This window comes from Algibacter sp. (genome assembly GCF_039977455.1).
Lineage (GTDB): Bacteria > Bacteroidota > Bacteroidia > Flavobacteriales > Flavobacteriaceae > Algibacter_B.
This window is the reverse complement of the sequence record NZ_JBDWDG010000020.1, coordinates 115344-159413: the sequence shown is the minus strand read 5'-3', so window position 1 is coordinate 159413 and position 44070 is coordinate 115344. Positions and strand designations below refer to the sequence as shown.

At 33.0% G+C, this 44070-nt stretch carries 39 protein-coding genes (1 of these 39 cut by a window edge); 7 read left to right on the top strand and 32 right to left on the bottom strand.

The window, feature by feature from the left end; translation table 11 throughout:
* The 19 genes from ABJM36_RS09015 to mnmE all read right to left on the bottom strand — a co-directional run.
* On the bottom strand, window positions 1-1411 hold a 1411-nt coding region (locus ABJM36_RS09015), incomplete at its 3' end, for a PorP/SprF family type IX secretion system membrane protein (RefSeq protein WP_348451132.1).
* Window position 1412: 1 nt separating this feature from the next.
* Window positions 1413-2852 carry a gliding motility-associated C-terminal domain-containing protein gene (locus ABJM36_RS09010; protein WP_348451131.1) on the bottom strand — a complete coding sequence of 480 codons (1440 nt, stop codon included), beginning with the start codon at window positions 2850-2852 and terminating at the stop codon, window positions 1413-1415.
* Between the two features lie 125 nt (window positions 2853-2977).
* Complete coding sequence (locus ABJM36_RS09005) at window positions 2978-4303, bottom strand: hypothetical protein (protein WP_348451130.1); 1326 nt, start codon at window positions 4301-4303, stop codon at window positions 2978-2980.
* A 228-nt stretch (window positions 4304-4531) separates the two neighbouring features.
* Window positions 4532-4978, bottom strand: coding sequence for a hypothetical protein (locus ABJM36_RS09000; RefSeq protein ID WP_348451129.1), 447 nt, complete (start codon window positions 4976-4978; stop codon window positions 4532-4534).
* A gap of 327 nt (window positions 4979-5305) precedes the next feature.
* A complete protein-coding gene (locus tag ABJM36_RS08995) occupies window positions 5306-5932 on the bottom strand; it encodes a Pycsar system effector family protein (RefSeq protein WP_348451128.1) in 627 nt (208 codons plus the stop codon).
* A 25-nt stretch (window positions 5933-5957) separates the two neighbouring features.
* On the bottom strand, window positions 5958-7199 hold the full coding sequence (locus tag ABJM36_RS08990) for a sodium:proton antiporter (RefSeq protein WP_348451127.1): 1242 nt from the start codon (window positions 7197-7199) through the stop codon (window positions 5958-5960).
* On the bottom strand, window positions 7200-7853 hold the full coding sequence (locus ABJM36_RS08985) for a potassium channel family protein (RefSeq protein ID WP_348451126.1): 654 nt from the start codon (window positions 7851-7853) through the stop codon (window positions 7200-7202).
* A 29-nt stretch (window positions 7854-7882) separates the two neighbouring features.
* On the bottom strand, window positions 7883-8266 hold the full coding sequence (locus tag ABJM36_RS08980; protein WP_348451125.1) for a YHS domain-containing (seleno)protein: 384 nt from the start codon (window positions 8264-8266) through the stop codon (window positions 7883-7885).
* A gap of 15 nt (window positions 8267-8281) precedes the next feature.
* Window positions 8282-10231, bottom strand: coding sequence for a thiamine pyrophosphate-dependent enzyme (locus ABJM36_RS08975; RefSeq protein WP_348451124.1), 1950 nt, complete (start codon window positions 10229-10231; stop codon window positions 8282-8284).
* A gap of 12 nt (window positions 10232-10243) precedes the next feature.
* Window positions 10244-10615, bottom strand: a complete 372-nt coding sequence (locus ABJM36_RS08970; RefSeq protein ID WP_348451123.1) for a hypothetical protein — start codon at window positions 10613-10615, stop codon at window positions 10244-10246.
* 4 nt (window positions 10616-10619) lie between these two features.
* Window positions 10620-12026: an FAD-dependent oxidoreductase gene (locus ABJM36_RS08965; protein ID WP_348451122.1), complete on the bottom strand. Its 1407-nt coding sequence runs from the start codon at window positions 12024-12026 to the stop codon at window positions 10620-10622.
* Window positions 12027-12032: 6 nt separating this feature from the next.
* Complete coding sequence (locus tag ABJM36_RS08960) at window positions 12033-13643, bottom strand: glutamate synthase-related protein (RefSeq protein ID WP_348451121.1); 1611 nt, start codon at window positions 13641-13643, stop codon at window positions 12033-12035.
* Between the two features lie 27 nt (window positions 13644-13670).
* On the bottom strand, window positions 13671-17195 hold the full coding sequence (locus tag ABJM36_RS08955; protein ID WP_348451120.1) for a hypothetical protein: 3525 nt from the start codon (window positions 17193-17195) through the stop codon (window positions 13671-13673).
* Window positions 17192-17569, bottom strand: coding sequence for a hypothetical protein (locus ABJM36_RS08950; protein WP_348451119.1), 378 nt, complete (start codon window positions 17567-17569; stop codon window positions 17192-17194). Before ABJM36_RS08950 ends, ABJM36_RS08955 begins: the two co-directional genes overlap by 4 nt.
* On the bottom strand, window positions 17562-17837 hold the full coding sequence (locus ABJM36_RS08945) for a hypothetical protein (protein ID WP_348451118.1): 276 nt from the start codon (window positions 17835-17837) through the stop codon (window positions 17562-17564). The genes ABJM36_RS08950 and ABJM36_RS08945 overlap by 8 nt, the downstream gene beginning before the upstream one ends.
* A 3-nt stretch (window positions 17838-17840) precedes the next feature.
* Window positions 17841-19508 (bottom strand): VCBS repeat-containing protein, encoded by a 1668-nt coding sequence (locus ABJM36_RS08940; protein WP_348451117.1) that lies wholly within the window; start codon window positions 19506-19508, stop codon window positions 17841-17843.
* Window positions 19501-20166 carry a DUF6796 family protein gene (locus tag ABJM36_RS08935; protein ID WP_348451116.1) on the bottom strand — a complete coding sequence of 222 codons (666 nt, stop codon included), beginning with the start codon at window positions 20164-20166 and terminating at the stop codon, window positions 19501-19503. The genes ABJM36_RS08940 and ABJM36_RS08935 overlap by 8 nt, the downstream gene beginning before the upstream one ends.
* Window positions 20167-20437: 271 nt before the next feature.
* Entirely contained in the window at window positions 20438-21097 is a 660-nt protein-coding gene (locus tag ABJM36_RS08930) for a Crp/Fnr family transcriptional regulator (protein WP_348451115.1), read from the bottom strand.
* 188 nt (window positions 21098-21285) lie between these two features.
* Entirely contained in the window at window positions 21286-22677 is a 1392-nt protein-coding gene (gene mnmE / locus ABJM36_RS08925) for a tRNA uridine-5-carboxymethylaminomethyl(34) synthesis GTPase MnmE (protein ID WP_348451114.1), read from the bottom strand.
* Between the two features lie 388 nt (window positions 22678-23065).
* On the opposite strand from mnmE, the gene ABJM36_RS08920 reads away from it, so the two are divergent.
* Window positions 23066-23488: a hypothetical protein gene (locus ABJM36_RS08920; protein WP_348451113.1), complete on the top strand. Its 423-nt coding sequence runs from the start codon at window positions 23066-23068 to the stop codon at window positions 23486-23488.
* Here ABJM36_RS08920 and ABJM36_RS08915 read toward each other — a convergent pair.
* The 5 genes from ABJM36_RS08915 to ABJM36_RS08895 all read right to left on the bottom strand — a co-directional run bounded on the left by ABJM36_RS08915 (window position 23485) and on the right by ABJM36_RS08895 (window position 28567).
* Complete coding sequence (locus ABJM36_RS08915) at window positions 23485-24315, bottom strand: S1-like domain-containing RNA-binding protein (protein WP_348451112.1); 831 nt, start codon at window positions 24313-24315, stop codon at window positions 23485-23487. The two genes, ABJM36_RS08920 and ABJM36_RS08915, sit on opposite strands and share 4 nt — an antisense overlap.
* A gap of 304 nt (window positions 24316-24619) precedes the next feature.
* Entirely contained in the window at window positions 24620-24958 is a 339-nt protein-coding gene (locus ABJM36_RS08910) for a DUF2853 family protein (RefSeq protein ID WP_348451111.1), read from the bottom strand.
* Between the two features lie 96 nt (window positions 24959-25054).
* On the bottom strand, window positions 25055-26815 hold the full coding sequence (menD, locus tag ABJM36_RS08905; protein ID WP_348451110.1) for a 2-succinyl-5-enolpyruvyl-6-hydroxy-3-cyclohexene-1-carboxylic-acid synthase: 1761 nt from the start codon (window positions 26813-26815) through the stop codon (window positions 25055-25057).
* Between the two features lie 211 nt (window positions 26816-27026).
* Window positions 27027-28142, bottom strand: a complete 1116-nt coding sequence (locus ABJM36_RS08900) for a chorismate-binding protein (protein WP_348451109.1) — start codon at window positions 28140-28142, stop codon at window positions 27027-27029.
* A gap of 2 nt (window positions 28143-28144) precedes the next feature.
* Window positions 28145-28567, bottom strand: coding sequence for a PaaI family thioesterase (locus ABJM36_RS08895; RefSeq protein ID WP_348451108.1), 423 nt, complete (start codon window positions 28565-28567; stop codon window positions 28145-28147).
* A gap of 119 nt (window positions 28568-28686) precedes the next feature.
* Between ABJM36_RS08895 and ABJM36_RS08890 the strand changes: the two genes are divergently transcribed.
* Window positions 28687-29259 (top strand): GNAT family protein, encoded by a 573-nt coding sequence (locus ABJM36_RS08890; protein WP_348451107.1) that lies wholly within the window; start codon window positions 28687-28689, stop codon window positions 29257-29259.
* Window positions 29260-29310: 51 nt separating this feature from the next.
* On the opposite strand, the gene ABJM36_RS08885 is transcribed toward ABJM36_RS08890, so the two are convergent.
* Together ABJM36_RS08885 and ABJM36_RS08880 are read right to left on the bottom strand one after the other, a co-directional pair.
* The gene (locus tag ABJM36_RS08885) at window positions 29311-30258 is read right to left on the bottom strand and encodes a nitronate monooxygenase (RefSeq protein WP_348451106.1); all 948 of its coding nucleotides are present in this window, start codon (window positions 30256-30258) and stop codon (window positions 29311-29313) included.
* A 73-nt stretch (window positions 30259-30331) separates the two neighbouring features.
* The gene (locus tag ABJM36_RS08880) at window positions 30332-31561 is read right to left on the bottom strand and encodes a class I SAM-dependent rRNA methyltransferase (protein ID WP_348451105.1); all 1230 of its coding nucleotides are present in this window, start codon (window positions 31559-31561) and stop codon (window positions 30332-30334) included.
* Between the two features lie 219 nt (window positions 31562-31780).
* Between ABJM36_RS08880 and ABJM36_RS08875 the strand changes: the two genes are divergently transcribed.
* The gene (locus ABJM36_RS08875) at window positions 31781-32308 is read left to right on the top strand and encodes an acyl-CoA thioesterase (protein WP_348451104.1); all 528 of its coding nucleotides are present in this window, start codon (window positions 31781-31783) and stop codon (window positions 32306-32308) included.
* Between the two features lie 311 nt (window positions 32309-32619).
* On the opposite strand, the gene dnaK is transcribed toward ABJM36_RS08875, so the two are convergent.
* Entirely contained in the window at window positions 32620-34524 is a 1905-nt protein-coding gene (gene dnaK, locus ABJM36_RS08870) for a molecular chaperone DnaK (RefSeq protein ID WP_348451103.1), read from the bottom strand.
* 564 nt (window positions 34525-35088) lie between these two features.
* Between dnaK and ABJM36_RS08865 the strand changes: the two genes are divergently transcribed.
* The 4 genes from ABJM36_RS08865 to ABJM36_RS08850 all read left to right on the top strand — a co-directional run bounded on the left by ABJM36_RS08865 (window position 35089) and on the right by ABJM36_RS08850 (window position 39874).
* The gene (locus ABJM36_RS08865; protein WP_348451102.1) at window positions 35089-36510 is read left to right on the top strand and encodes an L-serine ammonia-lyase; all 1422 of its coding nucleotides are present in this window, start codon (window positions 35089-35091) and stop codon (window positions 36508-36510) included.
* A 361-nt stretch (window positions 36511-36871) separates the two neighbouring features.
* Window positions 36872-37690 carry a 3-methyl-2-oxobutanoate hydroxymethyltransferase gene (gene panB / locus ABJM36_RS08860; protein WP_348451101.1) on the top strand — a complete coding sequence of 273 codons (819 nt, stop codon included), beginning with the start codon at window positions 36872-36874 and terminating at the stop codon, window positions 37688-37690.
* Window positions 37691-37770: 80 nt separating this feature from the next.
* Window positions 37771-38469, top strand: coding sequence for an RNA pseudouridine synthase (locus ABJM36_RS08855; protein ID WP_348451100.1), 699 nt, complete (start codon window positions 37771-37773; stop codon window positions 38467-38469).
* Between the two features lie 25 nt (window positions 38470-38494).
* Window positions 38495-39874 carry an aldehyde dehydrogenase gene (locus ABJM36_RS08850; protein WP_348451099.1) on the top strand — a complete coding sequence of 460 codons (1380 nt, stop codon included), beginning with the start codon at window positions 38495-38497 and terminating at the stop codon, window positions 39872-39874.
* An 82-nt stretch (window positions 39875-39956) separates the two neighbouring features.
* On the opposite strand, the gene ABJM36_RS08845 is transcribed toward ABJM36_RS08850, so the two are convergent.
* The 5 genes from ABJM36_RS08845 to ABJM36_RS08825 all read right to left on the bottom strand — a co-directional run.
* Window positions 39957-40757: a histidine kinase gene (locus tag ABJM36_RS08845; protein WP_348451098.1), complete on the bottom strand. Its 801-nt coding sequence runs from the start codon at window positions 40755-40757 to the stop codon at window positions 39957-39959.
* A complete protein-coding gene (locus ABJM36_RS08840; RefSeq protein ID WP_348451097.1) occupies window positions 40733-41476 on the bottom strand; it encodes a hypothetical protein in 744 nt (247 codons plus the stop codon). The genes ABJM36_RS08845 and ABJM36_RS08840 overlap by 25 nt, the downstream gene beginning before the upstream one ends.
* Window positions 41476-42189, bottom strand: a complete 714-nt coding sequence (locus ABJM36_RS08835) for a hypothetical protein (RefSeq protein ID WP_348451096.1) — start codon at window positions 42187-42189, stop codon at window positions 41476-41478. The genes ABJM36_RS08840 and ABJM36_RS08835 overlap by 1 nt, the downstream gene beginning before the upstream one ends.
* Before the next feature lie 730 nt (window positions 42190-42919).
* The gene (locus tag ABJM36_RS08830) at window positions 42920-43438 is read right to left on the bottom strand and encodes a hypothetical protein (RefSeq protein ID WP_348451095.1); all 519 of its coding nucleotides are present in this window, start codon (window positions 43436-43438) and stop codon (window positions 42920-42922) included.
* 95 nt (window positions 43439-43533) lie between these two features.
* On the bottom strand, window positions 43534-44070 hold the 3' portion of the coding sequence (locus ABJM36_RS08825) for a CPBP family intramembrane glutamic endopeptidase (protein ID WP_348451094.1). It continues 90 nt past the right edge of the window; the window shows 537 of its 627 coding nt (coding positions 91-627); its start codon lies off the right edge, out of view; its stop codon occupies window positions 43534-43536.

Sequence of the window (44070 nt, the reverse complement as noted above, 5' to 3'; positions counted from 1 at the left end):
CTAATGCTTGTAATCTTGCAGCTTCAACTTCTTTTGCTTCCTCTTCAGCCTGAACTCTTGCTAATTCTGCTATTCTGGCCTGTTCCAATGCTAATGCTTGTAATCTTGCAGCTTCAACTTCTTTTGCTTTTGCTTCCTCTTTGGCCTGAGCTCTTGCTAATTCTGCTATTCTAGCTTGTTCTAATTCTACTGCTTGTAATCTTGCAGCTTCAACTTCTTTCGCTTTTACTTCCTCTTCAGCTTTAACTATTGCTAATTCTCCTGTTCTGGATTGTTCTAACTCTTCTGCTTGTTCTACCTTATTTACTTCTTTTAATTCTACTGAATTACTTTCAACTTTATTAGAAATAACTTCCTTTGAAGCAACCTTAGACCTTTTAGATATTGCCTTTTTACTAGTTTGCTTTTTTGTTGCATTTCCGCGCCTTTTAAAGGTTCTTCGTTTCTTTTTCGAAGACATTAACAATCCGTCCTCGTCATCATCTCCACTATAGTCATATCTGTAGGAATTATTAAATTTATAGGCTACAGTAATATCATGCGAATTTCCAAAGGCTGAAAACCCTCCTGCACCCTTTTCATAATTATATTCTATAGCTATTTGATTACTAACGTTTAAACCTAATCCAACAGAAAATGCATATAAACTGTTATAACCTGCCTGAGCCCAAACACCCTTTGGTACCATTAACATAACCATACCTGAAAGCACAGTATTATCCTTTTTAAAATCGGAACTTATTAAACCTGTAAACTTACTTTCATCAAAAAAACCACGCGTATTTACATAACCTGTGTATAACATATGCGCCTGAATACTTTGCTCGGGATTATCTTCAATCATTTTAGAGCTCGTAAAATTATAAGCTACTAAATTTTTAACAGATACACCAAAATCTAAAAAGTCAATCCCATAATTTATACCAGGATTTATTGTTATTACTGAATTTGAAGGATAATTATTTAGTGAAGCGTCTGTAACATTGGTAACCACAGCACCTTGATTAATGCCACTTTTATAAAAACCTAAATTAAGCCCAAAAGTTAAATTGCTGTACCTATCAAGTACAGCATTGTAAGCAAAATTAGCAACTCCACCAAAGGTATTAAGTACACCATAATTTTGTTGAAATAAACTTAAACCGGCACCTATGTTTTCTCGAAATCTACCGGAATAACTAAACAAATAGGTCTCGGGCGCATTATCAAATTGAGCCCATTGCTTGTTATTATTAAAACTTATATATTTATATTGCTCCCTTACAAAACTAAAAGTTGGGTTTATATACTGTTTGTTAAATTTTAAAGAATTTCTAGCAGGTATATTAAACGCCACAACTCCATCTTCTTGAGAATAGAGTTGCTGTATAATACAGAAAAATAAAACTATATGACATAGATATTTTTTCATGCTACCTTAAAACGGTTATTGAACCTTTTTTTGTTTTACCATCAGACGTGGTTATTATATAATAGTATAATGGATTTATATCTTTAAAACCGATTTGATTTTCTGGCCAATTATTTTGATAATTATTAGTTTGAAAAACAACTTTACCTTGCGCGTTTATAATTACGACTTCGGTATTTGAACCATTTACATAGGTTTTAGGTACTATCCATGTATCATTAGCCCCATCTCCATTTGGGCTAATAATATTCGGGATTTTTTCCACGCTTGGAAAACTAGATTCCGCAGTAAAAGAATATGTTGTTGTTGATTCACAACCTACAGTTTGCGTTACCAAAACTTGATATGCCCCAACTTTTGAAATTTCATAGCTACTTGTAGTGGCACCTTCAATTTCCGAATTATTAAAAAACCAAGCATACTTATAATCATTAGAAGTGGTTGAAACTGTTGCTATAAATGATTCATTTTCACCCAATTCATTAACATCCTCTACGTTTATAGAACTAGAAAACTGAGAGGCATCTAAATCTATAGTCGCACTAGTCATACAATTTCCTAAATCAATGTTTACGGAATACTCCGCTGATTCATTGGTTTCATACATTTGCTTTGTAGCACCTTCAATGGCTTCTCCATTTTTAAACCATTGATATCCATTGGCATTAATAGCACTTAATACAGTAGGACCATCGGTTGAACAATATGGATTTCCTAAACTAGAACTAATACTACTTTTTGAACCTAAGGCCGCTTCGCTTATGGTTACGCGATTAGAAAATGAATTTGATGTACAAGTTCCATAATTAGTTTCGGCAAAAAAAGTTCCTGGTTCATTAACAGATAAGGTATTACCTTCTGAAACGAAAACTGAAGTTGTTGGGCCAGTTTCCTTAAACCAGTTAAAGGTTAATGAGTCATATTGTAAAGGCGAATCGTTTGAAGGACCTCCAGGCTTATCAATAGTCAATAAGTAACTTCCACCCGAGCAAAAAACGCCAGTGGCTATTAAATTATTGATGGAAAAAGGTGTGTCTTGGAGTTTATAATAAGCTGGAAAAGCATTAGAACTTAAACTTGTTGAAGCAGGTGCGGTACTTTTAATTCGAATTCTATACCCTTGACCTGATGCTATTGTAGGAACTGAAAAACTAAAGGTTACTGGAGATGACGTTACAACACCAACATTTGAAGTATAAACCTGTGAAGCATTAGAAAAACTACCCGTTCCGTCTGATAACTCTACAATAAATTGATTAGAAGCCTCTAACTCTGATTCTGGCGAAAAAGAAAAAGTAACATTGTAGGTGTTAAAAGAAGGACTAGCACAGGCTTGGGTAAATCCCAAATTAGGTTTACTAATTACTATTTGAGCATAAGCTACATCGTTAAAATAAAAAACGACCAAAACCAGAATGTAAAATAAAGTAAATTTCCTCATGCTATTTTATTTTCTTTTTAATAAAACATCTAGAAACTAATATTTTCTACCATAGTAGAATAATTAAAAATTTTCAAGATTTACGAGAGGTTAAACAGGAAAATATAGAAGCTAGAGTTTTAATTTTAATCCATTCTTAAATCTGGATCAACTTCATTTGACGCAATAATTTTATTAATTCGTAATCTGTAATCTGGCCTTTTTGCACTTCTAGTATCTATAAAAGTTTCATAATTGTCTCCTTTGGAATACACGTTAAAAAATGCACTGTTGCCGTACCAATTTTCTAAATCTTCATTATTCGAGTTATATTCCACAAAAATGTTTCCGTTACAATTATTAAATAACATCGCATTAAAATTAATTTTCTCTAAATTTTCTTGATTAATTCTAATATTTTCATCTAATATAACTGCAGGATTAAATCCTGAAATAACACTTTTATTCATATTTAGTACGGCATCTTCTCCTATATAAATAGCCTCTTGTACTAAATTCATTTTTATATCGGTATCTAAATCCTTACTATCATTTAAAAAAGTTAAATTCTTTGCCACTATTCGTGTTCCACTTTTAGCAAAATCTACTTCTTCTTTTTTGTTATAAGACAACACCTCCAAGCACCTTGAACCTTCGCTACTCGACACATATGGCGAACGTATAGCTATAGAGTTAAGAATTTCACATTGTGCCCCATAATTAAATTTATAATCATTGCTATTTGCTTTATAAGTAACCATATTATACATACTAAGGTTCCCTCCTAAAACTTCAATTGCATTTCCGGCAGCATAACTTACCATAACATTTTCTATAATAGTTTCACTACCAACACCTGCTAACAACAGCCCATTAAAATAACCGCCGTTACTTACGCGTTTACCAGCAAACTCAATCCTAACATATCTTAAAATACCAGAACTATCACTATCATTTTTACCACCATAATTTACAGCTGCATACGATTCCGAATTTAAATTAGTATGAAACGATGCTACAGAACCATTTCCAAATTTATTGGAAGAGGCATCACCAAGTATGGTTAATCCACCCCAATCTCCTGCTTTTTTAACACTACGATTTGATGTAAAAACAATAGGGTCTGTTTGAAGGCCATTTGCAATAATTGTAGCACCCTTAGAAATTGTAAGGGAACCATTTGAATTATAATCTCCAATAATTACTGTTCCAGGTTCAATAGTAAGTGTTGCATTACCGGACACAAAAACACTTCCTAATAACAAGTAAACATCTTTTTTAAAAAGCGTTGTGTTTTCGCTAATATTACCTGTTAATATTTTTGTAGGTTCTAGATCTTCATTTTGGTTTGGCCTAAATTCTGTCCAATTATTTAGCCAGTTTTCATCGCCTACTATTCCTTTTTCTTGTTGCGCATTACTATTAGCGGTTAAAACAAGTAGTATGAAAATGATTTGGGTAAAATTTTTCATAGTTAAATTTATATTTAAAACTAAAATTAATAGTTCTTTTTAGCTGATACTCAAAATTAGAAAAAAATCCACGAAGTACCAATTTTTTCGATAAATAACACTTTTATAATAAATTTAGCTCACTTATAATCGATGAAACGTAAATTATTTCGTTAAAAATACATTTGATATTTAATAACGAAAACGAGCAATCTATTAGAATCAATTTGACTTTCGGATTCTTAGGCCCTAGCGAAAATCATTATATTGATGTAGTGATTTCAAAATATCTTCATAAAACAAAATACCAGTGATTAAATTACCGGTATCTGAATAAGGTAGATACTCTGCTAGAAATTTGCTAGATTCTTCAATATAGGTATCAGTAGAATCAAACTGGTTATCCAACGCCTTTTTATTATCATTATTAGTAGGAATCCCTAAGGTAGCCATAGAAATACCCGGTTTAGTAGCAAATGCTACATAAGGCAATGTTTTAACTAAAACCTCGATACGTTCAGAATATAAGGCTATTAATTGTCCCTTGTGCATGCGCTCAAGTTCTCCCTTATTATGGTATTTACTAATGGTTACTTTCTCGCTAATAAAACTTTTTGGAGTCTTCTTTTTTTGGGCATAACTCATGCCAGAAAAGAATAAAAGGCTTAAACTGAATACTATAACCTTTATGTTCATATTGTAGGTTTTTGGGGTTAAAATACAAATTTATGCAATTAAACGTTAAAAACAACCGTTTTATCGATTTATTTTTAAATTAATTTCTACTTAGAACAGTTTTTACCTACAACATAATTGCGATTTACTTGATACTATTTTTGTAAACTCTATAAAAAATTAAACTTATTATAGATATTTTCAGCTAAGCATTCCTTCCTTAAACCACTTAAAATCCTCATTACATCTCCTTTATAGTTTTCAAAACATCACTATGTTTCAATAACTCATCATATTATCCCTAATATATAATTATTGTATTATAATAGGACTATTACTAGGTTGCTATTAAATTAAACCACCAAACAATGCATGACAAGCAATAAATGCTACTACAGATAAAATAATTCCAATTAAAAAGATATTGAACGATTTACGAAGTAACTTGAATTTACGGTCAATCGTTCTCCCTAAATGATAGGTATCCTTTGCAATGGTTTTATATAACTCATCCCCTTCATTCATTAATTTGGTAATACTACTTACATATTCATCTTCTTCCATGTCTTGGAAATTACCGTAAAACATTAAATTTTCCGCCTCACTTTTCCCGTGTACTAATTCTGGTCGTGTTGCAAAAATGGCAAAAGTAATGGATGCTAAATTGGTGAACAAAATCATAACTATGGGATAGATAAGATGCGGATCGTTATTTAACTGACTCATTACCGTTCCTAATATTAAAGATAATATCAAAGCATTAATAGATATTAAAATATTCGATTTGGTATCGATCATCGTATTTAAGGTATACTGATTTTTAGACAATAACCTAAACAATGTTTCTACACCTCTTTCAGACCTTGGGGCTACTTTCGCCAATTTCTTTTTTAATTGTTTTAAGGCGTCTTTATCGATGTTTAATTCGTCCATTAAATACTTGTCTTCTACTTTTTCTTTTTGTTTACTGCTCATATTTAAATTTATAAAAAGTGGCGTGTTAAGAATATATTTTTTTGACAACGTTACCAATACTCAATCCCTGAACTATAATGGAAAATAACACAATAATATAAGTGATATGAAGAATTAAATCTCCCGAAAGCTCTTTGCTTAAACTTAATGCTAATGCGATAGAAATACCACCACGCAATCCACCCCAAGTTAAAATCGTAACGGTTTTTATTGGTTTATTTTCTTTATGCTTTAATAAGGAATAAGGCAAAAATACGGAGATGAATCGTGCTAAAAGTACAATTAGAATGGCAAGGGTGCCTAACAGCATATAGTTGGCATCAAAATGCAATAAATGAATAGCTAGCCCAATAAGCACAAACAAAATACCATTAAAAACATCATCTAGAATTCCCCAAAACGAACTAATAGCTTTTTGTATTGGGTTTTTATCTTCATTAACATGAATTTTATTTCCTATTAATAATCCTGCAACTACCATTGCTAACGGTGCTGATATATGTAATATAAAAGCTCCTGCTGTTCCTCCCATAACAACAGCAAGGGTAATCATTACCGCTAATTGTGGGTTATCTTTTAAAGTTTGAATACATTTTAAGCCTAGAAAACCAATTAGTAATCCATAGACTAATCCGCCTACTGCTTCTTCAAGAAACAATGTTCCTATTTCTGCTCCAATTTCTGCTGAACTATGTTCGCCTGTTGCAGCAGCAATTAATAATATTCCGGAAACAACAACAACCCCAATACCATCATTAAACAAGGATTCTCCTTCTATTTTTATACCTAAACTTTCAGCAATATTTGCCTTTTTTAAAATAGCCATAACAGCAATTGGATCGGTTGGAGATATTAATGCCCCAAATAAAAGTGCGTGTAAAAAAGGTAATTCTAAACCAATGAGTTGAGAAGCAAAAAAAGTTAAACCACCAACAATAAATGTAGAGATGAGAACTCCTAAAGTTGCAAATAGAAAAATTGATTTTTTTTCTTTTGTAAGTGCTGCAAGGTTAACATGTAGTGCTCCAGCAAACAGTAAAAAACTTAAAATACCATCGAGTAACAATGTTTTAAAATCTGCATTTACAATAATATCACAAAAGAATCTGTAAAACTCGGGAAAAACAGTTTCACTTAATGTAATTGGAATGATTAAGACTAAACTTAAAATCATTAAACCAATAGTGGTTGGCAATTTTAACCACTTATAATTAATGTAGTTAAAAAGTGCTGCTATTGTAAATATTATACTAAAAGATTCGAACATTTATTTTGATTTTGTATTAATATATTTCCCTACAAAAACACCAATTACAATAGCCAGATAAAATTGTCCGATGATATTCATAACAAGCGTCAAGGATTGTGCAGGTGCTGTAAGTGGTGTAATGTCTCCATAACCAACAGTTGTTATACTTATAAAACTGAAATAATAAAAGCTAAAGCCTGAAAACCCTTTAATGAGCTGAAAGGAATTAGCATCTAAATAATGGATGGATTCAAATAGAATACCTCCAATAATTCCCAAATAAAGGAACCCTAAAATGGGGCCTAAAATAAACTGAAGATTTATTGTTTTAATGTTTATTAATTGCTTAATTAAGATGATACAAAAGCAAGCAAATAACACAAAAGAAAACACCAACCTACAAATTAAAATGGAATTGGAATTAGGATTCGTAAATTCTAACCAAATAACTGAAAGCGTTAAAACCCCCAGAATATACGAGGTAATTTTCGCCGTTTTCATCGTAGCAATTACCGAGCTACTTAAAATAACGAGGGTGTAGTTTATAACAACCACGTAAGCAGGACTAAAACCACTTAACATAACATGAATAGGCGTTAATAGAAAATTAAAGACACTTAAAAGTGCTATTAAGTATTTATAATTTCCTATTAACGTTAAAACCTTATTCATGTAGCATACCAATTGTTTATTGCGTTTTATTACGCATTCATTTTAGCCCAAGCAGCATCTGCCAAGTCTCTTAATTCTTCTGGTTTTTTAACCCATTGTCTTTTTGCATCAATGATTCCGAAAAGCATTCTTGTAAAAAAATATAGTTTCCCATCACGAACCTCCCAACTTTTAGGGTTTGGGTTTGCTTCTGCGCCTTCAGACATTGCAATAGCGCAAAATCCACCATATTGAGGTGTGTACGATTCAGGAGATTTTTCAAAAGTTTCCTTATTTTCTAATGAAGCAAAAAAGTACTTTGCATCATTAAAACTTGAGGTATAAGCTTTGTTTCCTTTTTTAGGTGTTCCATTAAAGAATGATACAACATCGTATTCTTGTGCTGCAATTCCGTTTTTTAAATTTTGTTTCATTTTATCTCTTTTAAATTATATTAATGTTGAATCTGTAATTATTTCTAATAATGCTGGACCATTATGATCTCTTAGTTTTTCTAAAGCAGGTAGGAGCTCTTCTTTTTTGGTAACTCTTATACCTAATGCGCCACAATTTTCTGCATATTTAGCAAAGTTTGCATTGTGTAAAGATGTTTTCCAAACGTCTAATTCTGCTGCTTTTTGTTCTTTTGAAATTTTGCCAATCTCTGAGTTGTTAAGCAATACGTGCTTAATGTTCATATTGTACTTCACTAAAGTCATCATTTCACCTAAATACTGTCCGAAACCACCATCACCAGAAACCGACCAAATTGGTCTATCTTTTCCTTGTGCTGCCCAAGCTCCCATTGCTGCTGGCAATGAAAAACCTATAGAGCCTAAATATCCAGACATTAAAACCGATTGATTTTTAGGTTCAAAATAGCGCCCAAAAGAATATGTATTGTTTCCAACATCTACAGCAATAACAGCATTATCTGGAACTACTTTATTCATAGCTTCAAAAACAGCAATTGAACTTAGTCCAACTTCGCTTTCATCTTTTAATCGACTTGCTTTCTCTTCTTGCCAAATAGACCAACGTTCTGCAATCTCTGGTCGTCTGTCGACAGTATTCAGGATTCCTTCCGTTTGCTCTTCAATTAATGCTAAGGTTTCAGAAATCTCTCCCCAAAGCGCTGCATCTACTTTATGAAACTTGCTTAAAGCGGTAGGGTCATAATCTACTTGAATAATTGGCTTTTTAGGTGTAATTCCTGTATGATTAGAAAACGAAGCTCCGAAGACGAGTAACAAATCACTTTCATTCATAAACCACGACGCTATGGGTGTACCGCTTCGTCCTAATACACCACAACCTAAATCATGATGATCAGAAATTTGCCCTTTTGCTTTAAACGTAGTAATTATTGGGCAGTTTAATTTTTCAGCAAATGCGATAATAGCTTTCATATGAAAACGTGCACCATGCCCAACAATAATAGCTGGCATTTTAGCATTTTCTAACATACCTACGGCCTTTGCAATCATTTGCCTTGGTGGCGAAATGTTCATAGGTGTAATTCTACCTTCTGGTGTTTGCGCTTCTTCTCCTTCTGGTTTTGGCATAAAAGCAACCTCATCTGGAAATGTTATATGTGAAACATCTCTGTTTAATAAAGCACTTTTAATAGCCAAACTCATTAACTCGCTATGTTTTGAGTTTTGTTGTACGCTATGGTTAAAATTGGCTACGGTTTGAAGCGCACCAACTAAATCTACTTCTTGAAAAGCACCTGTACCTAGTACTTGTGTATTTACTTGACCAGACAACACTAACATTGGTGATCGGTCTACTTTTGCATCCCACATTCCTGTGAACATATTGGTCGAACCTGGACCTGCAATACCAAAACAAACTGCTGGTTTCCCTGTTAATTTCCCATAAGCTGAAGCTGCAAAAGCTGCTGCACCTTCATGACGAATACCAAAAAAATGAAATTTATCATGTTGCTCTAATCGCATCATAGCATCGGCAACTGCCAGATTAGAATGGCCAACCATACCAAAACCAGTGTCGACTCCCCAATTTACCATCGTCTGCATCATCACATCCGAAATGGTATCTTGATGTTTTTCTTCTTCTAAAACACCAACAAAAATTTCGTCGCCTTCTTCTTTTACTTCAAAAGTTTTAACCCCATCATCAAAACCTCCTGGCGGTAAACCTGAACAAGGATCGAAATCCCAACCATGCCAAGGGCAACGCAACATACCATTTTCAATAGAACCTTCGCCTAATGGTCCACCTTGATGCGGACATTTATTGTCTAATGCAGAAAATTTACCATCATAATGTGTTAAACAAATACCTTGATGACCTGCAGTTACTGTTTGCACACGACCTTCGGGAAGTGTTTTTTTATCTTTTAGTACACTGTACCATTTTGTTGTTCTCTTCATTATGCTTTAGATTTATGTGACACTATTTTTAAATTGATTTTGGCGAATGCTTACTGCTCTAAAGGAAAATATCACCAAAGAAAAAAGTCCGATAAGCGCAAAAATAATTGCCAAAACACTGATGTATAAGGATATTTTATCAACGGTATACAAACCGTTGAGCACCGCAGAAATTAGCAAAAGAGCCACAGCAACATAAAAAAACACCATAGCCATATTAAGCAACTTCAGTTGTTTTAATTTTTTAGTAATGATTGTTTTCTTTTTAGAGTTTACAATCATTGCATTTATTTCATTACTCAGGGTTACCATTAAGTTTGAAGTTGAAAGAATAAGCAACCCCAATCCAGGTACAATCGTGATAGGTAAATACCAGTTTTCCATACTTTTATTTTAAATGATTTCTAACTCCATAACTTGCCAAAACACCCTCTCCTGTTGCAGCAGCTACTTGCGCAATGGCACCTTCACGGCAATCGCCAGCAGCAAAAACACCAGGTACATTCGTTTCTCCTAATGCCGTTGCGGTAATAAAACCGCTTTTGTTTAAGTCAATTACACCTTTTACACTCGTTGTGTTAGGAATTAATCCTATAAAAATAAAAGCACCATCTGCGGTTAATTCTTCGCTTTCACCAGTTGTTTTATCTTTTACTTGCAAGCCTTTAAAATTGCCCTTTTCATCTTTGGTAAATGCCAACGATTCTTTATTAAGGTGCGTTTCAATATTTTTTATTGATGGTAGTTTTTCGATATACGTTTCTGAAGCTGAAAATTCTGAACCACGATTTACAATGGTTACTTTTTTACAAAAACCTGCTAAAAAGATACCTTCTTCTAAAGCACTATTTCCTCCTCCAACAACAATAACTTCTTTATCTCTATAAAAAGCACCATCACAGGTTGCACAAAAATGTATACCTGCACCTATCAAATCCTCTTCATTTTCAATGCCTAATTTTTGGTAGGTAGAACCTAAAGCTAATACTACAGACTTACTTTGGTACTCGCCCATATTAGAATCTATATGAAATAAATTTCCTTTTTTAGAAATACTTTTTACCTCAACACCAGTTTCGATGGTTGCTCCATATACCTTGGCTTGTTCAGACATACGTTGCATTAATTTTGGCCCAGAAATCTCTGTAAAACCAGGGTAGTTTTCAATCTTTTGCGTTAAAAATGCATTACCTCCAATATTCTTTTTTTCAAGAATTAAAGAGCTAAATCGATCGCGTTGAATGTAAATAGAAGCCGTTAATCCTGCAGCACCAGCCCCTACAATAATGCTATCATAAACCTTTTTTTCAGACTCTTTACCAATGCTTAAAACTTCTTTTAAGACGGAATTATCTGGATTAGTATAACTTTTATCACCAATAAATAAGGTAGGTATAATACGTTTTCCATTATTAATTTCTTCTACTTTTTGGGCAGCCCAATCAAACTTATCAACTTCTATATATTGAAAGTTGATATGATTATCTTGTAAATACCCTTTTGCTCTCTGACAATCTGGACACCAATCTGCGCCAAATAAAATAACACGCCCTTGGGTATTAACACCTAATACATTGGCCAAAACACTATTGTCTGGATTAGTATATGGCTTTTCGTTAATAAGAATTGTTGGTATAATGCGTTTTCCATTATTAATACCTTCTACACGTGCTGTTGCATCTTTATCTAAATCGACATCAATAAAATTGAAATCGATATTATTTTCTTTCAAATATGCTTTAGCTCGTTGGCAATCTGGACACCAATCTGCGCCGTATAAATCTATTGTATTCATCGTTTTTTATCTTAAACCAGCGTAATTAATTCCTGTTAAATAGTGTATATCTCTGTCGAATGTTGAAAGATCTTCTTGGTTAAATTTTGTTACATCATCATAACCACATGCACGTGCTACGACTCTAATTAAATCGTTTGTTGCTTCAAAATAATTTTGCAATTGTTTTGCTGAAGAATCTATAATTAAACGACTACGTAAAGATTCTTTTTGTGTGGCAATACCAACCGGACAATTATTACTTCCACAAGCACGCATACCCAAACAGCCAATCGCTTGTAATGCAGAGTTAGATACTGCAATAGCATCTGCACCTAACATCATCGCTTTTGCAAAATCTTCGGCAACACGTAAACCTCCTGTAATTACTAAAGTTACATCTGTAGCGCCAACTTTATCCATATACGCTCTTGCTCTTGCTAATGCCGGAATGGTTGGCACATTAATATGATCTCTTAAAATAGTTGGTGCAGAACCTGTTCCGCCACCACGACCATCGAGAATAATATAATCGACACCAACATCTAGGGCAAACTGAATGTCTTTTTCAATATGACTTGCTGCTATTTTAAAACCTATAGGAATGCCTCCTGTACGTGCTCTTACTTTATCTGCAAATACTTGAAAATCTTCAACCGTATGAAAATTAGGGTTAGCAGCTGGCGAAATAGCTGTTTCACCTTCTTTTAAGCCTCTAACCTCAGCAATTTCTTTACTTACTTTATTTCCTGGTAAGTGCCCACCAGTGCCTGTTTTTGCACCTTGACCAGCTTTAAAATGAAACGCTTGTACGTTATCTAATTTATCCCATGAGAAACCAAATTGCGCCGAAGCCAATTCGTAAAAGTATTTAGAATTACCAGCTTGTTCCTCTGGTAACATGCCGCCTTCACCAGAACAAATTCCTGTTCCAGCTAATTCTGCTCCTTTAGATAATGCAATTTTGGCTTCACGAGATAAAGCCCCGAAACTCATATCACTTACAAATAGTGGCATATCTAATACTAATGGTTTTTTTGCGTTAGGCCCAATAACAACTTTAGTAGCAACCGCTTCATGGTCTAACAATGGTCTTGAGGCCAATTGCGCTGGTAAAAACTGAATATCATTCCACTTAGGAAGCGTATCTCTATCCACTCCCATTGAAGCTGAAAAACCATGATGTCCAATATTTTTTAACCCGTTTTGAGCCAATTCTTTTATATAACCTGTGTATGGTTCTGTTTCTTCAGGATGCGTATCTGCGTAAGCACCTAAATACGTTTCGCGATTAAATGGTTGTGGATTATTAACCAAATAAGCATCAATTTCGAATGCATCCACAAACAAATCATCGCCTTCAATTTTAGTAGAAAACTTATGAAGTACTTCTTTATTATTATATTCTGAAACTCCTGAGTCCACACGATAATCCCATCCATGAACACCACAAATTAAATTCTCTCCGTCTACATGACCGTCTGACATTAGCGCTCCTCTATGCAAACATCTTCCGTAGAGTACCGAAATTTCATCATCAAATTTTACGATTACTAAATCTAATCCGTTTACGAGAGCGTGTTCTGGTTGCTTATTTTCTAAAGCACTTATTTGAGCTATTACTACTGGTTTTTTCATGGTATTATTTATATTTTTATATTAGAATTAAAAAGCGAAACCAAGCACAACAGAAATTATTCCTCCATCGGCACTTGAATAATATCCTGCATTTAGTGTAAATGTTTCCAAACCGCTAATCCAAAAAGAGCCTCCCACACTATGGTGCCACTTATCTGAGGTGTCGTTTTTTAACCAAACTCGACCATAATCAAAACCACCGGTTACACCATATTTTGTTGGGATAATAGCACTATTAAAGTCCCCTATTTCCCATCTTAAATCGGTACTTTGAAACATTGAATAATTACCGATAAATCGTTCTTTTCTATATCCTCGAAGGTTTTCACCACCGCCTAATTGGGCGGCGTGATACAATTCAAAATCGTCGCCAAGAATAGCTTCTCCTCCGAATTTTGATGCAAATACTAAGCTACCTCTTTTATTTAACTTGTGATTAACAGCGATATGCGGTTTAATATACCCAAAGGAAGCGTCCTCTTTACCACCATCAATAACGGCTTTATAGCCAACAGTAATTCCTGCATCTAACCCCATGGTTGGGAAAGCAATATCATTTCTATTTTTAAACGTATAATTTAATTCAGTACCAGCGTAAATTTGTTTTTCAAAAAGTGTAGCTTCCTCTGGCAAAACATTAACAAATCTATCGGCTACATTTTCAACTTCAAAAGATTCTAACAAAGGTTTTAAATAAAAAGCACCTCCGTTTTCACCTCTCCAAATTAACGAAACGGCAGCGTTCCATTCTTTTATACTGATCCTGTTAAAATCTAGTTCAACTTCATCTTTATCATAGCTTGTTTCATTCCCAAAACCAAAGAAGTTCTGCGCAAAATTTGGACTCGTAAATTTACCTTCTACTCCAAAATTCCATTTATGAAAAATATTTGAAAACTCGCCTTTATAGGACAAATCATATCCTGAATTCCCAGTGTAATATGCCGCACTAATTGTATGTCTGTAAGTGAATTTATTTCGTTGTAGCCCAAAGAATGAAAAGTTATTTAGAACTCCTAATTTAACACCGTCATCAGGGTTTACACCTAATAAAGGGAGTATTTGACTAAAATTATGTTTAACTTTTTTATGATCGTAATTATTTAGTTCATAATCATCAACAAGCCACTTTTTAGATTTTTTGTTTATAATGGTATTTTCTTTACTCTTATAATCATAGAGTTTTACTTTTTTGGTGTTTTTAAAATCGTATATATCGTTTTTCTTTCCGCCAACTATTCTAATTTTAATGAGATTATTTCCTTCTCCGTTTACAACAAACGTATCTTTCCCATCTAAACCATAAATCCAAATTTCTTTGGTTATATCATGAGAAAAAGTTCTATTTAAAAGGCCTATATCTTTACGATCTATTTTAATAGTCGTTTTTCCATTTGCAAGACGCGTTATAGAGAATGTATCTGCTTTTTGAGTTCCAACAATAACTTTAAATTTATTCAAATATTCATAATATGCTCTTGCTATTTCTACTAAATTAGCGCGTCTTCCTTTAAGTTTCACCTTTATATCATCGATAACTTCGCCTCTTATTTCCGGAGGAAAAGCTTCAAAAGCTTTCTCTATATCGTCATCCATAAGATTGCCTTGTATATGTTTGGCTTGCTTTTCCCATTCATCCCAACCAGAAGCGTTTACTAACATTAAATCTAAATGATATGGCGAAGATGCTAACCACTTTACGCTTCTAATCTCTTCATCGTAAGATTGCATTTTACGAAGCGCAGGCAGAGAACGTGTTAAAAAAGAAATAAGAGCTCCGTCGTATTTTGAAAATGCTTGATCTCGATCTCTAGGGATTGGTTCGCAATGCGAAGTTCCATCTTCATCATCATAATAGGCCCAACGCCATTGATCTTCATGCCTGTCCCAATCGCCTAAAAGCATATCAAACAGTCGTGCTTTGATGTATGATGGTTCATCAACCACAGATTTTCCAGATCTATGAATTTCCTGTAAAACATCAGCTGTACTCAATATCTGTTTAGGTTCCCCAAAACTTTTTAAACCAACCTGTGTACTGCCAACATGTTCTTCTATCATATATAACTCATCACCAAAATCATCATTAAAAACACCTAATGTTTTTTGTTTAGGAATGTAATATAATACGGGGTTTGTATGATTAACGCCTACTGCACTTGATAACTCACCAATTGCAAATGCGCCATATGGATTTGATGTGGTATAAAAATCTGATAAAAATTTATCTATAGCTGTATCATCAAGTGAGTTTTCTACATAGGTATTAGGAAAAGCATTTGCTTGCAAAAACTTGGCTGTGCTCTTTTTTATGGCCCTCATAACAAACTGCTTTCCATTTTTATCTTCTAACCTAAGCGATTTTGATTGTTGCCCGCCACCTCTTTTAATAGGTGAAAGCCCTCCCATTAATGTATCTAACAAAACGACTGGAACATTTACATCTATTCCGTAAAACGGTCTATAATGTTCTCCCCAAAGGGTTTTGTAAAAACCACTTTTATTTATTTCTTCTTTTGGATAGATAGAAGCGGATTGTGTTTTTGAGAATTCCTTCTTAAATGTAAAATTGATTTCTTTATCATTTTCATTTCCTTTAAAAATATAAGATTTAAAAACCTCTGTAGAAGTACCATTTTTAACCGTATAAAATTTTATTAGTGTAGCTCCTGTATGACTAACCTCTAACTTAGCATAACCATTTTCTGCAAGACCAAAATCGCCTTCATTAACGTTATTAATATTTTTAGTTTCCCCAACGGCCCCACTAATAATTTGAGGGATGCCTTTGTTTATATACTGTAAGTTTTTATCTCTACCTGATACAAAAATGATATTCCCTCCACCTTGAGCAATTGTTTTTAACCTGTTTCTAAGCTTTCTATATTTCTTGTTCTGAAAATCGTGCGACTTAACACCTCCTATTTTACTTAACAGCCCTTGTTTTGTATTTGTTTCAATAGGATGGTTTAATGCCACTAAAATAGTTTTACCATAGGCTTTCTTTATTCTGTTTTCAAACTCTAAGAAAAATAAGGTTCTATTTTTAATTTCACTATCATCATTTATATAATTATGCTTATTCCAGTCTTCTAAAAACCACTGTGTATCTACAATAATAAGTTCTATGTTTTCAGATATTTCCTTATGGCTTATAGCTTCACCTCCATTGGGATAAAATTTTGAATCACTATTGTTTTGTATAAATTTTTCAACCACCTGAACACCCTTATATCCATCAACTGCCCATTCATTTTTACCTGGCATAAAAAACGTTTCGCCAGCAAATGAAGCAAGCTTTTCAAGTTGCGGCGTTATACTTTTTTTAAAACCTTCACTTTTATCATTTACCGCGTTTCCTAACAGCAATAACAAGGCTTTATTATTTTTTTCTGAATCTTTGATAATTTCATCTAATACATCGGTTTTATTTGTTGTACCTGTATTTCCGATAAAGTAAATTACTTTATCATTTTCCTGCCCTGAAACAATAAAACTTGTTAGTAATAAAAAATATAAAAGTTGATTTTTGAAGTTTTTTAAACGACTCATAATTTGGTTGATTTTTGATAGTGGAATTTCAGTAATATTAAACTACTAAAAAGCAATAAAGAATAATAACACATTGGGGTCCCAGTAGCTGTTTTCGGGCATTCAGCACAACCTTTAAATTGCATAATTGAAGCCATAAAAGCAATGCTAGCCGCTAAGCCTGTAAATAAAAAATACAGGGTATTCCCTTTTTTTAAAAGATGTACTATAAGCGGAACAAGAAAACAGGTTAAAATTACGAGACACATGGGAATGCCCATTATTTTTGGGCAACCTTGGCCTGTTTTAAACTCTTCAATAACCAAACCTCCAGCTCCATATACGCCTACTATAAGTATACCTAGAATAATATAGTATATAATTTTATTAAGCATTTTTTTTATTTACAACTACACAAGTGGGGCACTCTGTTCCCTTAACCGTACTCTTAAGTTTTATGCCGTTTAGATGGGTTACTATAAAATTCTGAACAAAAGCATAATTGGCATTATGGTTATTCACACTTATTTGTGCGTCTTCGTACTTTTCTCTTATTAGGTTATCGTATTCTTGATGTCCCCAACAATTAGGGCAATACCCTTTAGACACCTCATTAATTTCTTGGTCTTTACCTTGTCCTAATAATTGTTTTATAAAATTCATTTCTTAATTATTTATTTCTATTATTTCTGTATTTGTGTTTGGTTCTTGCACAATTGGTGTTTTAACCTGTGCTTTTAAATCTATAATCGAGTTAATTTTTGGATTATCAATACTAAGCTCCTTGTTGTTTGCCAAAAGGACTTTAATGTTTAAAACCGTAGTCTCTTCGCCTAATCCAAATTGAAGTAATGCTGTTTGGTCGCTAGCTAAACCTTCGCCACTTACCAACCAATCGGTTAAAGTTTTTGTTGGCGTGGTTACGGTAACTTTTGCCCCTTGTGCATTTACAGATTCTCCTAAATTGACTTGTAAGAAATTATTAGCGCCGCCTTTATTGATATAGGCCAAAGATGGAGAATCGATGTTTACCCAAATCATATCCAAATAACCATCTTGATTAAAATCACTTACTAGTGAGGTTATGGCGTAATGCGGATTAACAACCCCACTTTTTTCTTCGGTTGGTGCAAATGTGCCATCTTCTTTTTGAACCAAAAATCTACTAGGCAGTTTAAAGAGCTTATTAGGTGCAAAATCAACATAGTTTTCGGCCACCATTAAATCTTGTAAACCATCATTATTCATGTCTGCAAAGGTGCATCCCCAAGAAAATTCGTAATCTGCAATTTTAGTGTCTTCGGCCGTATCTGTAAATTTAAAATCACCATCATTTCTAAAAAGAATCCATTTTTCATTAAATAATGACGCATCTTTTATATCGCCTTTAGCTAAAGCTCTTGGTAAGGTACTTCCTGTATTAGAAAACATAAAATCTACCAAACCATCATTATTATAATCTCCAACTGCTAAGCCCATTGGGTAAGCAAATTTTTTGGTTAATGGGTTCGGCTTCATGGTGTAAGTTAAGTCCCCATTATTTTTATACGTTCTAGCTTCACCTGTATCGTGTACCACCACTAAATCTAACCAAGAATCGTTATCAATATCCACGAACACCCCTTGAAAGGTATTATGAACATAATCTAACCCGGCTTGTTTAGTAATACTTACAAAGTTTTCGTTTCCAGTATTTAATAGTAATTCACTTGTAGAACCATAGCTATAATCCTCAAAAATGGTTTGCCCTTTTATCAACTCTTTTTTAAGATAGGTGGCCATGAAAATATCTAAATCACCATCTTTATCAATATCTCCAACAGTTAATCCGGCAGGTGTTGATTTATCGTTTATTGGTGTGTCTATTTTTTTAGCAGTAAATTTACCATCAGTATTATAATAGATTGTTAGGCCATCTTCTCTACCAAGTATAATATCTGTAAAACCATTATTATCAAAATCGGCAGACACGACCCCAACCGTGGTTAAGGTAGTTCCTTTTATTGGTAAATTAACTTCGGAAGAAATATCGATAAACTTATTATTGCGATAGGCAAAAATGGCATCTTCTTGAAACATGCCACCTCCAAAAAAGACTTCATCTATATTATCGTTATCAATATCTATTAAAGCTGAAGGCGCTATTGGTAATGATTTATCGCCATTATATTGATGTTTAAAATCGATTATAACGTCCTCGAACAAAGGAATTTTACTATCTTCTATGGCTATATCGTATTTATTAGATACGGAATCATGCCAGAAAAAACCAAGAACAAGCACAAGTAGTAAAAGGATTAATATTCCGGTGTATTTTAAAATTTTTTTAAGCATTTTGATGTGTATTATTGTATTTATTAAGTTGGTATAGTGATACTGTAAAAAGTATAAAATGAGTAACATTCATTAAGATGGGAAGCATGTGTTTTCCTATGCTCGGAATTAGTTTTCCTAAAACGACTAATACTATAAGGATAACAATTGGGTTGAAAACGGCCATCCATTTTTTATAATAAGTGCCTCCTTTAATGATGGCGATAACGAAAACAACAGATAATGTTGCTATAATAACTCGAAGTGCTTGCACTAATACCTCCATATGGTTTGTATAATGCGCTAATAGGTTTTGGTAAACTAAAGGATCGATTGTTTCTTTTAAATGGACAATATTACCAATAGAAGCGCGTGAACCAATCCAAACACCACCTACAGCAAAAGCGATAAAGCCTATTCCTAAAACAGTTCTTGCTAAAGTTTCGTTTCCAGATTTTAGCATTCTGTAAATGTGTATATATCCAGCAAAATAAAATGGCAATCCAATAACAGCCAAGAAATGACCAATTGTAAGGTTATTTAAAGCTACAAATTTGAAAAATTCATAATCCTGAGCATGCTCTAAAATTGAGGGCGAATAGTGTAAAAAGTATTCACCAAAACCTACAAAAATAGAAGCAATAAAACCTAGGTAACCTAAAGTTTTAGTTAGTTTCATTTATTAGTTAATGAGTTAGTTTCGAGTTTGTCGAGAAAGATTAAAATTACTTTCAAAATAAAATAAAAGACTATAAATTAGTAGGTTATGACTGACAACCAGCCAAAATTATCACAGAATAATATTTAACAGCAATGTTAAAAAACAAGCCTAACTCCTGTTTCTTAAAGCTATTTTTGCATGCTCAGTATAACCTATTTTTAGGCATACATTTTGAATCAATATGGAATATTTTAACAAACTACTAGCAGCTTTTTAATCGTGGCTCTGACTATTTAGTATTTGAAATAAAATCGATATTATAATCTATTAGCCCTTCTTTTCTCATTCTACTAAGTACATTACTTACGGTTTGCCTGGACGTATTTGTAAGGTTTGCAATCTCTTTATGAGACAGTAAATTTTTTGCAGTTAATTGTCCTGTTTCATTGATTTCACCAAACTCTTCTATATAGTCTGCAATAAATTCTTTAATTCTTGTTATACTATCTTTATATAACAAATTTTGAAGTCTTCGTTCTAGTTTTTGAATTCGAAGCCCGTAAATTTTTAGGACACCATTTTTTAATGACTTATGTTTTTCCATAAGTTGCTCCATATGATCAGATGCTATGTAGCAGATTACGCAGTCCTCCAAAGCATAACCAATTTCTTCTGTTGCCGCTTTTTTATCGTAAAGTGCAAGCTCCCCAAAAATATTACCACGTTTTAAAACATACTTAACAGTGTTTGTTGTTTTATTTACAATTTTCACACTTCCTTTCTTTAGAAAAAACACACTGTTTTTATGATCATCATGTAGATTAATAGGCTTTCCTTTTTGAATATTATCCATCTCTAGGATCTCACAGATTTTCATCATATTGAACATTCCTAGCTTCTTAAAAAGATTGAAATCTTCTAAAAACCAATATTTTGTAATTGCTTTCAATTAGAGTTTGCTAATAATTATGAAGCCAAAGGTATAAAAATTAACATTTGAATAATGATGTAAAGTTTTCAATAGTTACTTTAGGCGACAACTACACATCTTTTTTAATCTATAGCGTGTAAAAGCTTCGTCTTACCCTTACAACTGCCCATTTATAGAACTACATATGCTTAGTTTATTATTGATGCTTATTTACCAATACAAAAATTAGCAAAAATATTCCCTAACAAATCATCGTTAGTAATTTCTCCTGTAATCTCACCAAAGTGATATAAAGCCAGACGAATATCGATGGCTAATAAATCGCCAGATAACCCTGAATCTAGACCATATTTTACCTTGTCAATTTCTTCAAAAGCTTTTAAAAGCGAATCGTAGTGTCGTGAATTGGTTACAATGGTATCATTATTTCTTAAAGCACCAGTGTTTATAAAACTGAGAAGCCGATTTTTAAGTGTTTCCACGCCATCGCCACTTTTAGCAGAAATTAAAGTTAAGTCTTCTATTTGAGACTGAATACCTTTCATATCTTCCTCAGAAAGCTTATCCATTTTATTAGCGATAACTATAAGAGGTTTTAACGGATACTTGTTTTTTATTTTTTCTATTTCCACTTTAAAAGTAGCGCTAGCCGATTTAAACTCGGTAGAATCAAACAAATAAATAACCACTTGTGCCTGATCTATTTTTTCGAAGGTTTTTTTAATACCAATACTTTCAACCACATCTTTAGTCTCTCTAATCCCTGCGGTATCAATAAATCGGAATCCAATGCCTCCAATGGAAATTTCATCTTCAATTGTATCTCTAGTTGTTCCTGCAATGTCCGAAACTATAGCGCGTTCTTCATTTAATAAGGCATTTAAAAGTGTTGATTTCCCCACATTGGGTTCGCCAACAATAGCCACAGGAATTCCGTTTTTAATCACATTACCTACAGCAAAAGAATCTATTAATCGTTTTAAAACAAATCGAATGCGTTCAACCAGTTCTTTAAATTGTGTTCTATCGGCAAACTCCACATCTTCTTCTGCAAAATCAAGTTCTAATTCTATTAAGGATGCAAAATTTAAAAGTTCCTCCCGAAGTTTAGCTATTTCACTAGAAAAACCACCACGCATTTGTTGCATAGCAATTTGATGAGAAGCTTCATTATCACTAGAAATTAAATCGGCTACAGCTTCTGCTTGACTTAAATCTAACTTCGCATTTAAAAAAGCTCTTAGCGTAAACTCTCCTGCGGAAGCCATTCGGCATCCTTTTCTAACAAACAATTGTATAATTTCCTGTTGGATATAATTAGACCCATGGCAAGAAACCTCTACAACATCTTCACCAGTATAGGAATTCGGGTTTTTAAAAACCGATACTAAAACTTCATCTATAGTTCTGTCGCCTTCAATAATATGCCCTAAATGTATGGTATGCGTTTTTTGAGAGGCTAGCGACTTGTTTGCCTTTACCGATTTAAAACATGAGTCTACCAGTTGTATAGCCTCGTTTCCAGAAAGTCTTATTACAGCAATAGCACCAGCGCCAGAAGGCGTTGCTAAAGCTACTATAGTGTCTTGATTTATCATGCGGCAAAAATACTAAATTTGAAATGCTATTAATAGAAAATGAATTTTAAAATCAGACAGCTCCTATATCTTGGTTTAAAAAATTTACATGACTTTCTTTTCCTATTGTCCAATTTTAAAAATTTTGATAGCCACTTAATTTTAAATTTTCACCAACTTATTAAAACCTTCAAAGGATAGAAATATTATAAAACATAACTCTGTTTTCTAAAAACTTTTCAACCCTAAAGTATTGCGCACACATAGTACTTTAGAGCCAAAATATTCAGTTTCTGGTTGGTTTTTGCCTCATTCAAATGTGACCTAATCAACAATTATGTGTCATATATACAACTACTTAAGTAGTATTAATCCACCTAAAGCAACGAGGATAAGACTTGCAATAAAAATGAAAATACTAGAATCCGACATTTCTAATCAAATCATAAAGTTCGTAGAAAACGAAGTGGGTAGTATCTTTTTCTTAAAGCATATTGCCGTTGTAGAAATTAACGAGGGCGTACATTTCGATATTAATAATGCACCGAAAATTATAGATGAATTAAATTTTTATTTTAAAGACTCTAAAGCTTATGGCGTAGTTGCTAACCGCATAAATTCGTACTCAGTAAACCTAGTACATGCACTCTCAATTAAAAAAATGGCTAAAAATCTATTCGCTTATGGTGTTGTTGGTCATGATCTAGCCGGAAAAATGAATGCTTCTATAGAAAACGGTTTTTGTACCTCAGAAAAAATAGATTACGATAATCTATTAGAAGCCGTTAATTCAGTATCCCGAAAAATAAAAAAAAGTGCTGCCTTTTTTTAAAGCAAATAAATACCATCACTTTTTAATTCTATTAAGCGCTTTTTATATAACGTACCGATAGCTTTTTTAAAGTTCTTTTTACTCATTTGTAAAGTATCCTTAATAGCCTCTGGACTCGATTTATCTGTTAAGTTTAAAAAACCATTATCATCCTGCAACGCTTTCATAATACGGTCTGCGTTAGGTTCTATATTTCTATAACCTACTTGCCCTAAAGTAATATCTAGTTTGTTTCCTGGTCTAATTTTTTTAACGATTCCTTTAAGTTTATCACCAACACTTAAATCTTTAAAAATGCTATCCTTATAAATTAAACCAATATGCTTTTTGTTTACAATAACATTAACACCAATATCCGATGGGTGCGAAACAATTAAATCAACCTCCTCAAACTCACTAACCGTTAGCTCATTATTATCTAAAAATCGGTTTGTTTTACTAGACGCTACTAACCTATCGGTTTTTTCATCCAAATAACAATGTACCAAATACCAACCACCTTGCTTCATTTTAAAAGCCTGCTCGCTAAACGGGCAAAATAGTTCCTTTACCAATCCCCAATCCAAAAAAGCACCATAATCTGTAACTTGATTACAACGTAATAATGCAAATTCGTTAATTTTTATATAAGGCATATCGGTAGTAGCAACAGGACGCTGCTCATTATCCAGATACACAAATACATCAAGCTTTTCCCAAATCTTAAACTCCTCAGGAACGTATCGATTTGGCAACAACACTTGGTTATCCTCATCATCAATTAAATAAACTCCATGTTCAGATTCACGAAGTATTTCAAGCGTATTTATTTCCCCTAATTTTATCATGCCGCAAAGGTAAATAAATTTTAAATTTTACACGATATTAATACACACACAAGTTATACTAATTATAGTGCTAAATACATTTAATGTTTTGGGCGCAACACCGCCTTAGGTCGGTGTCGGGCTATCCATTTCAAGTCCTCGCACCTCCTATGTCGGGCTGTGGGCTTTCCATTACTATCCCTTGCGCATGTCTGGCCTTAACAAAGCACATACCCTTAAGGCTATTAATGAGCGTACCGGAAAATTAAAAACAAAAAAAATCGCTACAAAATTGTAGCGATTTAAATATTATATAAACTAAATTCTAGTAAATAGACTCTTTTCCAAAATGTTTTGTAAGCATATAGTATACTACAGCTCTATATTTGTTACGATTAGATTTTCCGTAAGTTTCCATTACAGAATCAATAGCTTCATCCAACTTAGGCCCATCACTTAATCCTAATTTTTTAATTAAGAAGTTATTTTTAACAGTAGCCAATTCAGAGTCATCCGATCCTGATACCGTTGCCGCATCTTTATTATAAATAGATGGTCCGCAACCAATAGTTACTTTTGTTAATAAATCCATTTCTGGGGTAACACCGCATTTTTCTTTTAAATCGGCAGCATATTTTACAATAAGCTCGTCTCTTTTACTCATAATGATTAAGTTTAAATATGTTAGAAAAAAATTAAATTGTTGTCCGTTTTAAAGGTACTAATTTTTAGACACAATAATTATCTATGTGTCACATAATTATCTTAGAAAATCAAAGTAATTTAATAGTATTTCGTCATTAATGCGTTTCGGAGTAAAAATTTCTAACAGCTTAGGTTGTTCATCCTCCAAATAAAAAGATTCAAGGCTAGTTTTAAGTGTCGCCTCGTTATTAGCAACCTCATATTTTAAACCATACATATCACATAAATGTTCGGCAGTTAAATTATGATTGGTTTCAAAATAAGTGTCAAAGTTGTCTGTATTTTTATGCCCTGGTAAAATTCTAAAAATACCACCACCTTGATTGTTTACAACAATAATCCTAAACTTATTAGGTATATAGTTATTCCACAGTGCATTACTATCATAAAAAAAACTTAAGTCGCCAGTTATAAAAACGGTTGGTTTTGGGCTTGCAACAGCGCACCCAATGGCTGTAGATGTACTTCCGTCAATACCACTTGTTCCTCTATTACAAAACACTTCAATGCTTTTATGTATTTTAAATAATTGGGTATACCTAATGGTCGAGCTGTTTCCAGATTGTAAAATATAACCTTCTGGAATCGATTTTAAAACGCTGTTATACACCTTAAAATCAGAAAACGGAATTTCGGGCATATAGGCTTTATGCCTCTTACTTCTATGCTGTTTTACCGTTGTCCAAGTAGCTTTATAATTACTTTTTACATAATGCGTAACTTTTGGTAGGAATGCCTCAAAAAATTCGTTCGGTGATTTTTTAATATGTAAATCTAAACAGAAAAACGTATCGTTAGCCATTTTATCATCAATATGCCAATGGTGTTTGGGCTGATATTTCCTTAAAAACTGTTTTATTTTTTTTGAAACTATTAATCCTCCAAAGGTTACCAAAACATCCGGCTGCAATTGTTTTTTCTCATCGTCGTTAAGCGGTGCTATTAACTTATCAATACTAGGAAAAAAACTAGAATGATGTAAATTTGAAGTGGTTTCGGTTAAAACAATTACACTGTCATCATCAGCTAATTCATCCAGCCATTTCTGTTCTATTTCATTAGGGCCTTTTACTCCAACCAAAATCATTTTTTTCGAAGCTGCATTCCAATCTTCAAAACAAGATTTTAAAACATAGTCTTCAATTTCTTCTTGTTTTATTTCAGGATCTATTGGTTTTGGAGACACACTTAAAGTCTCAACCATTTCGTAAAGGGGTTCATCAAAAGGCACATTAATATGTACTGGACCTTTTTTTAGGTTCGCAAAATTAATGGCTGCATTTATTTCTTCTTCGTTATTAGTTTGAATATCTTTTTGTAACCCTAATAAACGCTCGAACTTATCTTCTAGATTTTTAAAAATAGGAAGCTCTTCATGACTTGGCACCTGTTTTTCATCTTTTAAATCGAGCTTTAAATTGGCCGAATATAATATATGGTTTTCAAAAACATTTTTCTGGTTTATGGTTTGTCCATCGCCAATACCTACCAAATGTTTGGGTCTGTCTGCCGAAATAACCAATAAGGGAATATTACTAAAAAAAGCTTCGGAAACCGCAGGGTAATAATTAAGTAAAGCACTACCCGAAGTACAAACTACAGCTGTAGGTTCTTTTAACTGTTGTGCTATTCCTAGTGCGAAAAAAGCAGCACAGCGTTCATCAACAATACTATAACATTTAAAATATGGATCGTTAGAAAAACCAATGGTTAATGGGGCATTCCTACTTCCTGGAGAAATAATAATGTGCTTAACACCTTTAGCTTTACAGAGTTGGATAACGGTTTGGGCAAGAGGAATTTTAGGGTAAATCATGTAGCAATTTTATAAAAGAACTCATCTTGAATTTTTCTAATCCCTAAAAAACGGCTAAAATCCGCCCATATTTCGTCTATTTCATTATACTTAGCGGTGCTATGTCTTTTAAAAATAGTCTTATATAAATATATTTTAACTCATTTTCGGTTGAAAACAAAAAGTCAAGATGAGTGTTACAAAAATACTAAATAGCCATTTAAATTACCACTTATAAAATAGATTTAATAACAACCGATTTTGATACGGTTTCCTCCCACTCGCTAACAGCATTCGAGCTTTCTGTTACACCACCGCCTACATAAATAATGGCTTCTTTATTTTTGAGTTGCATACAACGTAAATTAACGTATAATTGAGTGCTTTTACGTTTTACCGCATAAGCCCGGTTTTCAATATTGCGTTTACTAGAACGCGGCGCTATAATGGTTTCACAATTTAATTCACCTAAAAAGCCAGTATAAAATTCACGATTATAATTTTCGTTTTCTAATATAAATTGTTTTGCCAATTGTTTAGGTAAACCACAAACTGCCGGCGTTGGATGTAAGGCTTCAATAACTTGTTTTAAAGGCGTATTTATTTTTAACTGTGCCATAATCATAGTCTTTAAATGCACTAAATTTCCTGCCTGTACAGTTTCGACATCCGAAATTTTTAATTCCTCCACCGCTGGCTTAAGGTTATTAATTATAAAATCGGTTACAAACTGCTGTTCTTGTTTTTCTTTGTTTTGCCAAACCACATCTAAACTACCGTTATAAACTTGGGTGCCAGCCAAAGCCATAATTGAAAACCTACGCCCTTCTATTTTAATTAAAGTTTCTGGCGTTGCACCTAACCACAACCCTACTTTTGGGTGAAACCAGCAATATACAAATGCCGACTTATAAGTATTTAAAAGACGTTTAAAAATATTGAACGGATTATTTTCTGAAAGCGATACGGTTTCTTGTCTTGATAAAACGACTTTTTTAATATCTGAATTTGAAATCGTTTCAACACCTTTATTGACCAAATTAATATGAAATCGTTCTGCTTCTTTTGATGCTAAAGTTAATGAGTTAGGCGTTTCAACTCCATTTTCAACCACATAGGATGTTGAAATAATTTGAGATGAAACACTAGGAATTAAAACCGTTTTCTTTAAGTCATCAAACGGAGAAAACACAAAACCTGCTTCTGTAAAATCTTCGGTAAAATGTAGATTGGAATCTTTTTGTAATCGAGCAGAAACTTTACCCTGATTCGGTTTTCTATAGCTTACAAATGGTAAATTATTTTGAAAATGCGATTCAATACGCTCAAAAAACTCGTTTGAAATCATTCTTATTTTTTAGGTAAAGAAATAGTTGACAGCTTACAGATAGAAATTAAATTATCGGCTTCATCGGTTATACGAATTTCTAATAATTGGGTGGTTCTGCCTTTATGTAAAAATGTTGCTTTTGCGTAAACAAATCCATCCTTCACACTTTTTAAATGATTGGCTGAAATTTCTATACCGCGAACAAAAAACTTATCGGTATCAATAAAAATATGAGAAGCAAAACTACCTACACTTTCTGCTAAAGCTGCAGTAGCTCCACCATGTAATACGCCATCTGGTTGGTATACTCTAGAATTTACAGGCATTCTTGCAACTAGAAAGTCTTCTCCAAAGTCAATCATTTCAATTTGTAATGTTTCCATTAAAGTGTTTTTACAAACCAATTTGGCTTGTTCCAACATATCTTTTTTAGATAATTGCATAGAATAGTTTATTTTTATTCGCAGTTGTAAAAGTACGAAATGCTAATATAATCACACCTAAATTTTAATTCAATTTAAGCGCCAAATTCATTCATGGAAATGCAAAAATATACGTATTAATGAAAACACCAACCTTAGAAAATAACCGGGTAAAACTGCTACCATTAAGTTTAGAAAACTACACACAGTTAATAGACATTGCAAAACAAGAGAATTTAGTACAGTACTCGCCTAGTAAAATTGATACACCTCAAGATTTAAAAACCTATGTAAAAACAGCTTTAGACCGAGCTGAAGTAAATAAAGCCATGCCATTTATTATTTTCGATAAAGAAAAACAAACCTATGCTGGCTGCACGCGATACGGATTTATAAATACACATAACAAAGTTTTATATATTGGTTGGACTTGGATTGGACGAGAATTTCAAGGTTCTGGATTGAATTTGAATATGAAATTTTTAATGCTTCAATATGCCTTTGAAACCTTAAAATTTGATAAAGTCGGATTTACAATTGATGAGCGAAACATAAGATCTAGAAAGGCTGTTGAAAAAATTGGAAGTACACTTGAAGGCATTTTAAGAAACGATGTTTTAATGCCAGATGGGTTTAAACGTAGCACCTGCTGCTACAGTATTTTAAAAGAAGAATGGCAAACTATAAAAACAACTATTTTTAAGGGTTTTTAAATATTGAATAACAACTTGGTCTATTTCTAAACTAACAGTTTTTTAAATCGCTTAACTTACTAAACGTTCTATTATCGCTTTAGTAGGCAAAATTTTATCGGTATGCTCTATACTCGGTCCTGCTACCCAAACGGTTTTATATGTGGCTTTAGTTGCCGCGTTTTTAGTCGCATTCATACCTATTGAAAAGCGAATCATTTTCACCCACTTTTTAAGTTTTTTATTCTTGTTTAAAACAGACTCTAACCACGTTTGTTTAGTGCCAATTTTTTGCACATAATCAGTGTTAATTACCGTACAAGGTGTTCCAGAGATACGCTCGGTCATAACAATATCTTCAGCGCCATAATCAACGCAGGCTTGTTTATACTCATCAGTTACACCAGCTTCCATCGATGCTATAAACGGACTTCCAACTGAAACGCCATCGGCACCATAACTTAACATTTTATCAATATCAGCCTTACAGCCCACTCCACCAGCAGAAATAACCGGAATGTTGCAGTTGGTGCTTAAATCCTTAATTAAATCCTCGGGCGATATGTTTCCTCGATGTCCTCCCGCTAAATTATTAACAGCAATAATGGCATCGGCACCTAGGCTTTCTACCTTTTGTGCAAAACGCAAATCGGTAACATCACAAAATACTTTAATGCCTACTTTATGTGCTTGATTAATTGTTTCTTCCGGACTTCCTAGGGAGGTAATTATAAAATCGCAACCTTCCTCACAAATGACTTCCAGTTGGTTTTTATACTTTACATTCGATTTATTTACAATAAGGTTAAACCCAAAAGAGCCACCTTCTGGTTTTGAAGATTTTAACTCTCTTAAAGCCATACGTAACTCGTCTAAAGTCCTATAGTTTAAAGCAGGAATACAACCAGCTATACCGCCATTCATAGCTTCTTTAACCATGGAAACGTTAGAAACCAAAAACATTGGCGCTTGAATTATTGGGTATTTTATTTTAAGAAGTTGCGTGATTTTAGTTGTCATTGTATCATCTTATTTCGACAAATATAACCATTATTTTATTATGCACGCATAGCAAAAAACACACGTTTTAAATTTAGTCTTTAAACCTATAATATCCACATTTTAAATAAGCCCCCTCAGGAAATCCTATAGGATGATCTGTATCATGACCCGTTTTTAAAACGACGTTATAAGATCTCTTTCTAGCCGATAAAGTTTTATGGTTAATTTCAAAAAATTGATCTGCTAAAACTCGTGATGAACATGATGCTAAAACCAATAAACCATTTTTTGCCGTTAACTGTTCGCCTAATTCTGCTAATTGGGCATATTTCTTTTTAGCCAAGTCTATTTCTGAAGCTTGTTTTGCAAAACTTGGGGGATCTATAACCACCACATCAAAAGTCACTTTGTTTTTTATGAGCTGTTTTAATTCCGCGAAAGCATCACCAGCAATAGTTTTATGTTTTCCGGAATAGGTATTAAGTTTACCATTTTCTAAAGCTATCTCTAGAGCCTGTTTACTAATATCTAAACTTGTAACTTCCTTGGCACCATTGTATAAAGCGTGTACTGAAAATCCGCCAGCATAACTAAAAACATCTAAAACCGTTTTACCTTTGCACCACTCGCCTACTTGTTTTCTATTGGCACGATGGTCTAAAAAGTAACCTGTTTTATGTCCTTTAATTACGTTTGCCGAAAAGTTAACACCATGTTCTACAAATTCTACCACTTCATTTTCTAAAACGCCATAAACCACATCGCCATTTCCAAGTTTATGTGCCTTAGATTGTTCTAAACTTCTGCTTAAACGCACTACAACAGTTTCGGCTTGAGCCATTTGTTGTAAACTAGGAATGATACTTTCTAGATAAGGCAACCAAATTTCCGAATAAATTTTAACCACCAAAACCGAAGCATAAACATCGGCAATAAGCCCCGGAAAACCATCGTTTTCTCCAAAAAGTAAACGATAACTATTCGTGTTTGTTCTTAGTAAACCCTGTCTTTTATTATAAGCGGTTGTAATTTTATTTTTAAAAAATTCACCATTAATTTCGGCCTTTTCATAACTGCTATGCAGCATTTTAATTCGAATGGGCGAATTGGCATCGTATAAGCCCAAACCAACAACTCTGTTTTTATTTTTACTAAAAACGATGGCTAAATCTCCAGATTTAGCATCGTCATTTATTTTAATAATATTATTAGAAAACACCCAAGGATGGCCTTGTACAACGAATTGTTCTCCCTTGGAATTTAACTTAACAGCCAATCGTTTTGGAGTATATTTAGATTTTATTTTTGATGAAAAAGACATGCTTTGAATTTCGTGTAAAAATAAATGTTTTGAATGGATATATGTCAAATTTTATAATGAGTTATAAATTAATAAAGCGTTTGACTTTGTATAAAAAATCTACTAACTTCGTTTAACGTCGGATATAAAACATTAAAACGATTTCATATCCGTAAGAACATTGTATGTAATTCTAAACCCCAAATATTTATGTAGCCTGCAAAACTGAATCTCAAAACAATGATTTATTATTGGTTACACATGATCTACATCTATTTAGGATCAAGAATATTTTGGAAGAAAATCAAACCAGTTTCAAATTTAACTCGCACTAGAAGGGTAAATATTCTGGATTGTGAATCATTTCGCTTTATGGCTAATTCAAAATACTTCTATTACATGGACTTAATTAGATATGAAGTTGTGTTTAGGTCAAAACTATATGAAAATACAGTAAAAAAGGGAATGTTTGGTGTTTTGGCATCTCAGAAAATCATCTATAAAAAGCCTCTAAAAATGTTTAAAAAATTTGACATAACTCTACAATTAGAAGGTTCAGATGACAAATGGGTGTATCATAAGCAAGTCTTCAAACAAAATGACCAAATATGTGCAATTGGATATACTAAAGCTGGATTTTGGAAAAATAAAAAGGCTCAAAGTATGAACGAAATTCTGATGAAAAGCGATTCCGATTATAAAGTCAAACCTCCATCAGAAGAAGTCTTGAATATGTTTGAAAATGATTATTCAATACTAAAAAGCTAACATTATTGATATTATTCCAAATAAAAACGACACGCCAACAAAGTTTATAATTCATTGCTAGTTATAGCCTACTTACCAAAGTCCTCGCAGACTTTCTATCTGTCATTTATTTGCTAACCATAATACTTAAACACACAATGAAATCATACATTAGACCGTTAAAGGAACCTTTCCAAAAATCAAAATAACTTCAATATAACAACAAACCTAAGTAGAAAATTGCGTTAGGAAACGTCATAAAAAAAACGCAACCAAATAAATGATTGCGTTTTTTAAACTTCTAGCTTCAGTCTTGCAACTAAAACCGTTTATTACTTAACTTCTTCGAAGTCTACGTCTTCAACATCACTTCCTTCAGCTTGAGCATCTCCTGCTCCAGCATCTGGTCCTGGTTGAGCACCACCTTGCGCTTCCGCTTGTGCTTTGTACATTTCTTCAGAAGCTACTTTCCATGCTTCGTTAATTTTATCTAAAGCTGGCGTAATTACTGCTAAGTCTTTAGACTCATAAGCTTTTTTCAACTTTTCTAAAGCCTCAACAATTGGTTGTTTTTTATCTTCCGATAATTTATCACCAAACTCTTCTAATTGTTTTTCCGTTTGGAAAATCATTCCATCAGCTTCATTCAATTTATCAGCAGTTTCTTTTGCTGCTTTATCCGCTTCAGCATTTGCTTCAGCATCCGCTTTCATTTTCTCGATTTCCTCTTCGCTTAATCCAGAAGAAGCCTCGATACGGATATCTTGTTTCTTACCAGTTGCTTTATCTTCAGCAGATACTTTAATGATACCATTAGCATCAATATCGAAAGTTACTTCAATTTGTGGAGTACCTCTTCTTGCTGGTGGAATATCACTTAAGTGAAAACGTCCAATAGTTTTATTATCGGCAGCCATTGCTCTTTCACCTTGTAATACGTGAATTTCTACAGATGGTTGATTATCTGCTGCTGTAGAGAATACTTGCGATTTTTTAGTAGGAATGGTAGTATTAGCCTCAATAAGCTTAGTAAATACATTACCCATAGTTTCAATACCTAAAGATAAAGGTGTTACATCTAAAAGTAATACATCTTTAACATCTCCAGTTAATACACCACCTTGGATACCAGCTCCTAAAGAAACAACTTCATCAGGATTTACACCTTTACTTGGCGCTTTCCCGAAGAATTTCTCTACTGCTGCTTGTACTGCAGGAATACGTGTAGAACCACCTACTAAAATAACTTCGTCTATATCAGATTTAGATAAACCTGCTGCCTTTAATGCAGACTCACATGGCTCGATAGTACGTTTTACTAAATCGTCAATTAATTGTTCGAATTTAGAACGAGTTAACGTGCGCACTAAGTGCTTTGGTCCACTAGCTGTAGCTGTAATATAAGGTAAGTTAATTTCTGTTTGTGCAGAAGATGATAATTCGATCTTCGCTTTTTCAGCAGCTTCCTTTAAACGTTGTAAAGACATTGGGTCTTTACGTAAGTCCATATTTTCTTCAGCTTGAAACTCATCGGCTAACCAGTTAATAATTTTCTCATCAACATCATCACCACCTAAGTGCGTATCACCATCGGTAGATAATACTTCAAATACACCGTCACCTAATTCAAGGATAGATACATCATGCGTTCCTCCACCAAAATCAAATACTACTATTTTTTGGTCTGTTCCTTTTTTGTCCATACCGTATGCTAAAGCAGCAGCAGTAGGCTCGTTAATAATACGCTCAACTTTTAAACCAGCAATCTCACCAGCTTCTTTTGTAGCTTGACGTTGGCTATCGTTGAAGTAAGCAGGTACAGTAATTACTGCACGTGTTACGTCTGCCCCTAAGTAATCTTCAGCAGTTTTCTTCATTTTTTGAAGAATCATTGCACTTAATTCTTGAGGTGTATATAAACGACCATCAATATCAACTCTTGGTGTATCGTTATCTCCTTTTACTACTTTATAAGGTACACGTTCTGCTTCATTTTTAGACTCAGAATATTTGTTACCCATAAAACGTTTAATAGAATAAACCGTTTTTGTTGGGTTTGTTACTGCCTGACGTTTTGCAGGGTCACCAACTTTAATTTCACCGCCTTCAACAAAAGCAATAACAGATGGTGTTGTTCTTTTTCCTTCTGCATTAGGAATAACTACTGGCTCGTTACCTTCCATTACAGAAACGCAAGAGTTGGTTGTTCCTAAATCGATTCCAATAATTTTACTCATAATATTTTTTATTTATTGTTTATAAATTCCTGCCTTCACAGAAACATTGTATTCATTTTTAATTTCAGGTTGTATAAGTCAATCATTATGCCAACAAAAAAAATATGTCATAGTGTCATATTATGAGTCGACAGTCGGCAATAAGCAGTCTTAAAGGCGTGTAACAGACCTTCCATCATCTGTCATTAATCTTCTGTCACTTTAAGTATCTCATCAAAGCAGGATATTCCGATAATTTGGGCGCAACCACAAGGGCCGGGTTTGAAGCCTATCTTGAGCGCAGTCGAAAGGTTACAACTCCTCACTCCCAAAAATTCGCTGTGGGCTTTCCTCTTCTATCCCATGCGCAACCCTACCCAGCTATAGTAATTATTAAACCTATTTTTTATGTCCATAAAACATTTTCCAAAACACCACTGCCTACCGGCAGAATTACGCGACAAAAACCACTACAAATTTTTAAGTAACTATTATATGCCTTATGCATTCGTTAAATCTGTGTCAATAAAATCTTAAATAAAAACAATCTCTCTATATTTGTTAAACTATAACGTTTGCGTAATTATGGAGTGTATATCTGTTTTCGACATGTTAAAAATTGGTGTTGGGCCTTCTAGCTCACATACCCTAGGCCCTTGGCGAGCCGCCGAACGCTGGATTAAAGAATTAAAAGATGCCAACACACTCCATTTGGTTGAAAGCATCACGGTCGATTTATTTGGATCCTTATCATTAACAGGTAAAGGACATGCCACAGATTATGCTGTAATGCTAGGTTTAACCGGAGCCAATCCAGAAACCATCCCTACCGAAAACATTAACGATATCATTTCTAAAATAAAAAACACCAATACCTTAGTCTTTAATAATGAACGTAATTTAGAGTTCAACCCTAAAACAGATATTGTTTTTAATAAAAAATTCTTGCCTTTTCATGCCAATGCATTAAAATTTACGGCAGTATGTAATGGAAAAAAAACAGCTTCAACATTCTATTCCATTGGAGGTGGCTTTGTTGTAAAAGAAGAACGAAAAAATTCTAAAAGAAATTTCGAAATTAAATGCTCCTTCCCTTATCCTATAGAAAAAGGTACTGAGTTACTTCAGTTTTGTAAGACTTTAAATAAGCCAGTCTCTCAAGTTGTTTTAGAAAACGAAAAATCAATTCGCCCAGAATCCGAAATTGATGCAGAGCTAAAACGTATTTGGGATACCATGCTAGACTCCATGTACACGGGTTGCCATACAGAAGGTAATCTTCCTGGCGGTTTAAATGTAAGACGACGTGCATTCGATATTCATAAAAACCTGGTAGGTGAATCGCCATACACCAATGCTGTGGAGTGGATTTATAGTATACGAGATACCGAAGTTAAATTTCGTCAAATCTTAAAATGGGTAAGTTCCTTTGCTTTAGCAGTTAATGAAGTTAATGCGTCATTAGGTCGTGTTGTTACTGCTCCAACTAACGGAAGTGCTGGTGTTATTCCTGCTGTTTTAATGTATTATTTAGTGATAGAAAATCATGATGGTGATTTTGAGGATATAAAACGTTTTTTACTAGTTTCTAGCGAAATAGGAAGTATATTTAAAAAAGGAGCTACTATAAGTGCAGCCATGGGTGGTTGTCAAGCAGAAATTGGAGTATCGTCGGCCATGGCAGCAGGTGCTTTAACAGAATTACTAGGAGGCACAGCAGAACAAGTTTTAATAGCTGCAGAAATTGCCATGGAACACCATTTAGGTTTAACCTGCGATCCTATTGGCGGTTTAGTTCAAATACCATGTATAGAACGTAATGCAATGGGCGCCATTAAAGCAATAAATGCCGCAGAACTAGCCTTAGATACCGATCCAGAAAATGTAAAAGTGCCTTTAGATAAAGTGGTAAACACCATGTGGGAAACAGCAAAAGACATGCATTCTAAATATAAAGAAACTAGTAAAGGTGGCTTAGCTGTTGGCGTTTATTTAACAGACTGCTAAGGTTAAGGGTATTGTCGAAGTTGCAGTTTTCCGACGCCATCAAAATCTAAAAAATAAAGTCTTTAAACTCAAGTACTGAAACGTTGTGAATATTTCCTTAATAGTAAATGAACGCTTTGTTTTCTTCAGCTTTTGGATTCATTAATTTTCTCTGTTGTCACTTCTCTCTACGCTCTATACTCTTTTCTACTTTCCATTTTTCATTTGCCCTTTGAATAACAAAAATTACTTATCAACGTAAATTAACTTAATAATTCTTACCAAAACAACTGACAATCAACCCTCAAAACTCACAACAAAGAAAACTATTAAAGTATCTTCTTTATTTAGTATTTTTACAAACGAATTAAATTTAAAATACATGTCTGTAGCAAAAAAAGAATACAAACGCATTACCGTAAAAACATTAGTAGATATGAAGGCCAATGGTGAAAAGATATCTATGCTTACGGCCTACGATTATACCATGGCAAAAATAGTAGATGGTGCAGGTATTGATGTTATTCTTGTAGGCGATTCTGCCAGTAATGTTATGGCTGGACACGAAACCACATTACCAATTACATTAGACCAAATGATTTATCATGCCTCTTCTGTAATTCGTGCTATAGACAGATGTTTGGTTGTTGTAGATTTACCTTTTGGAAGCTACCAAAGTGATCCTAAAGAAGCCTTACGCTCTGCCATTAGAATCATGAAAGAAAGTGGCGCTCATTCGGTTAAACTCGAAGGTGGTAAAGAAATTAAAGAATCTATAAAACGTATTTTAAACGCAGGAATTCCGGTAATGGGTCATTTAGGTTTAACACCACAATCCATTTATAAATTTGGAACTTATACCGTTCGTGCCAAAGAGGAAGAAGAAGCCGAAAGATTAATTGAAGACGCTAAAATGCTAGAAAAAGTAGGCTGTTTTGCTATTGTTTTAGAAAAAATCCCTGCTAAACTTGCTAAACAAGTAGCTGAAAGTGTTAGTATTCCAATTATTGGTATTGGAGCGGGACCAGATGTAGACGGTCAAGTACTTGTATTACACGATATGCTAGGCATGACACACGAATTCAACCCGCGTTTTTTACGTAGATATTTAAGTTTATATGATGAAATGACTACCGCTATTTCTCAATATGTGGATGATGTAAAAAGTGCCGATTTTCCTAATGAAAGTGAGAAATACTAGTAATCAGTTACCGTTGTCGCTATATTCAGTTTTACTCCTAGGTTTTAAAACTTTGGGCGAAAAATAAAATAATAGAATTCGTGTCTAAAAAAATTCTTTCCAATAAAAATAACCTACAAGTCCTATTTGAAGACAACCACATTATAGTGGTTAACAAACGAGCGGGCGATATTGTACAAGGTGATAAAACGGGTGATAAACCACTAAGCGATGTTGTAAAAGAATATATAAAAGACAAATACAACAAACCGGGAAACGTATATTTAGGAACTGTTCACAGACTAGACAGACCCACCACAGGGCTTGTTATTTTTGCAAAAACAAGCAAAGCTTTACCTAGGTTAAATAAGTTATTTGTTTCAAAAGATATTAGTAAAACCTATTGGGCTCTAGTAAAAAATGAACCACCAAAATATGAAAACACACTTGTTAATTGGCTAAAAAAGAATCCTAAAAACAATAAGTCTAAAGCACACACCAAGGAAGTACCTGAAAGTAAAAAAGCTATTCTTCATTATAAGGTAATAAAGAAATTAGACAACTATTTTCTGCTAGAAGTGAACCTTGAAACAGGACGACACCATCAAATTCGTGTACAGCTATCAAATATAGGTTGTCCAATTAAAGGAGATTTAAAATACGGTTTTGATAGAAGTAATAAAGACGCTAGTATTAGCTTACACGCTAGACATATCGAATTTGTTCATCCTGTAAAAAACGAACCTATTTCTATTGATGCTCCGTTACCAGATGATGCCATTTGGAATGCTTGTCTTTAATTTTTCTTATCTTTAAAGGAAAACTTTGAAATCAATTTCAGAACTAATTTCTCTTCAAAACGCGTGCTTCAAATCCCAAAAGACTAAGGATATCGCCTTTCGATTATCGCTATTAAAAGCCTTAAAAAAAGAAATTTCAACTCAGGAACAAAACATTTTAGACGCCTTATATAAAGACTTTAAAAAATCAGCGTTCGAGGCTTACTTAAGTGAAATAGGCATAGTAATTTCCGAACTAAACTTAGCCATTAAACACCTTAAAAAGTGGGCAAAACCTAAACGTATTAAAGCCTCATTACTAACCTTTCCTTCCAAAGATTATATTTATAAAGAACCCTATGGAACTGTGCTTGTTATAGCTCCTTGGAACTACCCTTTTCTGTTAGCCATGGAACCTTTAATAATGGCTATTGCAGCAGGTAACACTGTCGTTTTAAAACCAAGTGAATTAACTAAAAACACATCAAAAGTAATTACCACACTGATTAAAAATGTTTTTCCGGAAAACATGGCAACTTCAATTGAAGGTGGTATAGATACTTCAACCGAGTTACTTGCTCAAAAATGGGATTTTATATTCTTTACCGGTAGCACAACGGTTGGCAAAATAGTAGCAAAGGCAGCTGCAAAACATTTAACGCCTACTATTTTAGAACTCGGTGGTAAATCGCCTTGTATTATTGATGAATCGGTTGACTTAAAACTAGTAGCAAGACGCTTGGTTTGGGGTAAATTTTTAAATGGCGGACAAACCTGTATTGCACCAGATTATATTATTGCAAAATCTAGCATTAAGCAAAACCTTATTGAGGCCTTAAAAGCTGAAGTTAAAAACAGATATGGTAGTAACCCTAAAGATTCTGTAGACTTCCCAAGAATTGTAAATCAGAAAAACACTTTAAGACTTGGCGAATTAATCAAAGATTCTAACATTGTTTTTGGTGGCGATATAGATGTAACTAATTGCTACATCGCTCCTACTTTAATTGATGAACCTAATTTGGAAAGCCCAATAATGCAAGAAGAAATATTTGGTCCTATTTTACCCATATTAGTTTATGAAACACAAGCTGATATTGAAAAAATTATATGGCATCTAGATAAGCCTTTGTCGCTATACGTATTTTCTAATAATTCATCATTTTTAAAAGAAACCCTTAATAAATTTAGTTTTGGTGGCGGTGTAATTAACGATTTACTTATACATTTCGGAAACCACAGATTACCTTTTGGAGGCGTTGGCGCTAGTGGTATTGGGGAGTACCACGGAAAACATGGCTTTAATGCTTTTTCTAATACAAAACCTATTGTAAAACGTGGTAATTGGTTTGATCCTTCATTTAGGTACGCTCCTTACAAGGGGAAGGTTAGCTTGCTAAAAACTGTTTTTAAGTATTTTGGGTAACGTTTTGTTTACGCTAGGAACGGTTAATACAAAATACCCTAGCTTTAATTCATTCTTAAAATTAAAAATGTTATAATTGCCCTTAAATTAATGGATAATTAAGTACCAATTGCACACCGTTACCTGGTTTAGAAGTTAATTCGAAATCGGCATGTATTAAAGCGGCTCTACTTTTCATATTAATTAAACCAGAACCTTGTTCAATATCCTTAACATCAAAGCCTTTACCATCATCGGTTGCTGTAATAATTATGCGTTCTGGCTTATAATTTAAAGTAATTCCAATATTTTTAGCTCCTGAGTATTTAACGGAATTTGACAAAAACTCTTGCAGTATCCTAAACACAATAATTTCGTGTTTTCGGTCTAAAAAATTGACTTTATCGCCAATAATTTTTAATTCTGCGGATGTAAACTTCATTTTTTTCATCCTATCCAACTCATTAGTGATGGATTTTTCGAAACCAATATTCAAAATAACATCGTTATTAAGAGTTTTTGAAAGTGCACGAACTTCTTTTAAACCATTACTAAGCGCCTCAGTAGTATCTTTAAATTTATCTTTCACATCGTTTGAGACTTGCATTTTTAAGATACTTAATTGCATGCTAGCAAAGGACAATAACTGTCCCACATTATCATGTAATTCCCAACCAATATTTTTTAACGTTTGTTCTTGAGCCTCGGTTTGCGCCTGTATTATTTCAGCTTCAAACGCCTGTTGCTGCCTTATTTTATCTTGAAGTAATTTATTTTTTCGTTTTTGAAACACCACAAAAAACACAATAACTATTGATGTAATGATAATTAAAACCATTATCATATACACCAACAAATAGCGTTCAGAAGCTGTACTAACTAATTTTTCTCCGGTCTGCACCATAATAAAGCAAAGGTATATGTTAAATACATAAACGTATTAGAAAATAAATAAATTAATTTTTGCAAAGTAATATAATTAATATCTCCAAAAAATTCTGGATGCCTAAAAGGTTTAGAAATATCAACCGATCCGTAATACAAACTGTAAAACGTAAGTGGTGTAGTAATTAACCACCAAATAAAAATAACTATAGAAATGTAAAAATTTAATGAGTTATAAAAAACCAAAACCTTATCGCTATGCAATAATTCAACAAGATAAAAAACACTACAGGTAAGCACCAATATTGCTCCAATAGCATTAAAAACAGGAAAAGATATTTGAAAGAAGTCTTCCCAATTAAAAATAATATATACTATTGAAAAGCCTAAATAAGAAAACCCCGCATACTTCAACACGGACTTAAACCATTCATTTTCAATAATTTTAATGTAATAAAAATTAAAAAAAAGGATAGCACCAATTTTCCAACATAAGGTATACAGCCAAAAGTTTTTTTCAATTAATGTACCAATTAAAAAATCTAAAATCTTATCTGGTCTCACATATCTTATATAACCACCTACCAGTTCTAGAACAACGATATAAACTAAAAAGAATATAAAATACCTAGCTGCTGTATCCTTAAATTTTTTATAAACTAAGAGTCCAGTTACAGCGGCTATTATTTCAACACTCTTAGTAAGGAAGTTATAATTCTCAATTAAAAAGTCTTCCATTATACTTTATTAATTTCTTGTTCTGGTTTACACCATATTAAGGCAAATGTAAAAGTTGAATACATAAATATATTAGCACATAAAAAAATACGTCTTTTTAAATTAACAAAATCCCAATCTGCTATAGTATTATAATTTTCGAAAAAAATAATAGGTGTAATAATTAACCACCATAAGAAAAGCCCAATACTAGCATAAAACCCAAATGTTTTAAATATTTGTAATATAGAATCGCTTTTTAAAAACTCTATTAGGTACAAAGAGATACAAATAAAGGTAGTAATAAGACCAAGTATTTGATAAATTTTTGGATGCGAATGCATGAACAACTCAAAATAAAGGAAAAAATGTCCAAGCATACTAATCGAAAATAAGGCCCCAATAATTTTAATGGCAACCTTAAAAGAATCTAGTTTAATTATGGAATAAAAATAATATAGTACAAATACTATACTTCCAAAAAACCAAAACAGATTATACCAATTCAATGAATTAACACCTGTACTTCTAATTATTTGTACGGGAGGAAATTTAGGAAAGTATATTAAAGAAGCTCCGAAAATTTCCACCATAAAAATATAAACCAAAAAATAAATAAAGTATCGGGTTGTGGTGTTTTTATATTTCTTAATACATAGCAACCCAACAATTGCAGTCAAAAATTCTAAAGCGTAAATAATAAAATTAAAATTACGCGTTAAAAAATCAATCATAATGTAAGTTTATTTTTTATACTTTTTGGTCTGCACCATATTATAGCAAAGGTAAAAGTTGAGTACATGGTAATATTAGCAATTAAATAAATTAAAAACCTTAATTTAATATAATTATAATCTTTATGAAGTAAATAAATATCAAATAAAACAATTGGTGTTATAATTAACCACCAAATAAAAATGGCAAAACTGATATAAAAATTAAGTGATTTATAAAAAACTAATAATTTATCACTTTGTAGAACCTCAATAAAATAAAATACGGTACAAAGAAATATAATAAACGCACCAAAAATACTTATTGGAGGAAAAAATCTAATAAAATAGTCTTCAAAATTTAAAAGTATATACACCGTAGAAAAAAGCAGAAAAATGAAACCACTAAATTTTATAATAGTTTTAAATATTTTATTAGATAGTATTTTGTTGTAGTAGAAAACAAAAAACAAAATAGCTCCTATTTTCCAATATAAAGTAGACCACCAATAATTATTTTCAAACACTGTTCCATTTAAAAATTGTAAAAACCTTCCTTTTCTAGTAAAAAAGGAATACGTATTAATAAAATCGCATACAGAAAGGTAAATCAAAAAATATATAAAATACCTCGCATGAGTAGATTTATATTTCTTAAAAAATATAATTCCAGTAAGAGCCGCAATAATTTCTACGGCTCTGGTAATGCTCCATCTATGTTGGTATAAAAATTCTTCCAAAAAAAGTATTCCTATTGTGGATAACCATTATCACCTCCGCCGCCATCATTTAACGGTGGTGCTGGAATATCTGAATCACTTGGTGGTAAAAACATATTTAAACTACTAGCTTTCGATTTAGATTTTGGTCCTGTGGGTACCATAAACATGGTGTTTCTATTTTTTTTAGATGCTTTTTCACTAGCTCCATAATTTCCTAAGTATATACGAACACCGGTCATTTTATAGCCTAAGGTGTCGGATTTTGCTTGAGCATAAGCTAAATATTCGTTTACGTCCTTTAATGACCACCATACCGAACGCATTTTCTTTCTTGGCCCTTCAACAGCAATAGTAGAATCAATTTCAGTTTCATTATTTTTTTCCCAATTAGCACTTAATACTTTAGCTTCGGTTACCGAAATAGTATCCTTTGGTATTACATATTCCGATCCCATCGTTAGCTCACCATTAAGGGGCCTTGGACAAAAATAATAAGTTAAAATTGCTCCAATGACGAATCCAAAAATGACTGGTCCTAATTTTTTCATGTTTTGTTAGTTAAGGTTAATAATAGCTCTATAAAAGTAGTAAAAAAGAATTAACTTCATGGTAAAATAGGCTTTACCAAATGATTGCAATTTATTTATGTGGGAAAACCAAGCATACTCCCCATTCCTACTGTAAACAACCAACTTCCATAGATGGCATGCTCGATGGAAACTAGAAGTGTAGAATGTGTTTTTTTAAAGGTATAAGCAAATAATAAACCACCAACAAAAGTTAAAACAAGAACCAATTCACTTCCAAAAAACAAATGTGCTAATGCAAATAAAACGGCATTTAAAAACAAAAAAAGGGTTTCGTTTTTAAATAAACTATAATACCTTTTAAAAAAAAATGTTCTAAACAATAACTCCTGTGGATATACCGAAAACACACTATAAACAAACAGAAGAATACCCCATTTTAAAGGTTTATGTAATAATACACCATAAAGAGAAGCACTATCGGTTATCCAAACAAACCCTGTAGTTAAAAAGGCAATTAATAGCAATTTGATACTTGTTATTTTCCAGAATGGTATCCATTTTATGCTCTTAGATACTTTAAATTTTAATTGTTCAACCCTTAACAGCACATAAACAACATAAACAAAGCCTAAAAAACCAACACTTAATTT

Coding starts and splice junctions, on each gene's coding strand:
- ABJM36_RS09010 (WP_348451131.1), bottom strand. CDS start 2,852: ATGAGGAAATTTACTTTATTTTACATTCTGGTTTTGGTCGTTTTTTAT.
- ABJM36_RS09005 (WP_348451130.1), bottom strand. CDS start 4,303: ATGAAAAATTTTACCCAAATCATTTTCATACTACTTGTTTTAACCGCT.
- ABJM36_RS09000 (WP_348451129.1), bottom strand. CDS start 4,978: ATGAACATAAAGGTTATAGTATTCAGTTTAAGCCTTTTATTCTTTTCT.
- ABJM36_RS08995 (WP_348451128.1), bottom strand. CDS start 5,932: ATGAGCAGTAAACAAAAAGAAAAAGTAGAAGACAAGTATTTAATGGAC.
- ABJM36_RS08990 (WP_348451127.1), bottom strand. CDS start 7,199: ATGTTCGAATCTTTTAGTATAATATTTACAATAGCAGCACTTTTTAAC.
- ABJM36_RS08985 (WP_348451126.1), bottom strand. CDS start 7,853: ATGAATAAGGTTTTAACGTTAATAGGAAATTATAAATACTTAATAGCA.
- ABJM36_RS08980 (WP_348451125.1), bottom strand. CDS start 8,266: ATGAAACAAAATTTAAAAAACGGAATTGCAGCACAAGAATACGATGTT.
- ABJM36_RS08975 (WP_348451124.1), bottom strand. CDS start 10,231: ATGAAGAGAACAACAAAATGGTACAGTGTACTAAAAGATAAAAAAACA.
- ABJM36_RS08970 (WP_348451123.1), bottom strand. CDS start 10,615: ATGGAAAACTGGTATTTACCTATCACGATTGTACCTGGATTGGGGTTG.
- ABJM36_RS08965 (WP_348451122.1), bottom strand. CDS start 12,026: ATGAATACAATAGATTTATACGGCGCAGATTGGTGTCCAGATTGCCAA.
- ABJM36_RS08960 (WP_348451121.1), bottom strand. CDS start 13,643: ATGAAAAAACCAGTAGTAATAGCTCAAATAAGTGCTTTAGAAAATAAG.
- ABJM36_RS08955 (WP_348451120.1), bottom strand. CDS start 17,195: ATGAGTCGTTTAAAAAACTTCAAAAATCAACTTTTATATTTTTTATTA.
- ABJM36_RS08950 (WP_348451119.1), bottom strand. CDS start 17,569: ATGCTTAATAAAATTATATACTATATTATTCTAGGTATACTTATAGTA.
- ABJM36_RS08945 (WP_348451118.1), bottom strand. CDS start 17,837: ATGAATTTTATAAAACAATTATTAGGACAAGGTAAAGACCAAGAAATT.
- ABJM36_RS08940 (WP_348451117.1), bottom strand. CDS start 19,508: ATGCTTAAAAAAATTTTAAAATACACCGGAATATTAATCCTTTTACTA.
- ABJM36_RS08935 (WP_348451116.1), bottom strand. CDS start 20,166: ATGAAACTAACTAAAACTTTAGGTTACCTAGGTTTTATTGCTTCTATT.
- mnmE (WP_348451114.1), bottom strand. CDS start 22,677: ATGATAAATCAAGACACTATAGTAGCTTTAGCAACGCCTTCTGGCGCT.
- ABJM36_RS08920 (WP_348451113.1), top strand. CDS start 23,066: ATGAAAATACTAGAATCCGACATTTCTAATCAAATCATAAAGTTCGTA.
- ABJM36_RS08915 (WP_348451112.1), bottom strand. CDS start 24,315: ATGATAAAATTAGGGGAAATAAATACGCTTGAAATACTTCGTGAATCT.
- ABJM36_RS08910 (WP_348451111.1), bottom strand. CDS start 24,958: ATGAGTAAAAGAGACGAGCTTATTGTAAAATATGCTGCCGATTTAAAA.
- menD (WP_348451110.1), bottom strand. CDS start 26,815: ATGATTTACCCTAAAATTCCTCTTGCCCAAACCGTTATCCAACTCTGT.
- ABJM36_RS08900 (WP_348451109.1), bottom strand. CDS start 28,142: ATGATTTCAAACGAGTTTTTTGAGCGTATTGAATCGCATTTTCAAAAT.
- ABJM36_RS08895 (WP_348451108.1), bottom strand. CDS start 28,567: ATGCAATTATCTAAAAAAGATATGTTGGAACAAGCCAAATTGGTTTGT.
- ABJM36_RS08890 (WP_348451107.1), top strand. CDS start 28,687: ATGAAAACACCAACCTTAGAAAATAACCGGGTAAAACTGCTACCATTA.
- ABJM36_RS08885 (WP_348451106.1), bottom strand. CDS start 30,258: ATGACAACTAAAATCACGCAACTTCTTAAAATAAAATACCCAATAATT.
- ABJM36_RS08880 (WP_348451105.1), bottom strand. CDS start 31,561: ATGTCTTTTTCATCAAAAATAAAATCTAAATATACTCCAAAACGATTG.
- ABJM36_RS08875 (WP_348451104.1), top strand. CDS start 31,781: ATGATTTATTATTGGTTACACATGATCTACATCTATTTAGGATCAAGA.
- dnaK (WP_348451103.1), bottom strand. CDS start 34,524: ATGAGTAAAATTATTGGAATCGATTTAGGAACAACCAACTCTTGCGTT.
- ABJM36_RS08865 (WP_348451102.1), top strand. CDS start 35,089: ATGGAGTGTATATCTGTTTTCGACATGTTAAAAATTGGTGTTGGGCCT.
- panB (WP_348451101.1), top strand. CDS start 36,872: ATGTCTGTAGCAAAAAAAGAATACAAACGCATTACCGTAAAAACATTA.
- ABJM36_RS08845 (WP_348451098.1), bottom strand. CDS start 40,757: ATGGTGCAGACCGGAGAAAAATTAGTTAGTACAGCTTCTGAACGCTAT.
- ABJM36_RS08840 (WP_348451097.1), bottom strand. CDS start 41,476: ATGGAAGACTTTTTAATTGAGAATTATAACTTCCTTACTAAGAGTGTT.
- ABJM36_RS08835 (WP_348451096.1), bottom strand. CDS start 42,189: ATGATTGATTTTTTAACGCGTAATTTTAATTTTATTATTTACGCTTTA.
- ABJM36_RS08830 (WP_348451095.1), bottom strand. CDS start 43,438: ATGAAAAAATTAGGACCAGTCATTTTTGGATTCGTCATTGGAGCAATT.